At 69.0% G+C, this 52882-nt stretch carries 47 protein-coding genes and 3 pseudogenes; 29 read left to right on the top strand and 21 right to left on the bottom strand.

What is annotated here, in order from left to right:
• From ACZ7OY_RS41365 to ACZ7OY_RS41355, 3 genes are all read right to left on the bottom strand, one after another.
• A partial coding sequence (locus ACZ7OY_RS41365; RefSeq protein WP_472250680.1) for a beta-ketoacyl synthase N-terminal-like domain-containing protein occupies nucleotides 1-4810 on the bottom strand: 4810 nt, incomplete at its 3' end.
• 392 nt (nucleotides 4811-5202) lie between these two features.
• Nucleotides 5203-5532, bottom strand: coding sequence for a branched-chain amino acid transporter permease (locus ACZ7OY_RS41360; RefSeq protein WP_472250679.1), 330 nt, complete (start codon nucleotides 5530-5532; stop codon nucleotides 5203-5205).
• The gene (locus ACZ7OY_RS41355) at nucleotides 5525-6169 is read right to left on the bottom strand and encodes an AzlC family ABC transporter permease (protein WP_472250684.1); all 645 of its coding nucleotides are present in this window, start codon (nucleotides 6167-6169) and stop codon (nucleotides 5525-5527) included. Before ACZ7OY_RS41355 ends, ACZ7OY_RS41360 begins: the two co-directional genes overlap by 8 nt.
• A 176-nt stretch (nucleotides 6170-6345) precedes the next feature.
• On the opposite strand from ACZ7OY_RS41355, the gene ACZ7OY_RS41350 reads away from it, so the two are divergent.
• Nucleotides 6346-6804 carry an Lrp/AsnC family transcriptional regulator gene (locus tag ACZ7OY_RS41350; protein WP_472250678.1) on the top strand — a complete coding sequence of 153 codons (459 nt, stop codon included), beginning with the start codon at nucleotides 6346-6348 and terminating at the stop codon, nucleotides 6802-6804.
• A gap of 199 nt (nucleotides 6805-7003) precedes the next feature.
• Nucleotides 7004-7921, top strand: coding sequence for a class I SAM-dependent methyltransferase (locus tag ACZ7OY_RS41345; protein ID WP_472250677.1), 918 nt, complete (start codon nucleotides 7004-7006; stop codon nucleotides 7919-7921).
• A gap of 228 nt (nucleotides 7922-8149) precedes the next feature.
• On the opposite strand, the gene ACZ7OY_RS41340 is transcribed toward ACZ7OY_RS41345, so the two are convergent.
• Both ACZ7OY_RS41340 and ACZ7OY_RS41335 read right to left on the bottom strand, forming a co-directional pair.
• Nucleotides 8150-8536 carry a hypothetical protein gene (locus ACZ7OY_RS41340; RefSeq protein ID WP_472250676.1) on the bottom strand — a complete coding sequence of 129 codons (387 nt, stop codon included), beginning with the start codon at nucleotides 8534-8536 and terminating at the stop codon, nucleotides 8150-8152.
• Entirely contained in the window at nucleotides 8533-9264 is a 732-nt protein-coding gene (locus ACZ7OY_RS41335; RefSeq protein WP_472250675.1) for a hypothetical protein, read from the bottom strand. The genes ACZ7OY_RS41340 and ACZ7OY_RS41335 overlap by 4 nt, the downstream gene beginning before the upstream one ends.
• 369 nt (nucleotides 9265-9633) lie before the next feature.
• Here ACZ7OY_RS41335 and ACZ7OY_RS41330 point away from each other — a divergent pair, with 369 nt between their 5' ends.
• The 3 genes from ACZ7OY_RS41330 to ACZ7OY_RS41320 all read left to right on the top strand — a co-directional run bounded on the left by ACZ7OY_RS41330 (nucleotide 9634) and on the right by ACZ7OY_RS41320 (nucleotide 12068).
• Nucleotides 9634-10107 (top strand): VOC family protein, encoded by a 474-nt coding sequence (locus ACZ7OY_RS41330; protein ID WP_472250674.1) that lies wholly within the window; start codon nucleotides 9634-9636, stop codon nucleotides 10105-10107.
• A gap of 823 nt (nucleotides 10108-10930) precedes the next feature.
• Nucleotides 10931-11170 (top strand): hypothetical protein, encoded by a 240-nt coding sequence (locus ACZ7OY_RS41325; RefSeq protein ID WP_472250673.1) that lies wholly within the window; start codon nucleotides 10931-10933, stop codon nucleotides 11168-11170.
• A 133-nt stretch (nucleotides 11171-11303) separates the two neighbouring features.
• A complete protein-coding gene (locus ACZ7OY_RS41320) occupies nucleotides 11304-12068 on the top strand; it encodes an IS5 family transposase (protein ID WP_472250672.1) in 765 nt (254 codons plus the stop codon).
• A 29-nt stretch (nucleotides 12069-12097) separates the two neighbouring features.
• Here the strand turns inward: ACZ7OY_RS41320 and ACZ7OY_RS41315 are convergent, their stop codons facing one another.
• Complete coding sequence (locus tag ACZ7OY_RS41315; RefSeq protein WP_472250671.1) at nucleotides 12098-13009, bottom strand: LysR family transcriptional regulator; 912 nt, start codon at nucleotides 13007-13009, stop codon at nucleotides 12098-12100.
• A gap of 350 nt (nucleotides 13010-13359) precedes the next feature.
• Between ACZ7OY_RS41315 and ACZ7OY_RS41310 the strand changes: the two genes are divergently transcribed.
• The 9 genes and pseudogenes from ACZ7OY_RS41310 to ACZ7OY_RS41270 all read left to right on the top strand — a co-directional run bounded on the left by ACZ7OY_RS41310 (nucleotide 13360) and on the right by ACZ7OY_RS41270 (nucleotide 21442).
• Nucleotides 13360-14148, top strand: a complete 789-nt coding sequence (locus ACZ7OY_RS41310; protein ID WP_472250670.1) for an SDR family NAD(P)-dependent oxidoreductase — start codon at nucleotides 13360-13362, stop codon at nucleotides 14146-14148.
• A gap of 104 nt (nucleotides 14149-14252) precedes the next feature.
• Nucleotides 14253-14600 carry a carboxymuconolactone decarboxylase family protein gene (locus tag ACZ7OY_RS41305; protein WP_472250669.1) on the top strand — a complete coding sequence of 116 codons (348 nt, stop codon included), beginning with the start codon at nucleotides 14253-14255 and terminating at the stop codon, nucleotides 14598-14600.
• A gap of 135 nt (nucleotides 14601-14735) precedes the next feature.
• Nucleotides 14736-15287, top strand: coding sequence for an OsmC family protein (locus tag ACZ7OY_RS41300; RefSeq protein WP_472250668.1), 552 nt, complete (start codon nucleotides 14736-14738; stop codon nucleotides 15285-15287).
• Between the two features lie 111 nt (nucleotides 15288-15398).
• Nucleotides 15399-15761: pseudogene (locus tag ACZ7OY_RS41295) on the top strand (LLM class flavin-dependent oxidoreductase); the annotation flags it as partial.
• A gap of 184 nt (nucleotides 15762-15945) precedes the next feature.
• On the top strand, nucleotides 15946-16662 hold the full coding sequence (locus ACZ7OY_RS41290; protein WP_472250667.1) for a FadR/GntR family transcriptional regulator: 717 nt from the start codon (nucleotides 15946-15948) through the stop codon (nucleotides 16660-16662).
• Nucleotides 16659-18053 (top strand): hypothetical protein, encoded by a 1395-nt coding sequence (locus ACZ7OY_RS41285; protein WP_472250666.1) that lies wholly within the window; start codon nucleotides 16659-16661, stop codon nucleotides 18051-18053. Before ACZ7OY_RS41290 ends, ACZ7OY_RS41285 begins: the two co-directional genes overlap by 4 nt.
• A 468-nt stretch (nucleotides 18054-18521) precedes the next feature.
• The gene (locus ACZ7OY_RS41280; protein WP_472250665.1) at nucleotides 18522-19196 is read left to right on the top strand and encodes a hypothetical protein; all 675 of its coding nucleotides are present in this window, start codon (nucleotides 18522-18524) and stop codon (nucleotides 19194-19196) included.
• A gap of 6 nt (nucleotides 19197-19202) precedes the next feature.
• Entirely contained in the window at nucleotides 19203-19859 is a 657-nt protein-coding gene (locus tag ACZ7OY_RS41275) for a DUF5987 family protein (protein WP_472250664.1), read from the top strand.
• Entirely contained in the window at nucleotides 19856-21442 is a 1587-nt protein-coding gene (locus tag ACZ7OY_RS41270) for a GMC family oxidoreductase N-terminal domain-containing protein (protein WP_472250663.1), read from the top strand. Before ACZ7OY_RS41275 ends, ACZ7OY_RS41270 begins: the two co-directional genes overlap by 4 nt.
• 59 nt (nucleotides 21443-21501) lie before the next feature.
• On the opposite strand, the gene ACZ7OY_RS41265 is transcribed toward ACZ7OY_RS41270, so the two are convergent.
• Nucleotides 21502-22197, bottom strand: coding sequence for a type 1 glutamine amidotransferase domain-containing protein (locus tag ACZ7OY_RS41265; protein WP_472250662.1), 696 nt, complete (start codon nucleotides 22195-22197; stop codon nucleotides 21502-21504).
• Nucleotides 22198-22418: 221 nt separating this feature from the next.
• Entirely contained in the window at nucleotides 22419-22946 is a 528-nt protein-coding gene (locus tag ACZ7OY_RS41260) for a YbhB/YbcL family Raf kinase inhibitor-like protein (protein ID WP_472250661.1), read from the bottom strand.
• A gap of 661 nt (nucleotides 22947-23607) precedes the next feature.
• Between ACZ7OY_RS41260 and ACZ7OY_RS41255 the strand changes: the two genes are divergently transcribed.
• Entirely contained in the window at nucleotides 23608-24660 is a 1053-nt protein-coding gene (locus ACZ7OY_RS41255; RefSeq protein WP_472250660.1) for an NAD(P)-dependent alcohol dehydrogenase, read from the top strand.
• Between the two features lie 366 nt (nucleotides 24661-25026).
• On the opposite strand, the gene ACZ7OY_RS41250 is transcribed toward ACZ7OY_RS41255, so the two are convergent.
• Nucleotides 25027-25431, bottom strand: coding sequence for an FKBP-type peptidyl-prolyl cis-trans isomerase (locus ACZ7OY_RS41250; RefSeq protein ID WP_472250659.1), 405 nt, complete (start codon nucleotides 25429-25431; stop codon nucleotides 25027-25029).
• Between the two features lie 269 nt (nucleotides 25432-25700).
• Here ACZ7OY_RS41250 and ACZ7OY_RS41245 point away from each other — a divergent pair, with 269 nt between their 5' ends.
• Complete coding sequence (locus tag ACZ7OY_RS41245; protein WP_472250683.1) at nucleotides 25701-26729, top strand: S66 family peptidase; 1029 nt, start codon at nucleotides 25701-25703, stop codon at nucleotides 26727-26729.
• 440 nt (nucleotides 26730-27169) lie between these two features.
• Here the strand turns inward: ACZ7OY_RS41245 and ACZ7OY_RS41240 are convergent, their stop codons facing one another.
• The gene (locus tag ACZ7OY_RS41240; RefSeq protein WP_472250658.1) at nucleotides 27170-27940 is read right to left on the bottom strand and encodes an aminoglycoside adenylyltransferase family protein; all 771 of its coding nucleotides are present in this window, start codon (nucleotides 27938-27940) and stop codon (nucleotides 27170-27172) included.
• A gap of 601 nt (nucleotides 27941-28541) precedes the next feature.
• Between ACZ7OY_RS41240 and ACZ7OY_RS41235 the strand changes: the two genes are divergently transcribed.
• The gene (locus tag ACZ7OY_RS41235; protein ID WP_472250657.1) at nucleotides 28542-29621 is read left to right on the top strand and encodes an alkene reductase; all 1080 of its coding nucleotides are present in this window, start codon (nucleotides 28542-28544) and stop codon (nucleotides 29619-29621) included.
• Between the two features lie 467 nt (nucleotides 29622-30088).
• Here the strand turns inward: ACZ7OY_RS41235 and ACZ7OY_RS41230 are convergent, their stop codons facing one another.
• The 5 genes and pseudogenes from ACZ7OY_RS41230 to ACZ7OY_RS41210 all read right to left on the bottom strand — a co-directional run bounded on the left by ACZ7OY_RS41230 (nucleotide 30089) and on the right by ACZ7OY_RS41210 (nucleotide 33053).
• Nucleotides 30089-30583: a MarR family winged helix-turn-helix transcriptional regulator gene (locus tag ACZ7OY_RS41230; RefSeq protein ID WP_472250656.1), complete on the bottom strand. Its 495-nt coding sequence runs from the start codon at nucleotides 30581-30583 to the stop codon at nucleotides 30089-30091.
• Nucleotides 30584-30839: 256 nt separating this feature from the next.
• Nucleotides 30840-31034 (bottom strand): annotated as a pseudogene (locus ACZ7OY_RS41225) (restriction endonuclease); the annotation flags it as partial.
• Nucleotides 31025-31204 (bottom strand): annotated as a pseudogene (locus ACZ7OY_RS41220) (IS701 family transposase); the annotation flags it as partial. The pseudogenes ACZ7OY_RS41225 and ACZ7OY_RS41220, both read right to left, overlap by 10 nt.
• An 80-nt stretch (nucleotides 31205-31284) precedes the next feature.
• Nucleotides 31285-31779, bottom strand: a complete 495-nt coding sequence (locus ACZ7OY_RS41215) for a GNAT family N-acetyltransferase (RefSeq protein WP_472250655.1) — start codon at nucleotides 31777-31779, stop codon at nucleotides 31285-31287.
• 494 nt (nucleotides 31780-32273) lie between these two features.
• Nucleotides 32274-33053 carry a VOC family protein gene (locus tag ACZ7OY_RS41210; RefSeq protein ID WP_472250654.1) on the bottom strand — a complete coding sequence of 260 codons (780 nt, stop codon included), beginning with the start codon at nucleotides 33051-33053 and terminating at the stop codon, nucleotides 32274-32276.
• Between the two features lie 300 nt (nucleotides 33054-33353).
• Between ACZ7OY_RS41210 and ACZ7OY_RS41205 the strand changes: the two genes are divergently transcribed.
• The 3 genes from ACZ7OY_RS41205 to ACZ7OY_RS41195 are packed head-to-tail and all read left to right on the top strand — an operon-like array spanning nucleotide 33354 to nucleotide 35056.
• On the top strand, nucleotides 33354-34049 hold the full coding sequence (locus ACZ7OY_RS41205) for an alpha/beta hydrolase (RefSeq protein WP_472250653.1): 696 nt from the start codon (nucleotides 33354-33356) through the stop codon (nucleotides 34047-34049).
• Nucleotides 34050-34634: an IS110 family transposase gene (locus ACZ7OY_RS41200; RefSeq protein ID WP_472250682.1), complete on the top strand. Its 585-nt coding sequence runs from the start codon at nucleotides 34050-34052 to the stop codon at nucleotides 34632-34634.
• Complete coding sequence (locus ACZ7OY_RS41195) at nucleotides 34631-35056, top strand: hypothetical protein (protein WP_472250652.1); 426 nt, start codon at nucleotides 34631-34633, stop codon at nucleotides 35054-35056. Before ACZ7OY_RS41200 ends, ACZ7OY_RS41195 begins: the two co-directional genes overlap by 4 nt.
• Before the next feature lie 132 nt (nucleotides 35057-35188).
• On the opposite strand, the gene fumC is transcribed toward ACZ7OY_RS41195, so the two are convergent.
• From fumC to ACZ7OY_RS41180, 3 genes are all read right to left on the bottom strand, one after another.
• Nucleotides 35189-36670 carry a class II fumarate hydratase gene (fumC, locus tag ACZ7OY_RS41190; RefSeq protein ID WP_472250651.1) on the bottom strand — a complete coding sequence of 494 codons (1482 nt, stop codon included), beginning with the start codon at nucleotides 36668-36670 and terminating at the stop codon, nucleotides 35189-35191.
• Nucleotides 36667-38340, bottom strand: coding sequence for an NAD-dependent malic enzyme (locus ACZ7OY_RS41185; RefSeq protein ID WP_472250650.1), 1674 nt, complete (start codon nucleotides 38338-38340; stop codon nucleotides 36667-36669). The genes fumC and ACZ7OY_RS41185 overlap by 4 nt, the downstream gene beginning before the upstream one ends.
• Nucleotides 38341-38873: 533 nt before the next feature.
• Nucleotides 38874-41024, bottom strand: coding sequence for a SpoIIE family protein phosphatase (locus ACZ7OY_RS41180; protein WP_472250649.1), 2151 nt, complete (start codon nucleotides 41022-41024; stop codon nucleotides 38874-38876).
• A gap of 449 nt (nucleotides 41025-41473) precedes the next feature.
• On the opposite strand from ACZ7OY_RS41180, the gene ACZ7OY_RS41175 reads away from it, so the two are divergent.
• The 3 genes from ACZ7OY_RS41175 (at nucleotide 41474) to ACZ7OY_RS41165 (ending at nucleotide 45379) form a co-directional block, all read left to right on the top strand.
• On the top strand, nucleotides 41474-42604 hold the full coding sequence (locus tag ACZ7OY_RS41175) for a CapA family protein (protein WP_472250648.1): 1131 nt from the start codon (nucleotides 41474-41476) through the stop codon (nucleotides 42602-42604).
• Nucleotides 42605-42959: 355 nt separating this feature from the next.
• The gene (locus ACZ7OY_RS41170) at nucleotides 42960-44294 is read left to right on the top strand and encodes a phosphoribosyltransferase family protein (RefSeq protein ID WP_472250647.1); all 1335 of its coding nucleotides are present in this window, start codon (nucleotides 42960-42962) and stop codon (nucleotides 44292-44294) included.
• Nucleotides 44295-44632: 338 nt separating this feature from the next.
• A complete protein-coding gene (locus tag ACZ7OY_RS41165; RefSeq protein WP_472250646.1) occupies nucleotides 44633-45379 on the top strand; it encodes an SAM-dependent methyltransferase in 747 nt (248 codons plus the stop codon).
• 202 nt (nucleotides 45380-45581) lie between these two features.
• On the opposite strand, the gene ACZ7OY_RS41160 is transcribed toward ACZ7OY_RS41165, so the two are convergent.
• Together ACZ7OY_RS41160 and ACZ7OY_RS41155 are read right to left on the bottom strand one after the other, a co-directional pair.
• Nucleotides 45582-45833 carry a hypothetical protein gene (locus ACZ7OY_RS41160; RefSeq protein WP_472250645.1) on the bottom strand — a complete coding sequence of 84 codons (252 nt, stop codon included), beginning with the start codon at nucleotides 45831-45833 and terminating at the stop codon, nucleotides 45582-45584.
• 340 nt (nucleotides 45834-46173) lie between these two features.
• Entirely contained in the window at nucleotides 46174-47034 is an 861-nt protein-coding gene (locus ACZ7OY_RS41155) for an SDR family oxidoreductase (RefSeq protein WP_472250644.1), read from the bottom strand.
• An 88-nt stretch (nucleotides 47035-47122) separates the two neighbouring features.
• Here ACZ7OY_RS41155 and ACZ7OY_RS41150 point away from each other — a divergent pair, with 88 nt between their 5' ends.
• From ACZ7OY_RS41150 to ACZ7OY_RS41135, 4 genes are all read left to right on the top strand, one after another.
• Complete coding sequence (locus ACZ7OY_RS41150; RefSeq protein ID WP_472250643.1) at nucleotides 47123-47851, top strand: TetR/AcrR family transcriptional regulator; 729 nt, start codon at nucleotides 47123-47125, stop codon at nucleotides 47849-47851.
• A gap of 197 nt (nucleotides 47852-48048) precedes the next feature.
• Nucleotides 48049-48546 carry an aminoacyl-tRNA deacylase gene (locus ACZ7OY_RS41145; protein ID WP_472250642.1) on the top strand — a complete coding sequence of 166 codons (498 nt, stop codon included), beginning with the start codon at nucleotides 48049-48051 and terminating at the stop codon, nucleotides 48544-48546.
• On the top strand, nucleotides 48543-48977 hold the full coding sequence (locus ACZ7OY_RS41140; protein ID WP_472250641.1) for a GNAT family N-acetyltransferase: 435 nt from the start codon (nucleotides 48543-48545) through the stop codon (nucleotides 48975-48977). The genes ACZ7OY_RS41145 and ACZ7OY_RS41140 overlap by 4 nt, the downstream gene beginning before the upstream one ends.
• A 43-nt stretch (nucleotides 48978-49020) precedes the next feature.
• Nucleotides 49021-49728 carry an SDR family oxidoreductase gene (locus tag ACZ7OY_RS41135; RefSeq protein WP_472250640.1) on the top strand — a complete coding sequence of 236 codons (708 nt, stop codon included), beginning with the start codon at nucleotides 49021-49023 and terminating at the stop codon, nucleotides 49726-49728.
• A 253-nt stretch (nucleotides 49729-49981) separates the two neighbouring features.
• On the opposite strand, the gene ACZ7OY_RS41130 is transcribed toward ACZ7OY_RS41135, so the two are convergent.
• A complete protein-coding gene (locus tag ACZ7OY_RS41130; protein WP_472250639.1) occupies nucleotides 49982-50416 on the bottom strand; it encodes a hypothetical protein in 435 nt (144 codons plus the stop codon).
• 696 nt (nucleotides 50417-51112) lie between these two features.
• Between ACZ7OY_RS41130 and ACZ7OY_RS41125 the strand changes: the two genes are divergently transcribed.
• Both ACZ7OY_RS41125 and ACZ7OY_RS41120 read left to right on the top strand, forming a co-directional pair.
• Complete coding sequence (locus tag ACZ7OY_RS41125) at nucleotides 51113-51466, top strand: beta/gamma crystallin domain-containing protein (RefSeq protein WP_472250638.1); 354 nt, start codon at nucleotides 51113-51115, stop codon at nucleotides 51464-51466.
• Between the two features lie 442 nt (nucleotides 51467-51908).
• A complete protein-coding gene (locus tag ACZ7OY_RS41120; protein WP_472250637.1) occupies nucleotides 51909-52694 on the top strand; it encodes a hypothetical protein in 786 nt (261 codons plus the stop codon).
• The last annotated feature ends 188 nt before the right edge of the window (nucleotides 52695-52882 follow it).

The raw sequence follows: 52882 nt of genomic DNA, 5'->3' as shown, positions 1-52882 counted from the left end.
CGAGGCCCTCCCCCACAACCACCGCACGACGCTCCAGCACCGCACGCGACGCCGCCAACGAGAACCCCACGTCCCCCGGCCGAACCCCAGCACCCTCAACGCCCACAGCGTCCTCAGCGTCCTCAGCGTCCAGGAAGGACAGCAGTCGGCCCGCCTGCTCCCGCAGCGCCGCGTCGCTCTTCGCCGACAGCACCCACGGGACCGGGCCCGCGGCGGGCGCGCCGCAGGCGGGCTCATCGCTCGTCGCGGCCTGCTCGACGATGACGTGCGCGTTGGTGCCGCTGATCCCGAAGGAGGACACCGCTGCCCGGCGGGGCCCGGCGGCCGCGGGCCATGGCACCGTCTCGGTCAGCAGTCGTACGCCGCTCGCCGACCAGTCCACGTGCGGCGTCGGCTCGTCCACGTGCAAGGTCTGCGGGAGCACGCCGTGCCGCATCGCCATCACCATCTTGATCACACCGGCCACGCCCGCCGCGGCCTGCGTGTGGCCGATGTTCGACTTCAACGAGCCCAGCCACAGCGGCCGGTCGCCGTCCCGTCCCTGGCCGTAGGCGGCGATGAGGGCTTCCGCCTCGATCGGGTCGCCGAGCCGCGTACCCGTGCCGTGTGCCTCCACCGCGTCGACGTCCGAGGGCGCGAGTGCGGCGGCCGCCAGGGCCTGGCGGATGACCCGCTGCTGGGAGGGGCCGCTCGGTGCCGTGAGTCCGTTCGACGCGCCGTCCTGGTTGACCGCGCTGCCCCGTACGACGGCCAGCACCCGGTGACCGTTACGCCGGGCGTCGGACAGCCGCTCCACCAGCAGCATGCCCGCGCCCTCGGCCCAGCCCGTACCGTCGGCACCGGCCGCGAACGCCTTGCACCGGCCGTCCGCCGACAGGCCGCGCTGGCGGCTGAACTCCACGAACATGCCGGGCGTGGACATCACGGTGACGCCGCCGGCCAGCGCCATCGTGCACTCGCCGTTCCGCAGCGACTGGACGGCCAGGTGCAGCGCCACCAGCGAGGACGAGCAGGCCGTGTCCACGGTGATCGCCGGGCCTTCGAGGCCGAACGAGTAGGCCACGCGGCCCGAGGCGACGCTGGTCGTCGTGCCGGTGAGCAGGTAGCCCTCGATGCCGCCGACCGGCTGGTGCAGCCGGGGGCCGTAGTCCTGTGCCGTCGCGCCGATGAATACGCCCGTCCGGCTCCCGCGCAGCGTGGCCGGGTCGAGGCCGGCCCGTTCGAAGGCCTCCCACGCGGTCTCCAGGACAAGCCGCTGCTGTGGGTCGATCGCGGCGGCCTCGCGGGGGCTGATGCCGAAGAAGCCGGCGTCGAACCCGGCCGCGTCGTGCAGGAAGCCGCCGTGGCGTGTCGAGGACTTGCCGAACGTGCCGGGCTCCGGGTCGTAGAGCGCCTCGACGTCCCAGCCGCGGTCCGCCGGGAATCCGGAGATGGCGTCGCCGCCTGAGGCGACCAGCCGCCACAGGTCCTCGGGGGAGCTCACCCCGCCGGGCAGACGGCAGCTCATGGCCACGACGGCGATGGGCTCGTCGGGGTCGGCGAACGTCGCGGACGCGGGGGCCGCCGTGTCCTCGCCGCCCAGGGACCGGGCGGCGAGGTGGCGGGCGAGCGCGGCAGGGGTCGGGTGGTCGAACAGCAGCCCGCTGGGCAGGCGCAGGCCGGTGGCCTCGCCCAGCCGGTCGCGCAGTTCCACCGAGCTGAGCGAGTCGAAGCCGAGGTCCTTGAACGTCCACTCGGTCTCGACCTGGCGGGCTTCGGCGTGGCCCAGGACGGCGGCGACGTGCGCGCGGACCAGGTCGAGCACGACTTCGTCGCGCTCTGACTCGGGCAATCCGGCCAGCCGGCGCCCCAGGCCTCCCACAGGCGCGCTGCCGGTCTCGGCGATGACGGCGGCGTCCGGCCGCGGAGTCGCCGGAGGCCGGCCGGTGGCGGCGACGGCGTCCAGCCGCGGAGTCACAGCAGGCCGGTCGGTGGTGGCGACGGACGACGTGGTGTCGCCGTCCAGCCAGTACCGCTGCCGTTCGAACGCGTAGGTGGGGAGCGCGACCTTACGGCGTGCGCCTCGCCCGCCGCCGAACAGGGCGTTCCAGTCCGGCTCCATGCCGTGGACGTGCAGCGAGGCGATCGCCGCCAGCAGCGCCTGCGCCTCGGGGCGACGGGCGCGCAGGGCGGGGACGAGCAGGGACTCGCAGGCGGCACCGGAGCGGGCCATGGAAGTGAGCACTCCGCCGGGACCGAGCTCCAGGTACGTGCGGACGCCCTGCTCGTCGAGGCGGGCGACGCCGTCGCCGAAGCGGACCGCGTCGCGCACGTGGCGGACCCAGTACGCGGCCGTGCAGCCTTCGTACCCCGAGAGCTCCTCGGACAGCCGGCCCGTCACGTTGGAGACGATCGGGATGCGCGGGGCGTGGAAGGTCAGCCCCTCGGCCACGTCGCGGAACTCCGCCAGCATGGGCTCCATGTGCGGGGAGTGGAAGGCGTGGCTGACCCGCAGCCGGCTGGTCCTGCGGCCCAGGGCGGCGAAGGCGTCGGCGATCTCGGTGGCGAGGTCCTCGTCGCCGGAGACGACGACGGAGTCCGGGCCGTTCAGAGCGGCGATGCTCACCCGGTCCGTGCGGTCGCCGATGCGGGCGCGGACCTCGTCCTCGGCTGCCTCGACGGCGATCATGGCGCCGCCGGCGGGCAGCGCCTGCATCAGGCGGCCGCGCGCGGCCACGAGGGCGCAGGCGTCGGCGAGCGAGAGGACGCCGGCCACGTGCGCGGCGGCGAGTTCGCCGATGGAGTGGCCCATCAGCACGCCGGGAGTGATGCCCCAGCTCTCCAGCAGCCGGAACAGGGCGACTTCGAAGGCGAACAGCGCGGTCTGCGTGTAGAGGGTCCGGTCGAGTTCGGCCGCTTCCTCCATGCCTTCGAGGGCGAACATGACCTCACGCAGCGGTCGCGGCAGCAAGGGGTCGAGGTGTGCGCACACCTCGCCCAGCGCGGTGGCGAACACCGGGAAGGCAGCGGCCAGTTCGCGGCCCATGCCGGCTCGCTGGCTGCCCTGGCCCGAGAAGAGGAAGGCGAGTTCGCCGCGCGGGCCGGTGCGGCCCGTGGTCAGTGCGGCGTCGATGCCGCCGGTGGACAGCTCGCGCAGGGCGCGCAGGACGTCGTCGCGGTCCTCGCCGACGACGACGGCCCGGTGTTCGAATGCGGTGCGGCCGTTGGCCAGCGACCAGCCGACGTCGGGCAGGGCGAGACCGGGGTGCGCCTCGGCGTGTGCGAGCAGGGCGGCGGCCTGGTCGCGCAGCCCGGATGCGGTCTTGGCGGACAGCGGCCAGGCGGTCGGCACCGCGCTCGTACCCGCCTCCGCAGCCGCGCCCTCCGCGGTATCCGCAGTCCCCGCGGTCGCCGCGGTCCCCGCGGTCGCCGCGGTCGCCGCGGTCGCCGCGGTCGCCGCGGTCGCCGCGGTCGCCGCGGTCGCCCGATATTCCGCCAGCACGATGTGGCAGTTGGTGCCGCCCATGCCGAACGAGCTGACGCCGGCGAGCAGCGGGCGGTCCTCCTGGTCCTCCCACGACGTGTGCTCGGTCTGCACCCTCAAGTTCAACCGGTTCAGGGGGATCGCCGGGTTCGGCGCCTCGAAGTTGAGGCTGGCGGGCAGTTCGCGGTGGCTGAGCGACAGGGCGGCCTTCAGCAGGCCGGTGATGCCGGCGGCACCCTCCAGGTGGCCGACGTTGGTCTTGGCCGAGCCGACCCGCAGCGGGCGGCCGGGCTCGCGTCCCGCGCCGAGCACCGCGCCGAGCGCGGCCGCCTCGACGGGGTCGCCGACCTTGGTTCCGGTGCCGTGCAACTCCACGTAGCCGACGTGGGCGGGGTCGATCCCGGCCCGCTCGTAGGCGAGACGCAGCACCTGTTCCTGCCCCGCCTGCAACGGCACGGTCAGCCCGTCGCCGCCACCGTCGTTGTTGACCGCGCTGCCGCGGATCACGCAGTAGACGGGGTCGCCGTCCGCGACGGCCCGGGCGAGGGGTTTGAGCACGACGATGCCGCCGCCCTCACCACGGACGTAGCCGTTGGCACGGGCGTCGAAGGTGAAGCAGCGGCCGTCGGGTGACAGGCCGCCGAACTTGGCGGCGCCCAGGGTGCTCTCGGGGACGATGTTGAGGTTCACACCGCCCGCGAGTGCGATCGTCGATTCGCCCTTGCGCAGGCTCTCGCAGGCGAGGTGGACCGAGACCAGGGAGGAGGACTGGCCGGAGTCCACGGTCAGACTGGGGCCGTTGAGCCCGAGGAAGTACGAGACACGGTTGGCGATGATGCTGCGGTGCAGGCCGGTGACGGTGTGCGGGGAGATGGCGGTGAGCCCGGAGCGGTGGTGCAAGGTCGCGTAGTCGTCCCAGATGGCGCCGACGAACACCCCGGTCCGGGTGGAGCGCAGCGTCCCGGCACGCACGTGCGCGTCCTCCAGCGCTTCCCAGGCCAGCTCCAGCACAAGCCGCTGCTGCGGGTCCATGGCGGCGGCCTCTTTGGGCGAGATTCCGAAGAACCCGGCGTCGAAGTAGCCGATGCGGTCGAGGAATCCGCCCCGCCGGATGTCGGTCCTGCCGGCTGCGGACGGGTCGGCGTCACCCACCGCGGCCACGTCCCACCGGTCCGGGGGAACGTCGGTGATCGCGTCCGCGCCCTCGCTGAGCAGCCGCCAGAAGGCGGCTGGGTCGGCGGCCCCCGGCAGTCGGCACGCCAGGCCGATCACGGCTATGCCATCGGCCGAATCCGCCGAAGCCGAACCGACCCGATTCCCCGTTCCGTTGAGCTCGGACTCGACCATATTGCGCTCCCCCACCCACACAGAGAATGAAAAGGCACCGCACCGTGCCGGCCATGGAACAGGCGATCGGCTCGACCAGTTCGACCAGTTCGACCAGTTCGACCGGGCGACAACAAGTTGCGATGTGGCCCTAGTTTCGGCCTCGCAGTCGCGTTACGCCGCTGCAGCGGATCAGTCTTAGGGGAATCCCCAATGGTCGACGTGCACGGGCATTGACAGCCGGGGATGTCTAAGGAGAACCCTAGGGACAGTCGTGGGAGAATTGCGGCTTGTGCAACCTCCCCCGATTCTCATCCGACGGTGAGGCTCCACGTATTTCATGGCGCATCTGCAAGCAAGCCGGAATCACTCGGCGCAGTCTTTTCCTCAGGAGCGTCGCGGTGGGGGTGGGGTCAGCGGGCGAAGACCGTGCTGGCCAAGGCGACATGGGCAGCTGTGCCGCCGAGGATGCTGAGCAGGGCGTTGCGGCGCCACAGGTGCAGGCCGATGGTGACGGCCAGGGCCGCGAGGGGGGCCAAGGCGCGTGACTGCGTCACGGGCAGGTCGCGCAGGCAGTAGACGACGAGGATCACCATGACACCGGCGGGCATGCGGGTGCTGAGGAACCGGACGGTCGCGCTGGCGCGCAGCGAGGCAAGGGCGGCGAAGGGCAAGGCGCGCAGGGCCCAGGTGACGGCGGCACTGACGAGGATGGCGGCGACGGCGTAGAAGGTCTCAGGCACGGCTCGGCCTCCTGCCGGTGACGAGACGGCGGGCCAGGAGCCCGGCGGTGAACAGGGTGAAGGCGGCCAGAAGCATCTGGCCCGGGAAGAGCAGCCGGGCGGCCACGGCGCTGGACAGGGCGAGCGCGGGGGTGGGCAGATCCCCGCGCAGGTCCTTGAGCGATTCGAGAGCCAGCACGGTGAACAGGGCGGTCAGGGCAAAGTCCAGGCCGGTCACGCCGTCCGGGATGAGGGAGCCGAGAAGGGCGCCGGCGGTCGCACTTCCGACCCAGTACGCGTGCATGAAAACCTGGAGCCACAGGATGCGCCGGCCGGACCAGGAGCGGGCCTCGGACCCGGCGGTCAGGGCATAGGCCTCGTCACTGAGCGCGAAGGTGCCGTACGCCTTGCCGGGGCGGCCGGACACTCGGTGCAGGGGGAAGGACAGGGCGTAGAAGACGTGCCGGACGTTCACCATGAAGGCCGTTCCGGCGATCGCGGCCAGCGGGGCGGCGGCGGTGACCATGCCGATGAGCAGGAACTCGAACGACCCGCCGTAGACCAACGCGGCGGAAAGGCCCGCCCACCACCAGTGGAGACCGGCCTGGGTGACGAGGGCCCCGAAGGCGAGACCGAGCGGAACGAATCCCAGGCCCACGGAGGCGGAGTCGCGCAGGGCGGCTCGGGCCTGGGACGGAACCCGAGGAGGAGTGATGGCGGGCCGAGACCGGCCGCCGGCATCGGTATCGGCATCGACTGAACTTGTGCGCATGGAGAAATTTTAAAATAAATCGCACCTCATATGGTTTCCAATTGAGGCCCTATGATCAGGCCATGGGCAATGAAGTGAGCATGGATGCATTGGATCGAGAAATTTTGTTTCACTTGCAGCAGGACGGACGGCTGACCAACGTCGAACTGGCCAAGCGCGTCGGCCTGACCCCGCCGCCCTGCCTGCGCCGGGTCAAGCGATTGGAAGAGGCCGGCGTCATCACCGGGTACCGGGCCGTCCTCGATCCCGAGGCCATGAGCCGCGGGCTGGAGGTCCTCGTCGACGTCGAGATCTACGCCCAGGACCGCAGGAGCTTCGAGGAGTTCGAGGACACCGTGGCCTCCTATGACGAAGTCATCGAGTTCCGCCGCATGTACGGCCGCCCCGACTACTTCCTTCGCGTCGCCGTGGCGGACCACGCCGCCTACGAAGCCTTCCTCACCGGCAAGATCAGCTGCCTGCCCGCCGTCCTGCGCCTCGAATCCCACCTCACCATGAAGAAGATCAAGACGAACGGCTGAACTCGGAAGCGGGGGCGGGAAGGGACGGTAAGGGCACCCGGCCATGCCCGTCGTCTCCCCTCCCTCGCGGTGCAGGGAGAACCGACCCGGGCAGGCGACGGAGCCCATGGGTGCACCATGTGCAACGCTTCTTGCCCTGCCCCCGCAGGAGTCTGTTTCCGCCTCCACCTTCAAGTGGGGGTGTCCAAGGAGGAACCCGATGGGCGAGAGTGGGCGTGCAGCGAGCCGGACGGCGGTACTGGTCTGCCAGGGTCGGGCAGCGGCGGACGGAAGAGCCTCGGTCGGCCGGTTCACGGATCCCCTGGCGATACGGCTGCTGCGGGACGCGGAACGTGTGCCCGTGGCGGAGGTACGCGCGAACACCGCGCCGCAGGGCTGGCAGGCGCGCGTCGCGTTCGAGAGTGTGCGGGCATGCGCCGAGGTGGTCGTGCCGCGGACGGTGGCGATCGACGAGGCACTGCGCACTCACGTCACCGGCCAGCTCGTGATCCTCGGCGCCGGTCTGGACACCCGCGCGTGGCGTCTGCCCGAGCTGGCCGAGACCGATGTGTGGGAGGTCGACCATCCGGCCTCCCAGCAGGACAAGCGTGACCGTCTCGCCGAGGCCGTCAACGTGCCGCACAGCACGGACGTGAGCGGCAGGATCGCCGTCGAGCTGCCGGTGACCGCCCGCTGCGTACGCTTCACTCCGGTCGATTTCGCCGTCGACGATCTCGGTGCGGCGTTGGATGCCGCAGGACACGACCCGTCGAAACCGACGACGTGGCTGTGGGAGGGCGTCGTCCCGTACCTCGCGCGCGGCGAGGTACACGCCACGGTGGCCGCGCTCGCCGCCCGTACGGCCCCAGGCAGTGCCGTCGTCGTCAACTATCAGGCACCGTCGGCGCGAGCGACCGTAGGGCGGCTCCTGGCGCGTGTACTCGGCAGCAGCGTGACGTCGGGCGAGCCGTGGCGTTCGCTGTGGACACCGCGGCAGATGGCCGCACTGCTGGCGGGCAACGGGCTGCGGGTGGTGTCGGACGACGATCTGCTCACCCTTGCACACACCCTCGACAGCCCGGCGCTCGGACGGACATCGCTGCGGTCCGGACACGTCGCCGTCGCAGTCAGCCACTGACGTACGACGGCGAGGACACGGTGACACGGCCCCGGAGTCGGTCACGCCCTGCGTGCCCTTGATTCTGATCGCCGGGCGTCCACTACTTGCTGCCGAACCCGGCGTAGTACTACTGGCCCGGCACCCCGATCAGCGATGGCGAGATCGGCTGGTGGCAGTGCCCCGTGCTGCTCAGGATGCGCGACGGAGAGCAGGTCAGCGGCACGGTCGCCGTACTCCCGGAGACCTTCACGGCGCTGCCCTCGACTCTGCCCCGGCGGCAACAGCCTTGCTCTCTAGGCGCGCTTCACCGAGCGCATCGCCCTCATCGTCAAGTTCCTCGCCGTAGTGCCAGTGCCAGCGGCTCCAGGGGATGTCCCAGGTGGGGTTCTCGGCGCTGGGGCGGCGGATGACGGGCAACGGGCGAGGGGCTGTTTCGATGAGGTGGATCAGTGTCCAGCCGACGCCGTAGCAGTCGTCGGGTCCGAAGCAAGTGGCCAGCGCGTGGGCTTCCTCGGTGGTGACGGGTTTGGTGATCGCCATCAGCTGCTGACAACGCCTGTCGATCTCTTCTTCGGTGGACTCCCAGTCGGGCAGTGGGCCGTCGGCGACGAAGATCTGGACTTCGGTTCTCATGCACGTTCCCGTCGCTCAGCCTTCGATGGCACGAACTTCGTGTCGATCAACCTTCGAGCTTCAGCCAGAACTTCGGCGTCGACCTCTGCCGGTGTCCTGTCGCCGTACTCGAGGATGTCGTACTCGTCATCCAGGTTGGCGAGCCGTTCGGCCAAGGGCAGGTCGTGCCCGAAGCGCGAGTGGATCCGGAAAGTCAGCTCGCGTGGCGTCAACTCGCCGGCCAGCATTCGGGCGGCAAGCGCTCGTGCGACGGCTTCCTGTCCGGCAAGACTGCCAACCGGGTAAAAGGTGAGGCCCAGTTCGTCGAGTGCCGGGGGAAGGAGATCGGGGACGTCGTAATCCGCCTCCGCGCGTGTGCACGCGGCCAGCATCCGCAGGGCGGGACCGTCGAGGCCGGCGACGAGCGCATCACAGGCGCCGGTGACGACCTCGGTTGCACGGATCTCGCCCATGCTCCAAAGGGCGGCATGGTCCTGTGGGGCGAGTGCTGCTGCTTCGGTCGACATCACTCGTCCATGATCCCCTTCATGGTGCGTCGCGGTCGAGCCGGTTTCATCGAAGATGCTGTTCAGCGGCCGTGCCGACAGAGCGCGTGCGGAGTCCTCGTAGCGCATCGCGGTGTTCGGCCACCGGTTGGCCTGCTCCTGCCGGTTGGTGACGATCGGGCCGAACAGCACCGCGATGGTCAGGCCCGGCACGAGAACACTGACCGGCACGCGCGTCGCCATACGTCTACTCGTTCTTGCGCTTACAACGACCCACACGATGGGCCGAGTTGTCAGCGTGCGATCGGCAGCAGGGAGCTTGAGGAACGAGCCGAAGCCCAACTCCTCCCTGAGGCAATCCCACTGAATGCTGAATGTGGACTACGCACAGGATCGGGCACAGCCGCTCTGCCATGCGCTTCAGAATGCGATTCTGCCACGCACGAGTGACAATGGTGGAGCGCAACGGCCGCTTCCGTAATATAGTCCAGCGGAATTCCCGATCGGCAACGCTTCACAGGCTCAATCGTTGACCTTCCGAAGGCGACACCAAGCCGAGAACGTTTGCCCATCATATTCTCTCGGAATTCGATCCTGCGAGGGTGAAGAAAGATGGACCTGAAGCTCGAAGCCATTGTGCTCCCTGTCTCCGACGTCGATCGCGCCAAGAACTTCTACGAGACAGCGGGGTTTCGAATGGACGTTGACAATACGTTCAGTGACGACTACCGCTTGGTGCACCTCACACCCCCCGGTTCCGCATGCTCGATCCTCTTCGGCAAGGGCATGATCGACGCTGCTCCCGGCTCGGCCCAGGGCCTGTATCTCATTGTCACGGATGTCGAGCAGGCGCGTGCAGAGCTCGTCAGCCGCGGCATCAAGGTCAGTGACGTGTTCCACGACGCCGGGGGGATCCTTCACCACGGCCACGAGGGCGGAGATGCTGTGCATCGGGGCGCCGGACAGGAACGGCTCGCGGGCCCAGACCCGGAGCGGACGTCCTACGCCTCCTACGCCACCTTCAGCGACCCCGACGGAAACGGGTGGGTGCTCCAGGAGATTACGCAGCGGCAGCCCGGCCGGTAATTGATGACGGAGCCGCCACATAGGAACGTCCGCACAGGGACGTATCGTCACGCTCGGCCGGCGGCGGCGGTCTCCGCCTGGTAGCACGGGTCGCAAGTGATCCGCCGGGCCTCCGGCGCCCCAGGCGATGCGGGCGAGCCCGGAATCGGTTCGCAGGTGGCGTGCGCATGCCTGCCACAGATGCCGGCCCCGCACCGCGCGCATGCGGCCGCGGCTACGACCGGGCTTGCCGGAACGGTCGAAGCGCGACTTTCGAGAAAGCAGTCGTAGCAGTGCATGGCGACCGGCCTCTCTGGGAATCGGAGCTCGCTATCGACATAGTAAACTCACTTCGCATAATGCGCACCTGTATGCGCACCCACGCTCAATTCGGACCGCCATATCGCCGCTGCCGACTCTTTCAGAAATTCGTTTGGAAATGCCAGCCAGCGAGACGCCACTAATAACGCGCCGCCAATAATTCCCGTCCGGGGGGCAAGCGCCTACACAGTGAGCATTTTCCAACCTGGGTGAGCTGGCATGTGTGCCGCCAGGAGCTGGTGGCTGACGGTTACCCGTTCGCAGTGACGCCGGTGGCGTGGTCGCTCCAGGCATACGGAACGTCCATCTCGGTGACGGCTTGGGAAGTGCATGGCATCATGCACGGGGTGATCGCTGAACGGGGGCTGCGATGTCGGGTGGCATTCTGATGGGATATCTCCCCTCTTTGGCCTTTCTGGGTTTCGCTGTGGTAGGCAACTGGGCGCGTTGCACTTTGAAGCGGCGTGGTGTGCGCACGCAGGGGCGACTGGGCGGGGACAGTTGGGGGGCTGGGATCCTGTCGGTGGACGTCATCTACCGAGACCACGAGGGGGAGCGGCACTACGTGACCGTAGCTCCCGAGTATCTACCCGGCGGAGGGAGCTCGTCCGTCGTCGAGGTTGTTTACGATCCCCGGAATCCCGAGAGGGCGATGTCGGCGGGCGAGTTTGAGCGGCCCGCCTGGAGGACCATCGAGGGCGGGTTTTTCTTCATCGCGGTCGGCGTTGCCCTGCCTTATACGGTTCTCCTGCTCTTGGGGTGAGGGGACAGCCCCTAACCGGTCAGTGAGCCCTTTCTAGCCTTGTGCACTGGCTGGGTAGTTGGCCTGACAGACGGGTGAAGCTCCTGGTAGATGGGTTTTCGACCAAGAGAACCGTCTCCACCAGAGGCTTCGCATGCTTGTCCACTCGTCCGGCGTCGACGTGTCCAGCTCCGCCCTCCGCTTCCTCGCCGCCCGTCTGCGGGAACGTCGGCGCGCCCTCGGCACCCGATGGCGGCGCCTGAGCGCCGGCCAGCAGGCCCTGCTCGCCCTCGCCCACCTCCGCAACGGACAGCCCTATGCCCAGCTCGCGGCCGGTTTCGGGGTCGGCACCACGACCGTCTACCGGTATGTCACCGAGGTCGTCGAGCTCCTGGCCGCCCTCGCCCCCACGCTCGCCGAAGCCGTACGGGCCGCGTCGATGAAGGCGTATCTGATCCTGGACGGAACGCTGCTGCCAATCGACCGGATCGCCGCCGACCGCCCCTTCTGCTCGGGCAAACACAAGAAGCACGGCATGAATGTGCAGGTCATCGCCGACCCGAAGGGTCGTCTTCTGTGGGCTTCCCCGGCCCTGGCCGGCGCCGTCCATGGCGTCCGGGCCGCACGCGAGCACGGCATCATCGACGCTCTCGCCCAGGCCGGCATCACCTGCTGGGCGGACAAGGGCTACCAGGGCGCGGGCGACACGGTCCGCCTCCCGTACCGCGGCCGATGGGACGGCCTCTCCACCGGTCAGCAGGCTGTCAACCGGTCCCACGCGAAGGTCCGGGCGCTCGTCGAACAAGCCATCGCCACCCTCAAGTCCTGGCGGCTCCTGCGCAAACTCCGCTGCTCGACGACCAGGATCACGAGCCTTGTCCAAGCTGTCCTCACCCTCCATCTCGCAAGCTCAGACTGAGGATGGAAAAGGCTCAGTGGCACCGGCTATCACTGGCCGCCCTCTGTCCGTCGCAGTACCGGGTCCGGCACGGCCAGTGCGGTGAGCGCGTCGACAAGCTCCTCCAGGTCGGCCCCCAATGGCGTGTCGCAGTCCCAGACGGCCTCGTAGGCAAGCTCAACCGGGGACCCGGCCTGCAGGAGGGGGCGGCAACTCGCGTGCTCGTAGGCGATTTTGGAGCGGGGCAAGAGGGCCGCGCCCAGGCCGAGGGCCGCCCACTCGTCCACAGCCCGGAAGCTGGCGGCTTCTCCGGGGTAGGTGCGCAATGTCAGGTTGTTGTCATGGAAGAGGTCCGTGGTGAAGGTGGTCAGGCCACAGGTGCGCGGACCGAGGATGTAGGCCGCGTCCGCCACTTCCTTCAGCTCGACCGGACCGTCATCTGCCGAGGATGCGGTGTCGACGACCACCACCGGTTCATGCGCGATCACGCGATGCCGGAACCTGGGCAGACCAGGTACGGCGGGGACAAGAATGATGTCCAGAAGGCCCGCCTGCAGGTCGTTGGTCAGGGGTTCGTGGTCTGCTTCGCGGAGGATCAGGTCGCTCGGACGCTGGAGTGTGCGTGCCGCCTGGTACGCCCGTCCCACCAGTTCGGCGCCGATCAGGGGCGACACGCCCATGCGGATGGGTTCGGTGACCGGTCGGGCCAGCCGCTGGGTCTCGGCGAGGAGGGCGTCGAAGGCATCGAGGACGCCGTCGATCAGCGGCAGAATCTGCTCTCCGTACGGCGTGGGCTTGACCCCTCGCGGCGAGCGGTCGAAGAGCTTGACGCCGAACTCCTCCTCCAGCCGCGCAACGCCGTTGGACAGAGATGGCTGCGTCACGCCGTAGGCCCGCGCGGCTGCGCTGAAGGAGTTCGTGCGGGACACGGCTTGGGCGTAGCGCAACGTCTCGATGTTCACGACTGCGGTTCTCTCCTTAAGACATAGGCACCCGCTATATCCGTATTCGCCCTGATCCTCTACCGCCCCCACAGCGGCCGCCCTACAGTCGAGGCATCCCGATGCAGAGGGACGGACCGGCGCCGTGAGGTTCCGGACCAGAGGCCCGAGCCGGTGCCTTCCGTGAGGATCGACAGCTCGACGACCCTGACTCTTTGCTTGCATTCCGCAAGCAAGGAGTTCACCCCGCACCCAGGAGAGGCGTCCGCCGCTCCCCGTGCGGGACTACACCTACACAGTCCCTTTTATCCATACATCTTACAATTCGCGGATCCTGCGGGATTTGCGGTGCACCTGAGGAGCGTCACAGCATGTCCAGCAGCACTCTCGACTTCACCGGACGCAAGGTCGTCGTCATCGGCGGTACCAGCGGCATGGGGCTGGCTTCCGCCCGCCGTGTGCTCGAAGGCGGCGGCACCGCCGTCGTGACCGGCCGGAGCCAGAACAGCGCAGACAAGGCGGCCGCCGAGCTGGCCGAATACGGCAAGGCCATCGGTCTCGCCGCCGACCTGTTCGACCGTGCCGCCGTGGATCGTCTGCGCGATGAACTGACGGAGCAGCACTCCGACGCGACCCTGCTCGTCAACGCAGCCGGCGTCTTCCAGCCCAAGTCGTTCCTGGACCACAGCCAGGATGACTACGACCGATACCAGGCGATCACCCGCGCCTTCTACTTCATCACCCAGAGCATCACCGGCAACATGATTGCCCGCGGCAACAAGGGTGCCGTGGTCAACATCGGCGGCATGCTGGCGCACCAGGCCATGGCCGCGACCCCGTCCTCGGCGTATTCGGTGGCCAAGGCGGGCCTGCATTCCCTGACTCAGCACCTTGCCATGGAGCTGGCGCCGCACGGGATCCGGGTCAACACTGTGGCCCCCGCGGTGGTGCGCACGTCCATCTACGAGGCGTTCATCCCGAAGGACGAGATCGACTCCACGCTCGACGGGTTCAACAGCTTCCACCCCCTCGGGCGGGTCGGAACCCCTGACGATGTCGCTCCCACCGTGGCCTTCCTGCTGTCCGACCAGGCGGACTGGATCACCGGTGCCACCTGGGACGTCGACGGCGGCGTCAGGGCCGGACGCAACATCTACTGACGGGCGATCGTCCGCCGGCTCCCCCCCCTCCTCCCCCACCACCACACACACCCACCGGCCATGGGACCCGCACGTCCTCGCACGGCCGAGATCACAGGAGCATCGTGTCCTACCACGAGCACACCGACCATCAGTACGCCAAGCACATCCGCGCCGGCGCCCCCGACGCCTTCAAGGCGTTCATGGCCTGGGACAACCAGGTCCTGCGCGGCAGCAACAACGTCATTCCGCCCAAGTACACCGAGCTCATGGCTGTGGCCGTGGCGCTGACGACCCAGTGCGCGTACTGCATCGAAGCGCACACCACCGCGGCGCGTTCCGCCGGCGCAACCCAGCAGGAACTCGCGGAGACCATCATGACGGCCGCCGCCCTGCGCGCGGGCGGCAGCTACGCACATGGGTTCATGGCCATGAAGTTCTTCGAACAAGCGGGTGACACCGCCGCTGCGTGACCTTCTGGAGCCGACGGCTGCGTCGGCCGGCGGTGAGAGCGCCGCGCCGGGACACGAGCCCTGCATCCAGCCGCAGGCCACGACGGCCGGCGCTCTCCTTCGATCGCATCCCCCACTCAGAGAGAAGCAGCAGCGATGTCTGTCATCAACGGAATCGACATCCGTGCCCTTCAGGACAGCGCCGACACCCTTCGGGCCAAGCCTGAGCTTGCCCGAGCGACCTTCTCCGTCGGCGGTTCATGGCAGGGCGGCTACCGGATCACGACACAGACGGGTGCGCTGACCCAGGGCGGCAGCCGCGACGAGACGCGCGTGGCGAAATTCGAGATGTCCAGCGACGAGCCCACAGCAGCGCTCGGCACTGACACCGCGCCCACACCGGCCGAATACATCCTGCACGCATTGGCCGGCTGCTACACGGTCACCACCACCACTCACGCAGCCCTGCTGGGCATAGAGCTCAAGGCGATCCGCCTGGACCTCGAATCCGACATCGACATGCGCGGGTTCCTGGGCATCGACCCCTCGGTCCGTCCCGGACTGCAGCAGATCCGAGTACGCGTCGATCTCGACGCCCCCGACGCCACCCGCGAACAGCTCGAAGAACTGATCGCCCTGGTTCAAATGCGTTCGGCCATCCGAGACACCCTCGCCAACCCCGTCGACGTCGTGACCACCCTTGCCTGACCGAGCAGGCACACACCGACCGCACCGATGACGGCTGCGCCCCCACCACTTCAGTGGGGGCGCCCGGCCGACACCCGCGCTCGGGCTTTCAGCCCGCCTGCCACCTCGAACCCGGACGCCGTGACCACGCTCCTCGCCTACATCGCGGCGATGACGGAGCGGATCACGCTCAGCACCTCGGTCACCCTCATCACGACGAACGACCCGGTACGCATCGCGGAGGAGTACGCGATGCTCCAGCACCTCGCCAAGGGCCGGGTCGACCTGGCGATCGGCCGGGGCAACACCGTCCCGGTCTATCCGTGGTTCGGCCAGGACATCCGCAAGGGCCTGGAACTCGCCCTGGAGAACTACAACTTGCTGCACCGACTCTGGCGGGAGGACGTGGTCGCCTGGGACGGCAACTTCCGTACCGCGCTCCAGGGCTTCACCTCCACGCCCCGTCCGCTCGATGACCGGCAGGGATGCGCGCCGCCGCAGTCGCGGATGCCCGCCGTAGCCGCCGTCGGGGGTCGCGCCCGGCTGGGCGGCCGCATCGTGACAAACCGGAATGCCAGCCCGTGGCATCGTCGGCTTCCCGTGCAGAGTTATTGACGCCATGTCATTGACGGTGGTTCAGTGGCTCAGCCACTGGTCCACTCAATCACTGGGAGCCGAGGTGGAGGCACTGCCACGCGAGACGATCGTCGACGCGCTGGAGAAGCGGCTGCGCGAGGACATCCTCGCCGAGCGTCATCCCGCCGGAAGCTATCTGCCTCCCGAACGTGAACTCGCCGAGGGATTCGGGGTCACCCGCACTTCCCTCAAGCACGCCTTCGGGCGACTGACGCACGCCGGACTGCTGGAGACGCGCCACGGAGTGGGGACCCGGGTCAGGGATTTCCTGCGCCTGGGCGGGGCGGACCTTCTGCCGATGCTGGTACTCCACAGCCCCGACTGGATCGGTGAGGTCTTCGAAGTCCGCCGCAGCATCGGCATGTTGATCGCGGAACGCGCGGCGGCCCGTGCCACGGCGGCCCAGGTCGCCGAACTGCGTCTGCTGCTGGCGGCCGTAGGGGACGCGGCGGGCGGCGAGTCCGTGCAGCTGGCGGACGTCGAGGTGCACCGTGCACTGGCCCGTGCCACGGGCAACCGCGTGTACGTCCTGCTGACCAACACCCTGTTCAACGCGTATCTGCCGGTGCGCGCAGCGCTGGTCGGGCCCTTCGAGGATCCCCGGGCCGCTCGTGACCGTCTGACTCCGGTCGTCGAGGCCGTGGCCGCCGGCGACCAGGAGTCGGCACGCACCGCCGCGGGCGACTATCTGTCGGCAACGGAACGCATGATGCTCGACGGGCTGGCAGGCTCCCGCCGACGCCAGGAAGGGGCCCTGTGAGCTCACGGGGGACGGTGTTCAGGGAGACACTGCTGGGCCGTGTGCGTCTGGCCGGCGAGGACCGCGACCACCCCGTCCGGCTGGACCTGCTGGTCCGTGCCGACGCGGTGCCGCTGCCCCACCGCACGACGCGGGCGCACGTGACAGGACGCGTGCGCGTGGCGGGACGCGCCGACGACACCGAAGCCGTGGGCGACCTGGAGATTGCGCCCCTTTCGCGCGACTGGATCCGCTACCGGATCACCTTCGCCATGGAAGGCCGGCGCCTCACTCTGGTCGGCTGCAAGTCGATGTCGCCCAGGCGTCCGCTCGCCTCTCTGACCGTACTGCCGTACACCCTGTACGAGAACGGTGACCGCGTGGGCGAGGGCACGCTGCGCTTTCCCCTGGTCACCGGCCTGCTGCCCTTCCTCGCGAGCTTCCGGTTCCCGCGTGCTGTCGCGTCCCCCGCCGACCGGCATCTGGAGTCGCGCTGGGACGGCACACCGGGGCGGACCGAGGTCTGGTACACGACCCTCACCGATCCGGCCACCGACAGCGGGATCTGGCTGCACCACGAACTGGTGGCGCCCTCCGACGGTTCCGCCGCCTACGCGCACGGCTGGATCGCCGTCTTCCCCAAGGACGGCCACGTCGAACACACACGCTTCGGCCCCGAACCGTGGACAGCCCATCCGGAAGGCTTCACCGCCGAGGGCATCCGCGTCCGGCCCGGCCGGCTCACGGGCTCCGCGGGGACGTTCACCTGGGAGCTCACCGAGAGCCCCGAGGGCCCGCCGCTGTACACGTTTCCCCGCTGGTCCTGGCGACGCCCCTGGCTTCCGGCCTCGCACATGCTCCCCGCCGGCCGCTCCCGCTACAGCGGCACCATCCAGTACGGCGCCGGTGAGCTGCGACTGGACCACGCTCCGGGGGCCGAAGCCCGCATCTACGGCCATGGCAACGCCCGCCGCTGGGCCTGGCTGCACGCCGACCTGGGTGGTGGTGACGTCCTGGAGATCGTCGCCGCGGTGTCCATGCGACGCGGACTCGACAGGCTGCCGCCCCTGGTCTTCCTGCGCCTGCACCGAAACGGCCGCAGCTGGCCCCGGCGCGCGGAACGCTCCGCCGTGGGCTGGGCGGGCATCGGCCGGTTCCGCGCGGACCTCGGCCTGCCGGAGTGGCGGGTCGAGGGCCGGGCGGGCCTGAGACGCATCAAGGTGACGGTCACCCAGCCGCCCGAGCGGACGCTGACGCTCGACTACACCGACCCCGACGGCTCCGCCGCGGTCTGCCGCAACAGCGAAAGGGCTGACGCGGTGGTCAGCCTGGAGCGCTGGTGGGGCACCTGGCGGCGGGAAGCCGTTTGGCGGCTGTCGGGAACCGCGCACGCGGAGGTCGGCGACCGATGAACCATCGAGATCCGCCCGCCTCGGCAGACGTGCGGTCGCCCAGCTCGCGGACGAAGGCACCTCCGTGTGGACGCGGCTCGTGCCGGGCAGAGCCGCCCGCGAACGGGCGCTGCGTCAGTGCCGTCCGCCGCCCCTGACGTCCGGCCCCGACGACCCGCCGCTCGACAGAACGCAGCCCGACCGTACGCCGTCCCGCGACCTGCCCACGCGTTCGAACGCCGACGCCGTCGCCTGTCGCCGTCGCCTGTCGCTGTCGCTCTCGCCGTCGCTGTCGGCCAGGGCGCCGGCGAAGACATGGCCGCTCCCACCTCGCCCGCATCGGGACGCCTGTCGTCGTCAGCGTGACCCGGTCAGCCACCCGTACCACCTCTGCTCCTGAGCAAAGTGCCCCATCCTCGGCCCGCCGGTTCCCCGCCCTCGGTGGCCATTTTCGAGCGACACCACACTTTTCCGCGTCCAGGAGGTCCTGTGTTCCCTGTGCACCTGCGCACCACCGCGGCCGGCTTCGCGCTGGCCCTCGGGGTCTGCGCCGCGCTGTTCCCGAGCCATGACGCATCCGCCGCACCCGCCGGATCGGCGACCGACGTCCGTACGGCCCAGACCGTGAGCACCTCGGCTGTGGTCCGAACTTCCTCCGACGTGCCTGCGGTCGGGCCCTTCACCGAGCCGGGCTTCGCCGCCACCTGCACCTGGCACAACTTCGGCGAGGGTGAACATCCGCCCCTGTGGCTGATGTTCGCGAACCCGCTGTGCGTGGAGTACAGCAAGCGCGACATCACCTTCGACGACGGTGGAGCCCTGCGCTTCCTGGTCGCCGAACCCTCCCGCTTCGCCATCACCATGCTGACCTGCCGCTACTACCAGAAGGACCACTGGAGCGTGCAGGCCACCAACGGCGCCGTACCGTACGTGGCGTGGGACGGCCAGTACTGGTGGGACAAGACCGGCCGACGGGCCGGCGCCCGCCTCAACCACTTCAGCGTCAACGGCCAGACAGTGGGCATCGGCGACGCCGTCGCCGCCCTGCGCGCCTCGAACTTCGACAACCTGGCCGACGCGCTGTCCGAATACGGCCAGGAGGCCGGGGAGACCGGTCTGACGGTGGCGCTGCCGTACGACCTCGGCTGCGCGCTGATCGGCTGAGCGGCCGTGTCCACCGTCGAACGACGAGCGATCCTCAAGGCGCTCACCGCATCGGTTGCCGTGTTGGCCGCCGGGGGGCTCACCGCCACTCCGGCAGCCGCCGCGGCGCAGGTCTCCGAGGGCTGGACGACACAGACCCTGGGAGCCTTTGCCGACACCCTCATCCCCGGTGAGCACCGGTTTTCGGGTGATCAGGTGTGCGCCGGCGCCGTCACCGGGCCGGGTGCCGTCCAGGCAGGCGTCATCGACGTCATGAACTCGCCCCAGCTGCCGCTGGCCCCGCTGCTGCCGGAGATCGCGGCCCTGCTCGACGCCCGTGCCGTCGCCTACGCGGCGGTCCGGCTGATCTGGCTGTCGCCCAGCCGGCCGCCCTTCGTCGGCCTGTCCTTCTCGCATCGGACCAACCTGGTCAGCGGCCTGTTCGGCTCGGGCGACATCGACGAGCCGGTCTGGCAGGTGATGAGCCTGATCGTCGGCATCGCGTTCGACACCGCCGGGCAGTCCGACACGGCCGCCGCCCTGGCCCAGGGCCATCCGGGCCTGAACTGGCTGCGGTTCCCCAAGCCGGACCCGGACGGCCTGTGGCGCTTCGGGGACTTCTCCTACGGCCGCCCGCTCGCGGCGCTCCATCCCGCCACGACCCCTTCCGGGAGCCCGGCATGACCCAGACCACGGACGTCCTGGTGATCGGCAGCGGCTTCGGCGGGGCCATCCCCGCGTACTACATGGCCGCAGGCGGAGCACGCGTCACCGTTCTCGAGCGCGGTCCCCGCTTGGGTGCGGCACAGTTCAGCCACTCCATGCGCCTGGGCACCTACAACAAGATCGTCGATGTGATCCGCGGCGACGGCGTCTCGGTGGTCGCGGGCAACTGCGTGGGCGGCGGCAGCGTCGTCTACTTCGCCGCCTCGCTGCGGGCGCCGTCGTACGCCTTCGAGCGCCACGGCAGCATCGGACGGCGGATATGGCCGGCGTCCATCAGCCGTGCCACGCTCGACCCGTGGTACGACCGGGTGGAGACGGCACTGCCGGTCGCACGCACCGGCTGGTCGGACGTCTCCTACGCGGGCGGCGTACTGGCGGCCGCCTGCCATCGAGCCGGGCACACCTGCAATCCGGTTCCGGTGGCGGTGGACACCGCTGCCTGCACCAACTGCAACTGGATGCTGTCGGGCTGCGCGTTCGACGCCAAGCGCTCCATGCTCCTCAACTATCTTCCCGCGGCGGAAGCCCATGGCGCGGTCATCCGGCCGCTCCACGAGGTTCAGCTGATCACCCCCTCACTGGAGTCCGGCTACCGCTACGCGGTCGCCTACACCGTCCTCGACCCCGACGACTACACCTGCACCACGAACGTGGGGATCATCCACGCCAAGGTCGTGGTGCTGGCGGCGGGTGCAGTGGGCACGCCGGTGATCCTCCAGCGGTCCTCCCTTCTGCTCGGCGGCATCCCGGGTGCGGTCGGCCGCTACTTCTCCGGCAACGGCGACCACGTCAGCGTCGCCGACGTCGACGAGGGCAAGGCGGGGTCGCTGCTCGGGCTCTCCCGCCCCGACGGGACCGTCTACCAGGGACTGCCGATCGGCCGGCCGATCACTTCCGCCACGTACGACTACCTGGACGCGTCCGCACCGGAGTACAGCCGGTTCATGCTCCAGCAGATCTACTTCCCGCCGCTGACCAACGTCCTCGCCCAGACGACCGGCGCGCCCGGCTGGTTCGGCGTCGACAAGCGTCAGATGCGGGCCCGTTGGCCATCGTGGCTCACCCTGCTCGCCATGACGGAGGACGACAACGAAGGCACCTTCGGTGTGGTTCCTCCCACCGGGAGCTTCCTCCGCCTGGCACCCGGGCTCGGTCAGGGCACGATGTCCTTCCACCCCACCACCCGAACCCGCCAGGCATGGGACCGGGCTGACACGGCGCTCCGCGCAATCCTGGAGAAGGACGGTCTGTCCCGGGTCCGTCCGTGGACCGAGGCCTTGGCCGGTACGGTCACGGCCCACCCGCTCGGGTCCGCGCGCATCGGCGACGACCCGACCACCAGTGCCCTCGACGACAAGCACGAACTACGAGGATTCCGCGGTCTGTTCGTCACGGACGGCGCGGCTGTTCCCGCCTCGCTCACCGTCAATCCGTCACTGACCATCGCCGCGCTGGCCGAACGCGCCACCACCGGGATCGCGACCCGCGTCGCCGAGGCCGGGGTGACGATGACAGGGGGCGTCCCGCTGCCCGGCCGATAGACCGACGTGGCTTGCCTCCGGCAGGACGTGGTTGCACTCGGCCCCGGTCCTGCGTCCGGTCAGGAGAGAGCGGCGAGCACCACTTTGGCGAGGGGGCCCGAGGAGGCGGGGTTCTGACCTGTGTGAAGGTTGCGGTCCGAGACCGTGTAGGGCTCCCAGACCGGGCCTCGCGAGTACTCGGTGGGCAGCTTCTTCAGCTCGTCCTCCAGCAGCCACTTGGCCTTGTCGGCGAAGCCGACACCGGCTTCCTCATCGTTGCAGAAGCCCGTCAGGCGGTAGCCGGCGAAGGGGGTGGCGCCGTTCGCGTCTCGGGTCGCGAGGAGCGCGGCGGGTGCGTGGCAGACGATGCCGAGCGGTTTGCCGGAGGCGAGCGCTTCGCGCAGCAGTGCTCCGGAGTCGGGGTCGACGGAGAGATCTTCCATCGGGCCGTGGCCTCCGGGGTAGTAGACGGCGTCGTAGTCGTCGAGGCGCACCTCCGTGAGGGGGATGGGATGCCGCAGCTCGTCCGCCTTCTCGATGACGGCTTCTTCCTTGAGGGAGTTCTCCTCGCCGCCCGCCATCTTGGGTTCGAGGCTCATCGTGTCCACAACAGGCACGATCCCGCCCGGAGTTGCCACCGTGACCTCGTGTCCGGCGTCGGTGAAGACGGTGTAGGGCGCGACGAACTCCTCGGCCCAGTAACCGGTCGGGTGCCGGTGACCGTCTTTCAGGGTCCAGTAACTTGCGCCGGTCAGCACGAAAAGAATCTTGGCCATCGGACACTCCTGTGGAATGGCGGCCCGCGAAGGGCCCGCGACATCGCCAAATGCATCTCTATGGATCAAGTGTGAGCAGGCGCCTGTGGGGGTGCAACCCGTGTTGATCCGGCGTACACGCCGTCAAGCAGCACGCAAAACAGTATTGGATATGCGTGCCGCACTCATGGAATATGCGTGCGGCGATCGAGTTAATCCGAGGCCGGCCGTCCGGACGGCTCTCATCGCTCGAAGGTGCCGTACATGGTCGCCCGCGCGATCGCGTGCGTGAACAGGAGGAAGTCCATGAGGGCGGGGGCTGTCGTCTCGGCCACGTCCAGCTTCTCCACGTCGACGGCGTGTACCACGAGAAAGTAGCGGTCCGGTCCGTTTCCCGGGGGCGTTGCCGGGCCGAGGTACCTCCTGTAGCCGGCGTCGTTGGGCAGCGTCACCGCTCCGCCCGGCAATTCGCTTCCGTCTCCCGCCCCGGCAGGCAGGTCGGTCACGGAGGCGGGGAGGTTGGCCACGGCCCAATGCCAGAAGCCCGAGGCGGTGGGCACGTCGGGATCGAACATCGCGACCGTGAAACTGCGGGTCTGCTCGGGGAAGCCCGTCCAGCTCAGCTGCGGTGAGATGTCCGATCCACCTGCCCCCAGGATGCCGCTCACGTGCTCGCGCGCCAGTTGCTCGCCGTTGGCCAGGGACTGCGAGGTCAGCGAGAAGCTCGGGATCGGCGGCATGAAGTCGTACGGGGCATAGGGCTTGATCACGATGATCCCTCGCTTTCCCGACCGAAGACTCACCCTTCCGGTGTCCCAGGCGTGCCCCCCGTCTGGCGGCTCCTCCCCGCACGGCAGGCGTCGCCCACGACGGTCATACCGGCGTGACCTCCGGTTACGACGTGCCGTTTCACTCGCATCGGCAGGAGCAACAGACACGGCGGTACAGATGCACTCCACGCGCACCTGTACCGCCGTGCAACCACGTGTCGAATGTGGCACTCCCACCCACCAACGGTAGGCCCCGACGGTGGAGTGAGCCACCGCGCGACGCTGCAGGCGATCTGGGGGTGAAGGACCGGGCGTGGCACGGAAACTCGACGAGCTTGTGATCACGTAAGCGGGTGTGACGGGAGTGGCAGGTGATTGTGACCCACAAGCCTTCTGTGAAGCCCAGTGCAGCACCCCTCGCAGCGCGGTCACCGGACGGGTTCGTGCGCACGCAGCAGCGGTTCCCTTGCCGCCCCCGGACTCCGGATGCGCGGCCACAGCAGGGGCAGGACCCTGGAGATGTTCGAAGCGGAGCGGCAGCCGTGTCGGCCGGTGATGCATCCGTGGTCTCGTCACACTGCACGCTCGTCACACTGCACTGGTCCGCACGGCTGCCCGCCGGCGAAAGCGAGGCACTCCCATGCAGATGCAAGCAGCTCGGATGCACGGATACAAAGAGCCCCTGCGAATCGACGAAGTGCCCGTGCCCGACCCGGGCCCGGACGAGATCTTGCTGAAGGTCGCCGCGACCGGAATGTGTCGCAGCGACTACCAACTCCTCAATGGCTACTTCGAGGGTCCGTTCCCCGTCGACCTGCCCTATATCCCCGGCCACGAGGTCACCGGACGGGTAGCCGGGATGGGTAGCGCCGTACCGAAAACGGTGGGCTATTCGGAAGGCGACATGGTCGTGGTCAACCCCAGCTGGGGCGACGGCACATGCCGCCAGTGCCGGGAGGGCAACGAACAGCTGTGCAGCGGCAACGGCAGGTGGGTGGGCTTCGGACCTCCCGGAGGCTTCGCCGAGTACATGGCCGTGGAATGCCGCCACGCGATCCCCGTCTCGGAGAACGCGGCAGAGGCACCTGAGCTTCTCGCCCCGATGACGGACGCGGGCATGACTCCGTACCGCGGGATGCGCAAGCTGCGGGACACGGGAAAGCTCGGCCCCGGCCGTACCGTCGCCGTCACGGGCATCGGGGGCCTGGGCAGCTACGCGGTTCAGTACGCGAAGCTCCTCGGCGGCGGGGCGACCGTGGTGGCCCTCGCCCGCAAGGACAGCAAGCTGGACGTGGCGAAGGAGAACGGCGCCGACCACGGCATCAACGTCCGCGACAAGTCCACCGAGACCATCCAGGACGAGCTGGAACAGCTCACCGGCCGCAGGACGATCGACGCCATCCTGGACTGCGTCGGCAGCAACGCGTCCATCTCGATGGGGTTCGACCTGCTGGGCCCCGAGGGCGTACTGACGGCCGTCGGCCTCATGAGCCACCACGTCGAGCACAAGCAATTCCCCTTCGTGGGGACAGAGCTGACCTACATGGGCTCCTTCTGGGGCAATCACCTGGACCTGGTCGAGGTGCTCTCCCTCGCCGAAGCCGGCCTCGTCAAGCACAACGTCACCAAAGTCGGGCTCGAGGACATCAACGACAACCTGGAGGGCCTCGGCCACGGCGACATCGTCGGACGCCAGGTGATCGTCTTCGAGTGACGACCGCACGGTGGACGAGGCCAACGACAGGACATTCGTCGACCGCAGAAGGCCGCCTGCTCGCCGTCCCGAGACGGCCGGGCGGCGAGCAGGGCATGCAGCCTGATGCCGAACGCGTCTGTCCGCTCCCTTGCGAGGAAGCGGACAGCGTCACGTCCGATACACGGTCACGTCGCCGTCACTGTCACCGCGTCATTCATCAAGCGCCCCTACCGACAGGCTCGCCGGTGACGCCGCGACTTCCAGCCAGAAGCCAATGATCATTTGCTCGAATCGGAGTCCCACCTCCAGCGTGGCCCGCCGAGGCGAGCCAGGCAGCAGCCAGCCGCCCGGACGCCACAAGCTCCTCGTTCGAGGAATCCAGCGCTAGGCATTGCTCCACCCGGTTGTGCTGGAATACGAGTCCAGCAGGTCCACCACGAAGACCAGGGTCGAGCCCGGCGGGATCAACGGCGAGGGCGACTGATTGCCGTATCCGAGACGCGGCGGGACGATGATCTCCCGCCGACCGCCGACCCTCATCCCCCTCACTCCCCGGTCCCAGCCCTTGATGACCTTGCCACTGCCCAGGGCGAACTTGAACGGCTGGCCCCGGTCCCAGGAGGCATCGAACTCCTTCCCGGACTCGAAGGTCACCCCGACATAGTGGACCCTGACCACCATGCCCGGCTTGACCTCGGCCCCGTCCCCGACGACCAGGTCCCGGATGGTCAGCTCGACAGGAGCGTCACCTTCCGGAACGTCAACCTCGGGCTTCGTCAGTTCACTCATTGCAGCCTCATCACTCTCCGTCGGAAGCCGTCGCACGGTCCTGCCGGACACATGGACACTCCATGCACGAGATGGTCACGCTACCGAGATTGCCGGTCCCCGCAGCACACCAGATCCACCGACACCCCTGATGATCTCGCGCCGGGATCTCGCCCAGCCGAGTGCCGGTTACTCGGGGTCTTCTGAACCTGGCGAACCGGCATCCGGACCGCTTGGAGCGCATAGAACTCGGTGTCCTCAGGACACGGCACTATGTCAAAATCCAGCGCATGGCTGTTCGATACCCCTCCCCCCTGCGTCCCGGTGACCGTGTTGGCGTCACCTCTCCGTCGAGCGGGGTCGCGAAGGAACTACGTGAGCGCCTCGATGTCGCAGTTCGTGATCTTCAGGACCGCGGGTACGAGGTCGTCATCGGCCGGTGCATGGACGGCTCGGGGCACGTCAGCGCTTCGGCCGCTGACCGCGCGAGCGAACTGATGTCGATGCTGAGCGACCCCACCATCAAGGCCATCGTGCCGCCGTGGGGCGGGGAGACCGCCATCGACCTGATACCACTGCTCGACTGGGACAAGCTGCGGGAGGCAGAGCCCACCTGGCTCGTCGGATTCTCCGACACGTCGACTCTGATGACACCGATGACTCTGCTCACCGGGACGGCGACCGTCCATGGCAACAACCTCATGGACACGCCCTACCGAGTGCCCGAGGGACTGCGATCGTGGCTCGACATCGTCGCAGCGCCACAGGGGTACCGGTTCACCCAGACCCCGCCCGGCCGCCACCGGACCACCGGCTTCGACGACTACGCCACCTGCCCCGACATACGCGAGTACACGCTTGACTCCGTGGGCGCGTGGACCCGACTCGACGGCGGCGGTGACGTGGAAGCCGAGGGCAGATTGATCGGCGGCTGCATCGAAACTCTGTGCAATCTCGCGGGGACGGCCTTCCTCGACATCTCGTCCTTCGCTCGCAACGAGTCACCGGACGGGCTCCTCGTGTATGTGGAGGCAGCCGACGGCGATGCTTTCACCATCTGCCGGAACCTGCACGGCATGAAGCTCGCAGGGTTCTTCGACCGGGCGAACGCGGTTCTCGTCGGTCGGACCAACGCACCCCATAACCGTTCCCTCAGCCAGCACGAGGCCGTCCTCGACGCACTTGGCTCTCTCAACGTACCGATCATCGCCGACATCGAGTGCGGCCACGTCCCGCCCTACATGCCGATCGTCAACGGAGCGTACGGCCGGATCGTTCACACACCGAGCCGAAGCGAACTGACACAGACGTTGAACTGACGCATCAGACCGGTCCCCGGTGCGTCGGCCCAGACCTTGCGCACGCCGGGAGGTGCGGCGCCGGGCTCGTCGAGCAGCCAAACGGCTCTGGTGGTGTCATAGGCCGCCAGGTGAAGGGGCTGCCGAACGAGCCGCAAAATCAAGTGGGTTGACCGGTGACGCAGCCCGGCGGGCTCCGTGGCGACCGTCGACGCGCCCCGCGCGCCTGGGAAGGTCCGCCATCAGGCCGGATCCGCTGGCTTTCGATCCGTACCAGCCTGGCGATCCATCGAGTCGAGCGACTCCCGACCGACTACTAACGTCGGTGGCGTCGCCGTCTCGCCGGCGGCAGGGAAGGCTCGTGAGCCTCGGCACCATCCCAAGTGGGGTCCGTCCAGGTTCCCTCGTCGCTGGCGTGTCTCCTTACCTGCCTGTGTGGTTGAGCGGGTGCGGAGCGGCTCTCATGTCCGCTGACTCCAGGTGTTCAACCGGTCGATCTCAGCGAGCACCCGGTCCGCGTGCGGACGGACCTGAGCCCGCAGCGTGTCGCTCCAGCTTTCGTCGGAATAGGAGCAGTTGAGATAGAGCTGCCTGGCGTGCTCGAGCACAGGGCGGTGTTCGGGAGGGAGGTGAGCCAGGGCCCAGTCGGCGGCAGCGTCCTTCGGCCTGATCCGGCCGGTGCTGAGCGTGGTCCAGATGCGTGCGAAGGTCAGCAGGACGTTGCGGGTGTCGCCGTCCAGGCTCTCGAGCAGGTCGGGGATGCCCGCCACGCTTGCCCGGACCAGGTCGGAGTGCGGGACGGGGTCGAAGACCTGCGTCGGCCGCGGGCCGACGAGGGGGTGGTCGCCGGTCAGCGTCATCGTGATCAGCAGGGCGAGATCGGGCATCGGCTCCGGCCGGGGGACCATCCCGGCCTCGTACTCGGCGCGCAGCCACTCGCCGTACAGGAAGTCGCAGGTCGGAGCGTATCGCCATGGCTGGACCTCGGACTGGACGAGCACGGTGAGCTCGACCGGGCGGGCCTTGTGACGGGAGCCGGAGATCCCGAGCAGGCCGCCGAGAAGCGCCCGTCGTCCCCGCTCGTCCAACGACCTCCGGGAGACGAGCAGTACGTCCACGTCGCTGGCTGGTCTGAGTCCTCCGAGCAAGGAAGATCCGTGCAGGTAGGCGCCGATGAGATCCCCGTCCAGCACGCCACTGGCCAATCCCGCGATCTCCTGAAGCTGATTCACCGCGCCAGTTTCTCTTATCGTCCGGTGCGACTGCAGGGCAGAACGGGGCGGTTCTCGGTCCGCCCTCGCACGAGCGTGCCGACGGCAACCGTCGACGACCGGCTTTGACCAGCACCCTCGCAGCAGGCTCCAGTGCTCTGCCCTCGTCGACCCACCGGGACGGGGCGTGTGTTTCCCCTTCGCCGAAGCGGCACTCCGGAACGCTTGTCCAAGGGATCTGCCGCGCACACGGAGGAGTTGCCGGTGCTCGGATGAACCTTGTCGCCGGGAAAGGGTCTCCACGGATCGAACTGTGCGGCCAACCGGGGTGCACTCCCACGGCGGGCGACCCACCGGAGACACCGAAGCTCCATAGATCCATTAATTGGCCGGACAAATATCTAGCAGCCAAGCCTGGTCCGCACGGCCCGTCGTGCACGCCTGCGACGTCTTACCTACCAGATAGGCACCACGGAGCGGCCACCCACCGCGATACGCCACCGACGCCGTTTGCGCTTTACCTCATCCCGGCGTTTACTTGTTCGAGCAAGTAAATGTTGTGAGAGTGCCCGCAGCAGCCATGTGGCGGCAGTGGCACTGACCGGATCCGAGGAGTACGCAGATGTCCACCAAGGCGTTCGAGCCTTACGAGCTGGCCGGTACGACCCTGTCCAACCGCATCGTGATGGCCCCGATGACGCGCAGCCGCGCCTACGGCCCCGAGCAGTCCCCGACCGAGCTGATGGCGACCTACTACGCGCAGCGGGCGGGCGCCGGTCTGATCGTCACCGAGGGCACCCAGCCGTCCGAGGTCGGCCAGGGCTACCCCGACACCCCGGGCATCCACAGCGCGGAGCAGGTCACTGCCTGGCGCAAGGTCACCGACGCTGTGCACGCAGCAGGCGGCGTGATCTTCCTGCAGCTGATGCACACCGGCCGTGTCGGACACTCCAGCTGGCAGGGCCGACAGCCGGTCGGACCGTCGGCGGTGCAGGCCGCCGGTCAGGTGTACACACACGACGGCATGAAGGACTTCGAGGTCCCGCACGAGCTGACCGACGCCGAAGTGGAGGCGACCGTCGCAGACTTCGCCGACGCAGCGCGCAACGCGATCGCGGCGGGCTTCGACGGTGTGGAACTGCACGGGGCCAACGGCTACCTGATCCACCAGTTCCTGGCGCCGAACTCCAACATCCGCACCGACGCCTGGGGCGGTAGCCCCGCCCGCCGGGCGCGCTTCGCCATCGAGACCGCCCGCGCGGTCGCGGACGCGATCGGTGCACAACGCACCGGGTTCCGGCTGTCGCCGGGCAACCCGTTCAACGACATCGCCGAGAACGACCGCGACGACGTCGAGGCCACCTACGCCGCCCTGGTCGAGGGGCTGGCCCCGCTCGGCCTTGCCTACCTGCACGAGATGGAAGCCCCCGGCCACCGCGACCTGACCGAGCAGATCCGCAAGACGTGGCCGGGCACCTTCGTACTGAACCCGTTCACCGGCCAGGAGCCCACGGGGCCGGGCGAGTTGCAGCTGATCCAGAACGGTACCGCCGACCTGATCGCCTACGGCGCGCTGTTCATGGCCAACCCCGACCTCCCGAAGCGCCTGGAGCAGGGCGGCCCGTTCAACACCCCCGACCGCGCGAAGTCCTTCGGCGGCGACCACACCGGCTACACCGACTACCCCGCCCTCCAGGACTGAGCGCACCGGCCGGGGCGGAGTCGTACGCTCTCGCCCCGGCCGCCACAACCCCCACTCCCCCTCCCCGTCGACCGCCGCTCGGTCCTGGTGAAGCCGACCGGGGCGGGCCTCAGGCTGCGCCGCGAGCTGGCCGACGCCCGCCCCTCCGACGCGCCCGCCGCCCGACCGGCCCATCCGGCCAGCCGCGGTACAACTCGGTGACCTACTCCCTGCGCGACGGCGCGGCGACAGCCTCCTGATCGGCCATCCCGCCGCGGGCCGCTCCCGGCGCTGACGGAACCTGCAGGCCAACCCGAAGCTCGGCTTCGTCGTCGACGACGGCGTCAGCCACCTCTGGAAGGTGCCCACTTCCTCGACGCTGACGTCACAGCCGAATTCGGCTGCCACGGCGAGGTCATCGCGTCCACCCCGCCGCCCCCTACTGCTGCGGCATCGCCACGTGGCCGCCCCGCTGCAGCGGGGCGGTGTCAGTCCTCGGAGTAGAGGGAACCCTCGGGGGTGTGACGGGCCAACCCCGCCTCCAGCCGCCGCAGCACCGCGATGCTCGTCTCCTTCTCCTCCTCGGACATCTGCCCGGTCAGGTAGCCCTCCAGCTGCGACCACAGCTCCTCGACCCGTCGCCGCACCCCCAGACTCGCCACCGTCGGCTCCACCAGCATCGACCGCTTGTCGTCCGGCGAAGGGATACGACGCACGAACCCGGACTGCTCCAGCCGCCGCAGCGTCCGCGTCACCGTCGCCGCGTCCGCTCCCAGCACCTCGGCCAGGTCCACCTGCCGCAGCCGCCCGCGCTCCCACAGCTCCAGCATCACCAGCTCCTGGCCGACGTGCAGGCCGACCTCCCGGAGCAACTGGCCCGCCAGCATCCGGTGCAGTCGCGCCACTCGCACCACCGCAGCCCCCACCGGGGCCAACGAAGTGCCCGGCAGCTCCCGTCCCGCGGCCTCCGAAGCCTCACCCATCGCGCGTTTCCTCACCTCAGCACGGGTGCCCGACGGCCCCGAGCACCCCGACAAGGACTGTAGACGTTCCCCTTCCACCACCCTGCAGACGACGCCCACCACCGCCTTTGGCGGGCCGCATCGCCCCACCGCACCGGGTCGGCATCATTCACCCATGTCGATGACGATCGACCAGTCCCGCCTGTCGGCCCTCGCCGGGCGCAGGAAGACGCGGGTCCCGGATGACGAGCGGGCGATCGGCAGGCCTCCGTGCGCCGCCGGATAGACGGTGTACGGATACAGGTCCAGGCGTTCCGGGAAAGCACACGACGATCTTGCCGTCTCGAATCGGTGTCGGATCCAGGGCGTCGACGTCCACACCGCCATCGTTGGAAGGCTGGGTGGTCACCGCCTGCATCCCCATGGCCCGGAAGAGATCGGCAACGAAACCTTCGAAGGCGATCGGGCCCAGTCGTCAACGCGTCGGCGGCCGTGGGCGCCCTCACCGTAGGAACGGCGTTTCCACTTCTGGCGGGGCAGGCCGGGGAACAGGTCGCGGGCACGATGGTCCATGGCCCGACGGGTCACGACGGTATCGTGCCGCATAGTGGCCATGACATGGAAGACGTCCGCCTGCTCCAGAAGGCGGTGTCACCTCCGACGCCGTGATCTCACCGGCCACATCAAGATGATCTCAACCGGAGCAGTTTGATTCGACGGTCTCACTGCCCGAGGGCCTTGGCGTACCAGTGGTCCGCCCTGCCGTGGCCTTCATACGGCACCGTCTCCGCGTATCCGTACCGCGTATACATGGCCCGCGCTTCGGTGAGCTCGGTATTGGTCTCGCACACGATCCGAGTAGCTCCCAGCCTCCCGGCAGCGTCCTCGACGGCAAGCAGCAGCCCGCGGCCCAGTCCCACTCCCCGCCCGGCAGGACACACGTACATCCGCTTGAGTTCCGCCGTCTTCGGGTTGCCGTCAAGCAGCCTCACTCCCGCACAGCCAAGAAGCTCGCCTCCGTCACTGCGTGCGACAAGGAACTCGCCGCCGGGCGGCCTGAGTTCGTGGTGGGGGTCGTTGACAAGCACGGTTCGAAGCTCGGCCTCCGTAGCTGAACGTCCCAGCACCCGCAGGGCCATCTCCGTGAAGTACTGCCGCATCACCTCGTCCACAGCCATGCCAGTCACGGGCTCGGGCTTGATTGTCCAGGTTGGCATGCTCGCCATGCTCCCGTCCCCGTCGCAAGCCGTCCACGGTACGGCAGCCAGGCACAGGCGACTTCGGGCCAGAGCCAAGGATCGTTTTACACGAGAGCCATTAAGGTTCGTCCCGTAACGATCTCTTGGGGCTTGACGCCCTCGCGCGCTGGGTAGCGCAGGCGCATGCAGGCATGAGGAAAGGCCGCGTGGACGGGGCCCCGGTTGGAGACTTTCCTGCGAGGCGTGATGCGGCGGGTGCCTTTCAACGTCGATGTACTCGACGTTCGCAACGGCGGGGGCGTCGTCAGCCGCACCCGCAGCATTGACCCAGCTGATTGCGCAGATCTTCGGAGACGACACCCGCATCGATGCTCCCCTCGACGCGGTCGAGAGGGCGCCCGAAGCTTGAATGCCGTGGGTGCCTGCTGCCGCCGCGGTGTCGCCCCGATCGTCTGCCACGTGCCGATGCCGCCCGCCCAGCGGTCTGCGGGCGGGCGGGGCACGGCGGCGGTCTACATCTGGTTCGGCTTGATCATCGCGAACGGGGCGCCCTGCGGGTCGGCGACGACCGTCATGCGGCCGGCCATCATGTCGAACGGCGGGGCAAGGACCGTGCCGCCCCTCTTGACCAGGGCGTCCACGGTGGAGTCCACGTCGTCGACCGCGAAGTAGGTCAGCCAGTGCACCGGGGTGCCCGGCGGGTCGTTGGCCAGCAGCGTGACGCCGCCGACCGGACGGCCGCCGACCGACATCTGCCAGTACGCGTCCGCGCCCTCCATCGGCTCGATCTTGATGCCGAACGCCTCGCGGTAGAAGGCGGTGGCGCCCTCCACGTCGCTGGTGTGCAGCTCGTTCCAGGTCAGCGCGCCGGGCTCGTTGACCACCTGCGCGCCGAAGAACTCGCCGGGCTGCCAGACTCCGAACACCGAGCCCTGCGGGTCGGAGGCGACCAGCATGCGGCCGAGGCTGCCTACGTCCATCGCCGGGACGAGCACAGTGCCGCCAGCGGCGACGATCGCATCCTGGGTGACCTGGGCGTCGGTGCTGGCCAGGTAGCTGGTCCAGACGGTCGGCGGTTCCGGCATTCCTTCGGGGGCCATCGCGGGACCGATGCCGGCCACGGCCTTGCCGTTCAGCTCGCAGACTGCGTACCCGCCGAACTCGGCCGGACCGGGCTGGCCCTGCCAGCCGAGCAGGTCCTGGTAGAAGTCCAGCGCGGTCTGCTGGTCCTTCGCCATCAGATCGACCCAGCACGGGGTGCCGGTGGCGTACGGAGTGGTGATCTCAGGCAACTTTCGTCCCTTCTCGTGAGGTCTGTCCGTCACCTTGCATCGCGGACCGCAGACCCGCCGTCCGACACGCCACCGACGTCGTCTGATACCTCAGGCTGAGCACGCGGGCGAAGGCAGACTCCCCAGCCACTCGCTCGGCTCCCCCAATTCCTTGGGAACCGGGCCAAGTGGGGCGGGGAGCATGCCTTGCCGTTTTCAGGGCTCTGACCGCGATTCCGTGATTGATCTTCCGCTTCCTGTCGTAGCGTCGGCTGCGTCTGCCGTTGATCGAGGGCAGCCGAGGCGGACGTGGAGGCACCGATGAGGGTCGTGTTCGTGCATGGGGCCTGTGTGCGCGACGGGTCGTGGTGGTGGCATCGCACCGCCGAGCTGCTGCAGGAGCGAGGGGTGCTGAGCGTGGCGCCGGCCCTGCCGAGCTGCGGCGAGGCGGGTCTGCCCGCGGGCGCCGGAGGTCCGGGGCTTTCCGAGGACGTCACGGCGGTGCGGCAGGCACTGCTGGACAGCGACGAGTCCACCGTCGTGGTCGCACACAGCTACGGCGGCATCGTCACCGCGGAAGCCGCTGCGGGCGTCGGGTCGGTACGCAACCTGCTGCTGGTCTCCAGCTACCTTCCCGAGGTCGGGCAGAGCCTGTCGGAGTTCGGGGACGGCAGCCCCTCTGCATTCCTCGACGTCGACTCCGACGCCGGCACCTTCGGGGTTCGTCCCGAGCTGCTCGTGGACACATTTCTGCAGGACTGCGGCCCCGAGGTCCAGACGCAGGCGGCTGACCACCTCGCCCGGCAGAGCGTGAGGGTGACCGGGCAGCGCGTCGGGGCGGCCGCATGGCATCAGCTGCCCTCCACCTACCTCGTGTGCGCCCAGGACCGGGGCACTCCGCCACGCCTGCAGCGCGAGTTCGCCCGCCGGGCCGACAGCGTCGTGGAACTTGACGCCGGCCACCACCCGTTTCTGTCCCGGCCCGCCGCGATCCGGGACCTGTTGCTGGGCCTGTAACTGCAGCACCGAGCTCGAAGGCACCCGCATGGCCGCGATCTCGGCGGCATCGACGCAGGCAATACCCACCACCACTGCCTCGCGATCGGCGAGAGCGGGCGTCGGCTGCTGTCACGTCGCGTCGCCATTGACGAAGCCGAACTGCTTGAACTCCTTGCCGAGGTCCGTTCTCTGAACGGCCGGGTGACATGGGGCATCGACCTGGCTGATGGCGGAGCCGCCCTGGCCGTCACGATCCGCCGCAACCACGGCCGGCTGGTCCACCACATCTGCGGCCGGGCGATCCACCGGGCCTCCGAGAACTACCGCTGCGATGACTCCCGTCGGTTCCACGACCGCAAACGTGCCGAGGGTGAGCGTCATACCCGGGCCGTGCTCGCCCTCGCACGTCACCGCGTCGACGTCCTGGGGCCCTCCTCCGCGAGGCCCTCCTCCGCGATGGACGGTGCTACCAGACCGCGCCACCGGAACCACCCCCGCATGACGCCCCGTAGCCGAACCCTGATCCGCGGATATCCAGTAGCTGCCCTGCAGCGCTTGCGTCAGGATCAGACGGAACGACATCGTGGGGAGAACATCCAATGATCACCGCCACCCAGGGAGTCAAGGTCGCCTCGATCTGCGCGGACTGTGGTGGCGTATTGGTCCGCGATCTCGGTCAGTTCATCGACCGGGATCAGCTGTGCTGGGGCATTGAAGGGCGATGCCAAGCCTGCCCCAACGCGTGGTGCGAGACGGACGCAGGTCCAGCTCCCCAGGAGATCAGGCAGGCACTGCTTGCCGAACACGGGGCAGATCGGCTTCGCCTGGCGACCGAGGAAGCCAGTCTCGTCCCCGTGTTGCGAGCCCTGCGCGAGATGCACCACCTGTCGCTCGGCGAAGCCCGGCTGACGGCCGCCGAGCTGAGTGGAGCCGGCGTGGTCGGCACGTCCGTGGAGATGGCGCACCTGGCGGAAGGGCTTCGCAAGCGGTCGGTCGCCACGACTCTCGTTTCGTCACCCGCCTGACCACCCGCGAAGCTGTGCGGACGAGCTGACGGACGCCGGCGAGCCCGACCGGGGTGACCGGCCACGTTGCCGTACCCCTGCGCGAGGCGGGCACACGATCGGGCAGCCGAGTCGCAGCGGACGGGGGCTGTCCTACGTCCGGCCGACCATCGCGGCGGGCTGCACGATGCGGTCGAAGTCCTCGGCGCTGATATAGCCCGAGGCCACCGCTGCCGTGCGCAGGGTGGTGTCCTCGTCGTCCGCCCTGTGGGCGATCGCGGAGGCCTTGTCGTAGCCGATCACGGGCGAGAGCGCGGTGACCAGCATGAGGGACCGGTCGACGTAGGCGTCGATCTGGTCCCGGTTCAGCTCGATGCCTTCGATGCAGTATTCGCGCATCTTGGTGCAGGCGTCGGCGAGGATACCGGCCGCGTGCAGGAAGTTGTTGATGATGACCGGGCGCATGGCGTTGAGTTCGAAGTTGCCCTGGGTGCCGGCGAAGGCGATGGCCGCGTCCTCGGACAGCACCTGGATGCAGACCATGACCATGGCCTCGCACTGGGTCGGGTTGACCTTGCCCGGCATGATCGAGGAGCCGGGCTCGTTCGCCGGGAGGATGAGTTCGTCGAGTCCGCAGCGGGGCCCGGAGGCCAGCCAGCGGATGTCGTTGGCGATCTTCATCAGGGGCACGGCCAGGGCGCGCAGCCCGGCGGAGGCGCCGGCCATGGCGTCCAGTCCGCCCTGGGCCGCGAACTTGTTCTGCGCGGTGGTGAACGGGTATCCGACCGCGTCGGCGATGTCGGCCGCGACCTGCTCGCCAAAACCGGGTGGGGAGTTGAGCCCCGTGCCGACCGCGGTGCCGCCCATCGCCAGCTCGTACAAACCCTCGGCGGATGCGGTGACCCGGTCGACGGCCTGCTGCAACTGGTGGGAGTAGCCGGACCATTCCTGTCCCACGGTGAGCGGGACGGCATCCTCCAGGTGGGTGCGGCCGATCTTCACCACGTCGTGCCACTGGCGTGCCTTGGTCTCGATGGCACGCTGCAGCGCCTGGACACTGGGCAGCAGGTGCTCGTGGATCTCCTTGACCGCGGCGATGTGCATGGCGGTGGGGAAGGTGTCGTTGGAGGACTGCCCCATGTTGACGTGGTCGTTGGGGTGGACGGGGGATTTGCTGCCCAGCTCGCCGCCGGCGAGCTGGATGGCACGATTGCCGATCACCTCGTTGGTGTTCATGTTGGACTGGGTCCCCGATCCCGTCTGCCACACGTACAGCGGGAAGTGATCGTCCAGTTCGCCCGCGATGACTTCGTCGGCCACTCGCTGGATCAGGTCGGCCTTCCAGGCCGGCAGCCGTCCGGCGCGCCCGTTGACGGAAGCGGCGGCCTTCTTGACATGGCCGTAGGCATGGTAGACCGCTTTGGGCATCCGGTCGTCGCCGATGGAGAAGTGGATCAGGGACCGCTGTGTCTGGGCGCCCCAGTACCGGTCCGCGGGGACGTCGACGGCGCCCATGGAGTCGGTCTCCCGCCGGGTGCCGGCCGCATGAAGTCCTATGGGGAGGTCGCGGATCCGCGGGGCTTCGTCCTGCGCGGCCGACCCTGCCCGGTCGTCGGCGGAGTGATGCGTGTTCATGCTGCGGCTCCGTCGGTGTAGACCGGCTCCCACATGGCCTCCCGGACAGCTTCTGCGATGTCGACCGGCTTGGAGGTGGCCACGCCGTCGTCGAGGGCCGCCTTCACCACCGCGGTCGCAGTGATCGCGGAGGACTCCCGAAGATCGTCCACGGCCGGCAGCAGGGAGGCACCCGGCCCCGAGGGGTCGACCTGGTCCGCGACCGCCTGAGCCGCCGCGAGCAGCATGCCCGCGGTCACCTGCGAAGCACCGGAGACGATCGCGCCCAGGCCAAGACCCGGGTACAGCAACGCGTTGTTGGCCTGCCCTATCCGGTAGGTCACGCCCTCGTATTCCACGGGTGCGACGGGTATGCCGGTCGCGACGAGCGCCTTCCCCCTGGACCAGGCGATGACATCGGCGGGCATGGCCTCGATCCGGGAGGTGGGGTTGGAGATCGGGAAGACGATCGGCCGCTCGGTGCCCTGGGACATGGCTTCGACGATCTCGCGCGTGAACGCGCCGTGCGCGGTGGAAGTACCCAGCAGGATCGTCGGCTGGACCCGGCGAACCGTCTCCAGCAATGAGACCGTGCCCTCCTGCCCCGCCCAGGCCACGACCTCGGCCGGGTCGCGCGCGTAGGGCTGCTGGAAGTCGCGCAGGTCGGTCATGTCCCGGGTCAGCAGCCCCTGTTTGTCGACGAGCCACACCTGGGCGACGGCCTGCTCCGGGTCCGCGCCGTCACGGATCATCGCGTCGCGCAGTTGGTCGGCGATCCCCACCCCGGCGGTCCCGGCGCCGAAGACGACCAGCTTCTGGTGACGCATCCGTACGCCGCTGACCTTGACGGCGGACAGGGCGGCCGCCAGCGTGATGGCCCCGGTGCCCTGCATGTCGTCGTTGAAGATCCGGTAGCGTCCGCCGTACTGCTCCAGGATCCGACGTGCGTTGCTGGGGCCGAAGTCCTCGAAGTGCAGTAGCGCATCGGGGAACGCGGACGACGCCGTCTCCAGGTACTTCTCGATGAACGCGTCGTAGTCGGCGCCGCGGACGCGCGGGTGCCGGTTGCCCAGATACAACGGGTCCTCCTGGAGCGACGTACGGTCCGTGCCCACGTCCAGCGACACGGGAACGACGCGGCGAGGGTCGATGCCCGCGGCCGCCGTGTAGACCGCGAGCTTGCCGACCGCGATCTGGATCCCTCCCACGCCCCAGTCGCCGATGCCCAGAATCTCCTCCGCGTCGGTGCATACGATCAAGTCGACGTCCTCGGGCCCGAGTTGAAGCGTGGCGAAGGCCTTCTCCATGTCGTCAGGGCGGTCGATGGACAGGAAGATGCCGCGCGGGCGGCGGTATTCGTGCGAGTACTTCTCGATCGCCTCGCCCACGGTGGGGTCGTAGACGATCGGCAGCAGATCGGCAAGGTGCTCGGCGAGAACCTTGAAGTACAGGGTTTCGTTGCGGTCATGCAGTTGTTCCAGATACACGTTCTTGGCCAGATCGCTCTCCTGAAGCTGCATCTGCCGGTAGGCACGCTGAGCCTGCCGCTCCAGCGTGAGCACTCCCGAGGGCAGGCGCCCGGTCAGGCCCAGGGCATCCCGTTCCTCCGGTGTGAAGCCCACGCCGTGATTACGCAGCGGATCCATGAGAACGCCGGGAGTGGCCGGGGTCCGCGCCTGATTCTCGATCATGAGATCTCCCTCTGTGTGAAGGCCGTGTCGGCTCCGGGCGGGGCGCACGCCGTGCCACAGCCGTCGACGGGTCGAGAACACCTGGGACGCGGTCGTGCCGCGCCCAGGGCGCGGGCAACGGCCACGAACATCGCCGCGAAGGCCGGTGGGAGTGCAACCTCGATCGGAACTCGCGAAGGCCGGGACGTTTCGGGTCCCGGCGGCGTATGGAGATATGGGGCCGGCGTCCCCATGCGGGGGTGGCTCGTAACGACACCGCCCGGGGAATCCGCCGTCCCGATCGATGCCGCGGTATGAATTCAGGCTAACTACCCAGCCGACAGGCCGCGCGACTTCACTCGCCGACGCAGCGCACAGCTCTTCTCGTCGAAGCCGGTGCCGGACAGGTCTCCGAGCACCGGCCCCCGCAGCAGCGCCGGGCACTGGCTCGCCGCTGCATCGACAGGCCCGAGGAGATCGCCTACTGCCTTGCCGGCGCGCCCCTGGACGCCACCGTCGCCGTCCTGAGGCCGGTGTGCTGGTGGCATGAGGGTTCAGGTTGGCGGGCTCGCGCGCAGTTGGGCCCAGACCGTCTTGCCGTCGGGGCCGTAGCGGGTGCCCCAGTTGTCGGCGAGGCTGGCGATGATGAACAGGCCGCGTCCGTCCTCGTCGACGGTGCGTGCGTGTTTGAGGTGCGGGGCGCATTGCGCGGCGTCGCAGACCTCACAGGTCAGATGCCGGTCCAGGACGAGGCGTAGCTGGAGCGGCGGGGCGCCGTAGCGGACCGCGTTGCCCACCAGTTCGCTGACGACAAGCTCGGCGGTGAAGGCCTCCTCCTCCGGGACGCTCCAGGCGGCGAGCTGGCGTCGGGCTGCGGCCCTGGCGAGCGGGGCGGCCTCGTTCCTGGTGGGCAGTGTGATGATCATGACCCGGTCTGCCGGGAGTGCCTTGACGCGGGCCAGCAGCAGGAGCTTCTCCTTCTCGTCGCGGCCCCGCAGCGCGTACGCGACCGTGTCGCACACGTCATCCAGGGGATCCCCGATTCCCGCGACGAGCAGGGACCCCACCTGGCAGGTCGGCGTCAGCAGGTCCTCGTTGCTGAGCGCGAGGGTGCTGCCCTCGGGGAGCTCGACCGTGATGGCGGGGAACGGGGCGTGGCCGTGGCCGGCGAGTATCGGCCCCTCCGGCACGCGCACCAAGGTCGCCCTGCCGTCCGGGTAGACGACATAGGGGTCCCACAGGCCCGCGCGCACGATGGTGCAGTGCTGGTCGACCGCGTCGTACACCGCGATCAGGCACCCCGCGGTGAGCGGCTGTGCCTGCAGGCTGTCCCCGGCCGGAAGCGCCGCGCGTTCGTCCGCGAGGCGGGCGGCGGTGTCGCTGAGCCGGGCCATCAGCTCGTCCGGTTCCAGGTCGAGGGCGGCCAGGGAGTGGATGACGGTCCGCAGCTGTCCCATGATCGTGGCGGTGGCGACACCCCGGCCGGCGACATCTCCCAGGACCAGGGCGGTCCGGGCGCCGGAGAGCTCTATGACGTCGAACCAGGCGCCGCCCGCGCCCGGTCCGGGCAGGCGCAGGTGTGCGATGTCGACCGCTGTGGTGACGGCAGCCCGCTGCGGCAGCAGCCGCCGTTTCAACGTGGCGGCTATCGTGCGTTCACGCATGAATCGGCGGGCGTTGTCGATGGACAGCGCGGTGTGGGCGCACGCATCCGCCGTCAGGCCGAGGTCTCCTTCCTCGAAGGGCTCCTCGGTGCCTCGACGGTAGAGGCTGACGACTCCCATGGCCTGGCCGCGCAGCGCGAGCGGGGCGACGATCAGGGAGTGGGCGTCCGACTGCGCGATCGAGGCCGCGCGGGCCGGGTCGGCCGACAGCCAGGGGGCGTCGGGCTTCACCTTTACGAGCCTCGGACGCAGGTCGGTCAGCACCCGTGAGAACGGCGTGGCGTCGGGAAGCCTGCTCACCTCGCCCACGGGATGAGCGGAGACCACCCCGCGGAACGCGGCTCGCAGAAGTTGGACGGCTCCCTCGACCGGCGCCAGCGGCGGATCCTCGCCCCGTACGACCCCGTCGATGATCTCCACCACTGCGATGCCGCAGAGTCCGGGTACGACCGCGTCGGTCAGGGCCCGGCAGGTGGCGATGACGTCGAGCTGTTCGCCGACGCGGTCGCGTACCGCTTCCAGGATCCTCAGGCGCTGCGCGGCCTGTACCCGATCGGAGACGTCGAGAGCCAGGACGACGAGTCTCGCCCCATCGGCCTGCAGGCTCCCCACACGGATGTACGACAGGGAGTAATACCGGGCCCGACGGTCGTCGCCGGGCACGCGCGCCCGCACCACGTGGTCCAGCACCGGCCGGCCCGACTTCAGTACATCGCGCGCGACCTTCTCCTCAGCGGGCACGGCAAGCCCGTAGACCTCGGTGAACACCCCCCCGATCACGGACGCCAAACACGCCGGTCTCGGCGCGCAGACCTCGCTGACCTGGAGGATGCGCAGTTCGGCATCCAGTACATGGAAGATCATCGACGAACACGTCGACAGGGCCTCCACTATGGCGGAGGCCCACCGGCCCTCGCCGTCGACCGTGCGCGTCACCAGTTCACCGATGTGCCTGCCCACGGCCTCCCGCGCCGACCATCCGAAGGCCTCCTCGGCCGAGACGGACCATTCGATCACCCGTCCGTCCTGCGCGAGCAGCATGAATGATCCGTCACCGGGCACGACACACACCTCCAAGGCGGTCACTCCCGAGGCCACCTCGAGCGGCCACCCAGGCTTCTGCCCGTTTTCACCCTATAGCGCCCCTCGGAGCGCAGCCTCGGCAACGGCGGACGCGGCCGCTCACGAGGTCGGGGATGGATGAGCTCCCCGTTCTCTCCCCGTTCGCTGCCCGTTCGCCGAGACGGCCAAGGATGGGCGCAAGGCCGTGACGGTCTCGCCCCTGCCCATGGTGTCGATGTCGAGTGGACCGCCTCTGCCGTGCCTGCCCGGTGCCGGGCTTCTCGACGAGCTGGAGATCGGCCCGTGTTCCGCCGTCGACCGTGATCCGTCACGTCCCTCACACCATGGAGTCTGTGACGTAGCCACGCGGCGCCCCCCCGTCGTGCGGATCCGTGGCGCATGGCTCGCGACGGTTTTAGCGTTGGGGGGTGCACGAGGGCATGGTCACGCTGTTCCTCGGCGGGGACGTGATGCTCGGCCGGGGTGTCGATCAGATCCTCCCGTTTCCCGGTGACCCGGCGCTGCGAGAGGCGTACATCCACGACGCCCGTGCCTACGTCGACCTGGCGGAGGCGGCGAACGGGCCGATCCCGCAGCCGGTCGACTTCCGCTGGCCGTGGGGCGCGGCGCTGCCGGTCCTGGACGAGGCAGCGCCGGACGTGCGGGTGGTCAATCTGGAGACGGCCGTCACCGGTGACGGAGACTTCATGCCCGGCAAGGACATCCACTACCGGATGAGCCCGGCCAACCTGCCGTGCCTGGCCGCAGCCCGGCCGGACGTCTGCGCACTCGCCAACAACCACGTGCTCGACTTCGGCCCACGTGGCCTCCACGAGACGCTCGACGCAATGGCGGAGGCGAGGCTGCGGACGGCGGGGGCAGGCCCGGACGGGATGCGGGCGAGACAACCGGCGATCGTACCCGTGGGGGCCAAGGGCCGGGTACTGGTCTTCTCCTTCGGAATGCCGTCCAGCGGGATCCCGAAGGACTGGGCCGCAACCGGGCAGCGGATCGGTATCGACGTCGTCGCGGAGCCTTCGGCAGCCGCCGCCTCCGCGTTCGGCGACCGGCTGCGGCAGGTCAGGCGGCCGGGGGACATCGCGATCGCCTCGGTCCACTGGGGCTCCAACTGGGGCTACGGCGTCTCGCGCTCCGACGTCCGCTTCGCCCACGCGCTCCTCGACGCGGGCGTGGACGTCGTCCACGGACATTCCTCGCACCACCCGCGCCCGCTGGAGGTGTACCGGGACAGGCTCATCCTGTACGGCTGCGGTGACCTCGTCGACGACTACGAGGGGATCGGCGGCTACGAGAGCTACCGGGACGATCTGCGGGTGCTGTACCTGGTGTCCGTGGAGGCGGACACCGGCCGGCTGGTCGACGCGCGGTTGGTGCCCCTGCGGGCGCGCAGGATGCGGCTGGAGCACGCCCCGTCCGGGGACACCGAGTGGCTGCGCGCCGTCCTCGACATGCACAGCCGAGCGTTCGGCACCCGCGTGGACGCCGGGCCCGACGGCACGCTCACGCTACGGCCTGTGCATACCGGGCAGCACACATGACGTGGACCTCGGACGGGGACCGCCCCAGCAGGTGTGCGTCGAATGCGACCCGCCCCTGGCCTGGGCCGGACATCGATGCGTGTTCATGTCGTGGCCGGTTCTGCTCATAGGGTTACCGGCCGACGCTCCTGCCCGACCCGAGACTCTGGCGCACCACGGCGACGGATGGTCGGCCGTGGTGAAGGCGCTGGGAGCTGTGCTGGTGGAGAGCAAAGCCGTGGGATGACACACCCCCCAACCGGAAGCGCCTCACACAGTGGTGCGCATTCGTGCGCCGCTGGAGTGAGGATGGAAGTACGGGGCGCATGCACACGGCGCTGTCCGCCGTGTTTCCCTGGGGCGAGGAGGCCGGGTCGTGTTGTTCCTGGATCGCCGGGATGCCGGCCGACAGCTGGCTTCCGTGCTGAAGCATCTCAAGGGTGCCGATGTCGTGGTGCTGGGGCTGCCTCGCGGAGGTGTCCCGGTCGCCGCGGAAGTCGCGAAGGCGTTGGACGTGCCGCTGGACGTCTGCCTGGTGCGCAAACTGGGCGTGCCGTTCCAGCCGGAGCTGGGCATGGGGGCCATCGGCGAAGGCGGCGTCCGCGTGATCAACGACGAGGTGGTGCGCGCCGCGCGTGCCACTTCGCACGACCTGGCCGAGGTCGAGGCCCGCGAGCGGGAAGTACTCGAAAGCCGTGCCCGGCGCTACCGGGAAGGACGGGAGCCGGCAGTCCTGGCGGGCCGCACGGTACTGGTCGTCGACGACGGCGTCGCCACCGGCTCGACGGCGCGTGCGGCCTGTCAGATCGCCCGCGCCCACGGGGCGGCGCGGGTCGTGCTGGCGGTTCCCGTCGCCCCGCACGACTGGGTCGCGCGCCTGGGTGCGGACGCCGACGAGCTGGTGTGCCCGCACACTCCGTGGGACTTCTACGCGATCGGGCAGTTCTACGCCGACTTCTCCCAGACCGACGACGACGAGGTCGTCGCCTGCCTGCAGGAGGCGCTCGCCCGCCCGGCGAACGCCCGCCGGGCCCCGCCCGGGCAGACCGCGCCCGAGGACCGGGAGGCGAATGTACGCGCGGGTCCGCTGCTGCTGCACGGCCGGCTGACGGTACCCGAGGGCGCCCTCGGGATCGTGGTGTTCGCGCACGGCAGCGGTAGCAGCCGGCGCAGTCCGCGCAACCGGTTCGTCGCGACCGGCTTGGACCAGGCCGGGCTGGGCACCCTGCTGTTCGACCTCCTCACCGAGGAAGAGGAGATGGACCGGGCCAATGTCTTCGACACGGAGCTCCTCGCCCGGCGGCTCGCGGACGCCACCGGCTGGCTGCGCGAGCAGCCCGAGGCCCAGGGGCTGGCCATCGGCTACTTCGGCGCCAGCACCGGCGCGGCCGCCGCACTCTGGGCCGCAGCCGAGCCCGACGCGCGGATCGCCGCGGTCGTCTCCCGTGGCGGCCGGCCCGATCTCGCCGGACCACGACTGCCGGCCGTAGCCGCCCCCACCCTGCTGATCGTCGGCGGCGACGACCAACTCGTACTCGGTCTCAACCGTGCTGCACAGACCCGGCTGCGGTGCGAGAACGAACTCTCGGTCGTCCCCGGCGCCACCCACCTCTTCGAGGAACCCGGCACCCTGGAGCAGGTCACCCACCTCGCCTGTGGCTGGTTCACCGACCACATGACCCCGGCACACCACGGGGTGGCCAGATTCTGAGTACGGGTATACCCCGTGAGGAAATCGCCGGGCTTCCTGAAGAGTTCGGTATCTCTCCGCCGTACCCGTGGTGAACGAGGCCTGGTGAGGCCGGGTTCACCCTTGCGGGCCTGTGTTCGCGGCGTGGGTGCCTTGTCCGTTCGAGTCGGACCAGGCGTGGGAGCAGCGCGGGGAAATCCGATGGACGCGGTGTCTTGTGCCTCCTAACCTCACCGGGGGTCAGGAGTCCGCACGTCCGGATGAGGTGCATTTGATGACGGTCCAGGCAACGGCGGCCAGCGTCAACAGGCCGTCCCCCGCTCGCGTCATGACCTCAACGGACGTAAGGAATCCCAACAGTGGATCTTCCACGTAGCTTCACCATCCGCGAGAGCAGCCACCGCATCCACAACCCGTTCTCCAGCGAGAAGCTGGCTGCCCTGGGGCAGGCGCTGCACTTGGCCCCCGGGACGCGCGCGCTCGACCTCGCCAGCGGGTCGGGCGAGATGCTCTGCACCTGGGCGCACGCCCACGGCATCGTCGGGACCGGAGTGGACATCAGCACCGAGTTCACGGCCAAGGCCCGTGTCCGGGCGTCCGAGCTCGGCGTCGCCGATCGGGTGGTTTTCATTCACGACGATGCGTCCGGCTATGTCGCGGACGAACCCGTCGGTCTCGCAGCGTGCATCGGCGCCACCTGGATCGGCGACGGAGTGGTCGGCACGATCGATCTGCTGCGTCGCAGCCTCCGCCCCGGTGGCATCCTCCTGATCGGCGAACCCTACTGGCGTCAGGACCCGCCGGACCAGCACACCGCCGAAGCGTGCCACGCCAGCGGCAAGGATGACTTCCGACTGCTGCCTGAGCTGATCGAGCAGTTCGGCGAACTGGGTTACGACGTCGTCGAGATGATGCTTGCCGACCAGGACAGCTGGGATCGGTATCGGGCCGCGCAGTGGCTCAACATCCGGCGCTGGCTCGACCGGAATCCCGATGACGAGTTGGCCGCCGAGTTGAGAGCCGAGCTCTCCGAGGAACCGGCCCGCTATGCCAGGTACCAGCGCGAGTACCTCGGTTGGGGGGTCTTCGCTCTCATGGGCCGTTGACGGTCACGTCGAGGGCTGACGGTCACGTCGAGAGGGCTGACGGTCACGTCAAGGCTGGGGTCGGCAGCATGCTGCCGGCCCCGTTGCCGGGTGATTCATGACGTGGGCAGGACGAGCCTGGCAGGTCAGCGGTTCAGCGCGGCTCCACTGCGCCGAGTCGTTTCGGCTCCGCTGACGGGCCGGACGGCGTGAAGGAAGTGGCTCACGCCGGGGTGGCGAGTTCGACGAGGTGCCGGGCTGTGCCGGCGGGATCGATGATCTGATGAAGATGCGCGCCGGGCAGGTGCGCCACACGCCAGCCGCGCTCGCGCGCCTCGGCGGCAAGGTCCTCGTACGGAGGGCCGAACAGCAAGTAGGAGCAGGAGTGGTCGTCCCAGCCGTCGGGGACCGGGATGTACTGCTCGTAGTAGGACAGCGGCAGCGTGGGCTGCTCCTCAATGATCGTCTGTCGCATGGCCGGATCGGAGAACATGGGTGCGACATCCGCCTCGTCCCCCAGTCGGTCCAGCGTGGCAGCCTGCCGTTCACGGCCATCGGGCTGAGGAACTCCAGCAACTCGGCCGAGCCTCGCACAGCTCCCTGACCGCCGAGTTGAGTCAGATCGACTTCTCACTCCGTGGGACCACTTCTGAACCGTGCGGTGGGGCCCACAGAGGTACTTACGAACAGATGACCACGCTCCTGACGCCCGGACGCCGCTCCGGGCGTCAGGAGCATGTCCTGCACGCCGTGATGACGACGGGTTCGCCAAATCCCTTCTCGTGTAACCACGCCGTCTGGGCGCCCCGATGGATCTATTCGGTCCAGGCACGCTCCAGCTGGGTGCGGAAGGTGGCGGGCTCCCGCCCGATCAGCTCGGCCAGCGTCGAGTCGACGGCGGTGAACTCGCCATTGCGTGCCGCGGCGAAGATGCTCAGCAGCAGGTCGGCGATCGGGGCCGGGGCGCCGTGCGCCAGGGCCTGCTCGCGGAAGGCGTCGTCGGGAAGGACGGTGCGGGTGAAGGTCCGTCCTGCGGCCTGGGACGCGATCTCGGCGACGGTGTCGAAGTCGAGCGCCGCCGGACCGGTGAGCGACGGAGTGGGCCCCTCGAAGAGACCCTCGTCGGCGAGGATCGCCGCGGTGGCCTCGGCGAGGTCGTCGTGGCCGGTCCAGGTGACGGGGCCGTCTGCGGGGAGGGCGATGTCGCCGGTGTGGCGGGCGGGCTCCAGGAACTGCAGGGCACTGGAGGCGTAGAAGCCGTTGCGCAGCGCGGTCCAGGGCAGGCCGGTGGCGCGCAGCAGGTCCTCGGTCTGGGCGTGGTCGCGGCAGGCCTGGAAGCGGGAGTCGTGGGCGGCGCCCATCTGGCTGGTGTAGAGGATGCGGCCGACGCCGGCCTTCACGGCGGCGTCGATGGCGGTGCGGTGGCCGGTGACGCACTCATCGCCCGTGCGGTCGAGGGAGACGAGGAGCAGCTGCTCGGCTCCCTCGAAGGCGTGCACGAGCGAGGCGGGATCGTCGAAGCTGCCCTGCCGGACACGAACGCCGCGGTCGGCGAGGTCCTTGGCTTTGTGTGGGTCGCGGACGCTGACGCCGACGCGGTCGGCCGGGACGCGCGCCAGAAGACGCTCGACGGTACGGCGGCCGAGCTTTCCGGTGGCTCCGGTCACGATGATCATTGGTTCTCCCGACGCTGTTTCCAGTGGAATCACTTCAACCGTAACACTGGAAATATCAATGGAAGCAAATCTTCGATATCATCGGTACATGGCTACCCGTGAGACATCCGACAGCCCTCGTCGCCGCATCGTCGAGGCGGCCGTCGAGCTGCTGGAGAACGGCGGCCCCGACGCGGTGAGCACCCGTGCGGTCGCCGCCGCGGCCGGGATGCAGCCCCCGGCGATCTACCGCCTCTTCGGCGACAAGGAAGGGCTGCTGGAGGCGGTCGCCGAGCACGGATACGCGCAGTTCCTGGAGGGAAAGCGCGCGCAGCTCGCCCCCGCCCCGCAGGACCCGGTGGAGGAGCTGCGCCGCGGCTGGGACGTGGTGGTGGAGTTCGGGGTCTCACGCCCGGAGTTGTTCGCGGTGATGAACCGGGCCACCGGCCGGGCATCGGACGCAGCCCACCGCGCGGGCCTGGAAATCCTCCATGAGCGGGTACGCCGACTGGCGGCCGGGGGGTGGCTGCGGGTCGACGAGGACCTGGCCGCGCAGATCATCCAGGCAACCGGCCAGGGCGCGGTCACCACCTGGCACTCCACCCCCGCAGAACGCCGCAATCCGGCACTGCTGACCATCCTCCGCGAATCCATGGTCGCCGCCGTCACCCGCGCCGAGCCGACCATCCCCGCCGCGGAGACCGGTCCCGCCCCGGCGGCCCGCGCGCTACGCGCCGCCCTCCCCGACGACGCCGATGTCCTGAGCGACGCCGAGCAGCGCCTGCTGCGCGAGTGGCTCACACGCCTGGCCGCGCACGATCGCACGCCGCACGCCTGATCACACGCCAGGCGCCCCGTACAGGCCGAACTCCCGGATGGATCACGCGGCCACGCGAAAGGCTCTCACCTCGTCAAGCCGCTGAGCGCACTTGGTTGCAGTTTCAACCGTGGGTGGGTCCCGGTGGACCGGCGTGGCCACCTTCCGCTGCACAAAAGGCGATCAACTCCCGTAGCGTGCACGGTAATCTCGGCGGGGTGAATGCTCTCCCCAGCGTTGGGCCACCGGAGATCCTCGCCTCGCTCGGTGTGTCCTTCCGGCTGCGCGAGCACCCTGATGTGACCAGCCCGGTAGAGGTCTGCGCCGCGTTGGGCGTTCCGTTGGAGCGGACGGTCAAGACCCTGGCATTCGTCACCCCCGAGGACCGTCTCCTGCTGGCGGTGCTGCCCGGCCATGCCCGGCTGCGCTACGGCGCCCTGGCTCGCGCAGCCGGGATCCGCCGCAGCGACCTGTCTCCCGCCGATGCCGGGCGGCTGGCACGCACGGGGATGCAGCCGGGCGGGGTGTGCCCCGTGTCCGCAGACCGGGCTGCGGTGGTGGTGTTCGACGAGACCGTCAGCGCCCTGGGACGTGTGCACTGCGGCAGCGGCCGGCGCGGCAGCAGCATCGAGATCGAGGCGGCGGAGCTCATGGCCGCTGTCCCAGCGGCCACTACGGCGTCGATCGGCAGCCTCCCGGCGGACGGGCCGGCATGACGACCGTCCGCGACGCCACGCCCGCGGACGCCGATGACATCTACCGTCTGCTGAGCACGTTCGTGACGAGCTACCGGCCCGACCGAGCCGTCTTCGACGGCGCCACGTTCCCCCGGATCATCGAGGACGCCTCGGCGGGCAGCGCCGAACTCCTGGTCGCCGAGCAGGACTCGTGCGTGGTCGGGTACCTGCTCGCGGTGCGCATGCCCACTCTCTTCGCCGGCGGCACGATCCTCGAACTGCTCGAACTCACCGTGGCCGAGCCCATGCGGGGCCGCGGTACGGGTTCCGCGCTGATCCGGGCCGCGCAGGCGAAGGCCCGGGAGGCGAAGGACGCCGAGGTGACCGTGCCGACCCGAAGAGCGGCCGGCTTCTATCGCGCTCTGGGGTTCCACGAGACCGCCGTTCATCTCAAATGGTCCACAACATGACCGGGTACCTGTCGACCAATCGGCCGGGCGAGACGGGGAAACCGTGCAGATCCAGGGAGTAACGGCACTGGTGACCGGCGCGAACCGGGGGCTCGGGCAGGTGATGGCCCGGCCGCTCCTGCAACGCGGCGCACACCGCGTCTACGGCGGGGCCCGCGACCCACAGTCGGTCGTCGAGCCCGGCGTGATCCCGGTTCGCCTCGACATCACTGATCCCGCCCAGGTGACCGCGGCCGCCCAGACGTGCTCCGATGTGACCTTGCTGGTCAACAATTCCGGCGTCCTGACCGACAGTCCCCTGCTGGCCGCGCCCGACCCGGACGCCGCCCGTGCGGAGATGGAGGTCAACTACTTCGGCACGCTCGCCATGTGCCGCGCCTTCGCCCCGCTGCTCACGGGCAACCCGCCCGGCGCCGTCGTCAACGTGCTGTCCATCGCGAGCTGGTTCACCAACCCCGCGATGGGCTCCTACAGCGCCTCCAAGGCCGCCGCCTGGGCCCTGACCAACGGGATCCGCGGCGAACTCCTCGACACCGGCGTCCTCGTCGTCGGCGTGCACTGCGGATACATCGACACCGACATGGCCGCGCATGTCACCGCTCCGAAGAACTCCCCGGAAGCGATCGCTGAGCAGGCTTTCGCCGCAGTCGAAGCAGGCGAGACGGAAGTCCTCGCCGACGAACGCACCCGCCAGGTCAAGGCAGCCCTCGGACTCGCTCCCGGCGCAACGGCTTCCGCCTGGCATCCGTAACCCCCCTCTCAACTGCGTGTCGCGCGCCACGGATCAGCGAGGCCTGCGCAGCTGGCTGCGCGCCGTCACGACCGAGCTGGGCGGGTGGCCAGGAGCACAACTTTGCCGACAACTGGTCGTACCCGCCGGGCGGATGAGACTGGTGCGGCACCTGCCTGCCCCGTCGGCCCCGGACCGGTCGCCGCGGGTGCTCGGCGTCGACGAGTTCGCCTTCCTCCGTGGCCGCCGGACTTGTTCCCCATGGGTCGGCTCGCTACAAGGACATGCCGCAGTACAGGCGTCGTCGCGGCGCGGCGTCGCGGGCGAGTTCGCCGAGACGTTCCAGGAAGTCGGCCATGAGCCCTGGGTCCTCCCCGCCGCCGTCCTCCGTGTGGGTCCATGCGGTGGCGGCTTCCAGCAGGCGCTCCGGGGTGGCTGCTGCGAGGGCGTCACGAAGGGTGTCTGTGAGCGAGACGAGCCAGGGTCCGTCGTGCTCGGGGTCGTTGAGGAGTTCGCAGAAGCGGGGGTCGGCTTCCACTTGTTCCTCGGACACTCCTGTGAGGTGGGCTTCGACGGTTGCGAGGATCAGGTAGGGGTCTGCCCCTTTGAGGCCGAGCGTGCCGAAGGGGTCGACCATGCTGTCGTCTTGGAACAGCGCGAGGGCTTGCGTGTCGTCGGTGGCCGCGTAGTAGTCGTAGATGTTTCCCATGGCTGAATCGTGCCAGTCCGTGGCAGCGTCGTTCAGAACGACGACACCACCGTGGCAAACATCCTCAACCATGCCGTGACTCGCGCCCAGCCTCTCCTGCCGAGGACCTCCGCCGCCCCTGGGAACGGCCGGCTGAGATCCGCCAGCTCGCCCCCACCACGGGCCGGCCGGGGGTCGCGCCACCTCCGCGTGAAGACCGCCCGTCCTGCCGACGTACCCAAACCGTCCAAGCCCGGCCCCGGAAGCCCGCATCGCCTCGTGGATCACGCCCTCCCGGGGACGCTCACCGAGGGACAGAGCGAGCGGCTCCTTCAAGTCCGGCTCGCTTGCCCGGACATCGCCCGAGCCTGCGATCTCGCTCGGGCACTCTTCCATCCCGTAGCGACACACACAGATTTACATGTACACGACACTCAACCGTCAAATGCTGAAATAAAAAAGAGACTTAAGGGTGGCCGAGAATCAAGCTTTCACCCGCTCCGCGCGGTCTCGATCTAGACATTTAGAGGTGCATTCCGGCCCAGAGGGTCATGGATACTTGTCGCACGCAGCTGTCTTGCAGGATTTTCGTAGGGCAAGCCCGAGAGACGAGACGACGGAAGGGCGCACGAAGGCCGACAGAAACCCTTTTAGCGAGCCTTCATACGTCCGGCCGTGACGTTCTCTGCCCTTCGAGTGTTGAATGAAGGAGAAGTTGTGATTTCAAGGACGCTGAGGGTCGCCCGTTCCGTGGCCGCGGCAGCAGTGGCCACCGTGACCGTCACCATGGCCATGCCCACGGGCAATGCGTTCGCCATCGACCACGTCGAGTGCCGCGGCGGGGAGAACTTCCTGAAGATCTGGTCGCACCTGGACGGGAGGTCCAGCGTGGACTGCTACGCCAATAAGGGCCGGACCAACTTCGGCTCCTGGTGGGTCGACCGCATTTCGACGGGCAACAACGACCTCATCTACTTCGACGTGAACGGCGACTCGGTGCGCATCAACCGATGGACCGACATCACTTTCCCGAGCCGTCCCCCGAAGGTCAAGGACATCGAGATCCTTTAGCGGACGAACGGGCAACTCCCCGGGAATAGTCACACCGGCACACCATCCTTCCGGATGCGAATTCCTTTCAGTTTGGACCTGATTTCCATGCGGGGATAAACCCGATTCGCCGCGGCTTACTGATGCAGGTCACGCGTTTTCCGCGCGGCCTGCATCGGCCTGTTCCCGTAACACTCCGAGGGCCGTGGTCATGGGAGCGCGGGCACGTGCTCGCCGGCGTGGCCATCGAGCTGGTCGGGCCGTTGCTCCACGAGCAGCAAAGTCAGGGCGGCACGGACGGTGACGGAAGCGGACATGGTCCGCCTGACATTGCAGGCACCCCCACCCCCGGGCCGACGCTCTGTACGGGTGACAACACCGTGTCGCTGGAGCCGGCGAGTGAGACATCACGAGAGTTTGGTCGCAAAACCCCCATCTCGGCCTGCCGTGTGAAAGGAACACCGTGAAGCGGTTCGGTATCTACGCCACCCTGCCTTTTGTCGCCGCTGTGGCACTGACGGGCACCATGACGGGCCAGGCTTCCGCTGACCCTTGGGACGATCTCGGACACCCCGTGGGACCCATCATCACCACCATCATCTTCAACAACGGCAACAACAACATCACCAACACCCAGATCGGTAACGCCCAGGGCGGCGGCATCGGCAACACGCAGGGCGGCACCCAGATCGGCAACCACAACACCCAGGGCGGCACCCAAGGCGCGGGCAACCACAACACCCAAGGCGGCACCCAAGGCGCGGGCAAGCGCAACACCCAAGGCGGCAACCAGGGCGCGGGCAACAAGAACACCCTGGGCGGGACCCAAGGCGCAGGCAAGCGCAACACCCAAGGCGGCAACCAGGGCGCGGGCAACCGCAACACCCAGGGCGGCACCCTAGGCGCAGGCAACAAGAACACCCTGGGCGGAACCCAAGGCGCAGGCAAAAAGAACACCCTGGGCGGGACCCAAGGCGCGGGCAAAAAGAACACCCAAGGCGGCACCCAAGGCGCGGGCAAAAAGAACACCCAGGGCGGCACCCAAGGCGCAGGCAAGCGCAACACCCAAGGCGGCACCCAAGGCGCAGGCGCCGCAAGCACCCAGGGCGGTACGCAGGGCGGCGGACTTGCGACGGACAGGCTCGCCGCGATCGACGCCGCCGTAGCCAGGGCCATCTGGTGGAGGACGTGGGCCGCCACCGACTCCTACCTGCCCGTCACCTACGCGAGCCGTCTTCCCTGGATGTGACTCCAACATGGCTCACACGCCTGATGGCCAACCCGCACCAGAGACAACCGGCCACGGTGGTCACCGGTGACCCCGGCGTGGGGCCGCAGGGGGGGACCTTTGTTACCTCCGGACCCCCACCGGGTGGGGGGCAAAAAACACCTCAGCAAAGGCTTCTGTGAGGTGGCGGAGTGGAGGCACCCGCTTTC

Source organism: Streptomyces sp. NPDC107559 (assembly GCF_055657365.1).
Note: the sequence above shows the minus strand (reverse complement) of the source record. Positions and strands in the feature narration are given on the sequence as shown.

Bases quoted from the DNA above. Each gene is read 5' to 3' on its own strand.
- ACZ7OY_RS41195 (WP_472250652.1), top strand. From the start codon at position 34,631: ATGATCACCGCCACCCAGGGAGTCAAGGTCGCCTCGATCTGCGCGGAC.
- ACZ7OY_RS41350 (WP_472250678.1), top strand. From the start codon at position 6,346: ATGGGCAATGAAGTGAGCATGGATGCATTGGATCGAGAAATTTTGTTT.
- ACZ7OY_RS41205 (WP_472250653.1), top strand. From the start codon at position 33,354: ATGAGGGTCGTGTTCGTGCATGGGGCCTGTGTGCGCGACGGGTCGTGG.
- ACZ7OY_RS41265 (WP_472250662.1), bottom strand. From the start codon at position 22,197: ATGGCCAAGATTCTTTTCGTGCTGACCGGCGCAAGTTACTGGACCCTG.
- ACZ7OY_RS41230 (WP_472250656.1), bottom strand. From the start codon at position 30,583: ATGGGTGAGGCTTCGGAGGCCGCGGGACGGGAGCTGCCGGGCACTTCG.
- ACZ7OY_RS41330 (WP_472250674.1), top strand. From the start codon at position 9,634: ATGGACCTGAAGCTCGAAGCCATTGTGCTCCCTGTCTCCGACGTCGAT.
- ACZ7OY_RS41335 (WP_472250675.1), bottom strand. From the start codon at position 9,264: ATGGCGACGCGCGTGCCGGTCAGTGTTCTCGTGCCGGGCCTGACCATC.
- ACZ7OY_RS41310 (WP_472250670.1), top strand. From the start codon at position 13,360: ATGTCCAGCAGCACTCTCGACTTCACCGGACGCAAGGTCGTCGTCATC.
- ACZ7OY_RS41140 (WP_472250641.1), top strand. From the start codon at position 48,543: ATGACGACCGTCCGCGACGCCACGCCCGCGGACGCCGATGACATCTAC.
- ACZ7OY_RS41250 (WP_472250659.1), bottom strand. From the start codon at position 25,431: ATGAGTGAACTGACGAAGCCCGAGGTTGACGTTCCGGAAGGTGACGCT.
- ACZ7OY_RS41130 (WP_472250639.1), bottom strand. From the start codon at position 50,416: ATGGGAAACATCTACGACTACTACGCGGCCACCGACGACACGCAAGCC.
- ACZ7OY_RS41270 (WP_472250663.1), top strand. From the start codon at position 19,856: ATGACCCAGACCACGGACGTCCTGGTGATCGGCAGCGGCTTCGGCGGG.
- ACZ7OY_RS41185 (WP_472250650.1), bottom strand. From the start codon at position 38,340: ATGATCGAGAATCAGGCGCGGACCCCGGCCACTCCCGGCGTTCTCATG.
- fumC (WP_472250651.1), bottom strand. From the start codon at position 36,670: ATGAACACGCATCACTCCGCCGACGACCGGGCAGGGTCGGCCGCGCAG.
- ACZ7OY_RS41340 (WP_472250676.1), bottom strand. From the start codon at position 8,536: ATGAGAACCGAAGTCCAGATCTTCGTCGCCGACGGCCCACTGCCCGAC.
- ACZ7OY_RS41235 (WP_472250657.1), top strand. From the start codon at position 28,542: ATGTCCACCAAGGCGTTCGAGCCTTACGAGCTGGCCGGTACGACCCTG.
- ACZ7OY_RS41300 (WP_472250668.1), top strand. From the start codon at position 14,736: ATGTCTGTCATCAACGGAATCGACATCCGTGCCCTTCAGGACAGCGCC.
- ACZ7OY_RS41155 (WP_472250644.1), bottom strand. From the start codon at position 47,034: ATGATCATCGTGACCGGAGCCACCGGAAAGCTCGGCCGCCGTACCGTC.
- ACZ7OY_RS41345 (WP_472250677.1), top strand. From the start codon at position 7,004: ATGGGCGAGAGTGGGCGTGCAGCGAGCCGGACGGCGGTACTGGTCTGC.
- ACZ7OY_RS41215 (WP_472250655.1), bottom strand. From the start codon at position 31,779: ATGCCAACCTGGACAATCAAGCCCGAGCCCGTGACTGGCATGGCTGTG.
- ACZ7OY_RS41160 (WP_472250645.1), bottom strand. From the start codon at position 45,833: ATGCGACAGACGATCATTGAGGAGCAGCCCACGCTGCCGCTGTCCTAC.
- ACZ7OY_RS41180 (WP_472250649.1), bottom strand. From the start codon at position 41,024: ATGCTGCTCGCGCAGGACGGACGGGTGATCGAATGGTCCGTCTCGGCC.
- ACZ7OY_RS41245 (WP_472250683.1), top strand. From the start codon at position 25,701: ATGGCTGTTCGATACCCCTCCCCCCTGCGTCCCGGTGACCGTGTTGGC.
- ACZ7OY_RS41320 (WP_472250672.1), top strand. From the start codon at position 11,304: ATGCTTGTCCACTCGTCCGGCGTCGACGTGTCCAGCTCCGCCCTCCGC.
- ACZ7OY_RS41255 (WP_472250660.1), top strand. From the start codon at position 23,608: ATGCACGGATACAAAGAGCCCCTGCGAATCGACGAAGTGCCCGTGCCC.
- ACZ7OY_RS41150 (WP_472250643.1), top strand. From the start codon at position 47,123: ATGGCTACCCGTGAGACATCCGACAGCCCTCGTCGCCGCATCGTCGAG.